At 63.0% G+C, this 57,671-nt stretch carries 50 protein-coding genes and 3 tRNA genes (2 of these 53 running past the window's edge); 12 read left to right on the top strand and 41 right to left on the bottom strand.

Going from position 1 to position 57,671, the window contains the following annotated elements; translation table 11 throughout:
• Positions 1-23, bottom strand: the start of a protein-coding gene (locus tag OXH56_10820; GenBank protein MCY3555803.1) for a calcineurin-like phosphoesterase family protein. 1,576 nt of this gene lie to the left of the window's left edge; 23 of the gene's 1,599 nt are visible here — the first part of the coding sequence; it begins with the start codon at positions 21-23; its stop codon lies beyond the left edge, outside the window.
• Positions 24-289: 266 nt separating this feature from the next.
• Here OXH56_10820 and OXH56_10825 point away from each other — a divergent pair, with 266 nt between their 5' ends.
• Positions 290-1,774, top strand: coding sequence for an Nramp family divalent metal transporter (locus OXH56_10825; GenBank protein ID MCY3555804.1), 1,485 nt, complete (start codon positions 290-292; stop codon positions 1,772-1,774).
• A gap of 31 nt (positions 1,775-1,805) precedes the next feature.
• Here the strand turns inward: OXH56_10825 and OXH56_10830 are convergent, their stop codons facing one another.
• Positions 1,806-2,024 carry a hypothetical protein gene (locus tag OXH56_10830; GenBank protein MCY3555805.1) on the bottom strand — a complete coding sequence of 73 codons (219 nt, stop codon included), beginning with the start codon at positions 2,022-2,024 and terminating at the stop codon, positions 1,806-1,808.
• A gap of 353 nt (positions 2,025-2,377) precedes the next feature.
• Between OXH56_10830 and OXH56_10835 the strand changes: the two genes are divergently transcribed.
• The 6 genes from OXH56_10835 (at position 2,378) to OXH56_10860 (ending at position 11,246) form a co-directional block, all read left to right on the top strand.
• Entirely contained in the window at positions 2,378-3,667 is a 1,290-nt protein-coding gene (locus tag OXH56_10835; GenBank protein ID MCY3555806.1) for a serine hydroxymethyltransferase, read from the top strand.
• 260 nt (positions 3,668-3,927) lie between these two features.
• Positions 3,928-4,341 carry a peptide-methionine (R)-S-oxide reductase MsrB gene (gene msrB / locus OXH56_10840; protein MCY3555807.1) on the top strand — a complete coding sequence of 138 codons (414 nt, stop codon included), beginning with the start codon at positions 3,928-3,930 and terminating at the stop codon, positions 4,339-4,341.
• A gap of 104 nt (positions 4,342-4,445) precedes the next feature.
• Entirely contained in the window at positions 4,446-5,579 is a 1,134-nt protein-coding gene (gene dgoD, locus OXH56_10845) for a galactonate dehydratase (GenBank protein MCY3555808.1), read from the top strand.
• A 248-nt stretch (positions 5,580-5,827) separates the two neighbouring features.
• Positions 5,828-7,138, top strand: a complete 1,311-nt coding sequence (locus tag OXH56_10850) for a peptidoglycan recognition family protein (protein MCY3555809.1) — start codon at positions 5,828-5,830, stop codon at positions 7,136-7,138.
• Between the two features lie 87 nt (positions 7,139-7,225).
• Positions 7,226-8,587, top strand: coding sequence for an alanine/glycine:cation symporter family protein (locus OXH56_10855; GenBank protein ID MCY3555810.1), 1,362 nt, complete (start codon positions 7,226-7,228; stop codon positions 8,585-8,587).
• 16 nt (positions 8,588-8,603) lie between these two features.
• Positions 8,604-11,246 carry a GH116 family glycosyl-hydrolase gene (locus OXH56_10860; GenBank protein MCY3555811.1) on the top strand — a complete coding sequence of 881 codons (2,643 nt, stop codon included), beginning with the start codon at positions 8,604-8,606 and terminating at the stop codon, positions 11,244-11,246.
• A gap of 79 nt (positions 11,247-11,325) precedes the next feature.
• Here the strand turns inward: OXH56_10860 and OXH56_10865 are convergent, their stop codons facing one another.
• Positions 11,326-13,707 carry a tetratricopeptide repeat protein gene (locus OXH56_10865; GenBank protein ID MCY3555812.1) on the bottom strand — a complete coding sequence of 794 codons (2,382 nt, stop codon included), beginning with the start codon at positions 13,705-13,707 and terminating at the stop codon, positions 11,326-11,328.
• A gap of 110 nt (positions 13,708-13,817) precedes the next feature.
• Positions 13,818-16,586 (bottom strand): hypothetical protein, encoded by a 2,769-nt coding sequence (locus OXH56_10870; protein MCY3555813.1) that lies wholly within the window; start codon positions 16,584-16,586, stop codon positions 13,818-13,820.
• Between the two features lie 172 nt (positions 16,587-16,758).
• Here OXH56_10870 and OXH56_10875 point away from each other — a divergent pair, with 172 nt between their 5' ends.
• Complete coding sequence (locus OXH56_10875) at positions 16,759-17,658, top strand: M14 family metallopeptidase (protein ID MCY3555814.1); 900 nt, start codon at positions 16,759-16,761, stop codon at positions 17,656-17,658.
• A gap of 27 nt (positions 17,659-17,685) precedes the next feature.
• Here OXH56_10875 and OXH56_10880 read toward each other — a convergent pair whose 3' ends face one another.
• The 3 genes from OXH56_10880 to OXH56_10890 form a co-directional block, all read right to left on the bottom strand.
• Entirely contained in the window at positions 17,686-17,922 is a 237-nt protein-coding gene (locus OXH56_10880) for a hypothetical protein (protein ID MCY3555815.1), read from the bottom strand.
• Between the two features lie 147 nt (positions 17,923-18,069).
• Complete coding sequence (locus OXH56_10885) at positions 18,070-18,357, bottom strand: HigA family addiction module antitoxin (GenBank protein ID MCY3555816.1); 288 nt, start codon at positions 18,355-18,357, stop codon at positions 18,070-18,072.
• A gap of 15 nt (positions 18,358-18,372) precedes the next feature.
• A complete protein-coding gene (locus tag OXH56_10890) occupies positions 18,373-18,651 on the bottom strand; it encodes a type II toxin-antitoxin system RelE/ParE family toxin (GenBank protein ID MCY3555817.1) in 279 nt (92 codons plus the stop codon).
• A gap of 220 nt (positions 18,652-18,871) precedes the next feature.
• Between OXH56_10890 and OXH56_10895 the strand changes: the two genes are divergently transcribed.
• Positions 18,872-20,224: an FAD-dependent oxidoreductase gene (locus OXH56_10895; GenBank protein MCY3555818.1), complete on the top strand. Its 1,353-nt coding sequence runs from the start codon at positions 18,872-18,874 to the stop codon at positions 20,222-20,224.
• Between the two features lie 81 nt (positions 20,225-20,305).
• Here the strand turns inward: OXH56_10895 and OXH56_10900 are convergent, their stop codons facing one another.
• The 13 genes from OXH56_10900 to OXH56_10960 all read right to left on the bottom strand — a co-directional run bounded on the left by OXH56_10900 (position 20,306) and on the right by OXH56_10960 (position 35,680).
• Positions 20,306-21,208: an amino acid ABC transporter permease gene (locus OXH56_10900; GenBank protein ID MCY3555819.1), complete on the bottom strand. Its 903-nt coding sequence runs from the start codon at positions 21,206-21,208 to the stop codon at positions 20,306-20,308.
• Positions 21,205-21,963 carry an amino acid ABC transporter permease gene (locus tag OXH56_10905; GenBank protein MCY3555820.1) on the bottom strand — a complete coding sequence of 253 codons (759 nt, stop codon included), beginning with the start codon at positions 21,961-21,963 and terminating at the stop codon, positions 21,205-21,207. Before OXH56_10905 ends, OXH56_10900 begins: the two co-directional genes overlap by 4 nt.
• A 35-nt stretch (positions 21,964-21,998) precedes the next feature.
• Entirely contained in the window at positions 21,999-22,739 is a 741-nt protein-coding gene (locus OXH56_10910) for an amino acid ABC transporter ATP-binding protein (GenBank protein MCY3555821.1), read from the bottom strand.
• A gap of 24 nt (positions 22,740-22,763) precedes the next feature.
• Entirely contained in the window at positions 22,764-23,513 is a 750-nt protein-coding gene (locus OXH56_10915) for a creatininase family protein (GenBank protein MCY3555822.1), read from the bottom strand.
• Positions 23,514-23,613: 100 nt separating this feature from the next.
• On the bottom strand, positions 23,614-23,937 hold the full coding sequence (locus tag OXH56_10920) for a cupin domain-containing protein (protein ID MCY3555823.1): 324 nt from the start codon (positions 23,935-23,937) through the stop codon (positions 23,614-23,616).
• Between the two features lie 74 nt (positions 23,938-24,011).
• Positions 24,012-25,208, bottom strand: coding sequence for an alanine--glyoxylate aminotransferase family protein (locus tag OXH56_10925; protein MCY3555824.1), 1,197 nt, complete (start codon positions 25,206-25,208; stop codon positions 24,012-24,014).
• Between the two features lie 84 nt (positions 25,209-25,292).
• Positions 25,293-25,820, bottom strand: a complete 528-nt coding sequence (locus OXH56_10930; GenBank protein MCY3555825.1) for an SPOR domain-containing protein — start codon at positions 25,818-25,820, stop codon at positions 25,293-25,295.
• Between the two features lie 150 nt (positions 25,821-25,970).
• Positions 25,971-27,170: a tetratricopeptide repeat protein gene (locus tag OXH56_10935; GenBank protein MCY3555826.1), complete on the bottom strand. Its 1,200-nt coding sequence runs from the start codon at positions 27,168-27,170 to the stop codon at positions 25,971-25,973.
• Between the two features lie 130 nt (positions 27,171-27,300).
• Positions 27,301-28,644 (bottom strand): dihydroorotase, encoded by a 1,344-nt coding sequence (locus OXH56_10940; protein MCY3555827.1) that lies wholly within the window; start codon positions 28,642-28,644, stop codon positions 27,301-27,303.
• Positions 28,634-29,590 (bottom strand): aspartate carbamoyltransferase catalytic subunit, encoded by a 957-nt coding sequence (locus tag OXH56_10945; GenBank protein MCY3555828.1) that lies wholly within the window; start codon positions 29,588-29,590, stop codon positions 28,634-28,636. Before OXH56_10945 ends, OXH56_10940 begins: the two co-directional genes overlap by 11 nt.
• Positions 29,590-30,123 carry a bifunctional pyr operon transcriptional regulator/uracil phosphoribosyltransferase PyrR gene (gene pyrR, locus OXH56_10950; GenBank protein MCY3555829.1) on the bottom strand — a complete coding sequence of 178 codons (534 nt, stop codon included), beginning with the start codon at positions 30,121-30,123 and terminating at the stop codon, positions 29,590-29,592. The genes OXH56_10945 and pyrR overlap by 1 nt, the downstream gene beginning before the upstream one ends.
• On the bottom strand, positions 30,120-31,055 hold the full coding sequence (locus OXH56_10955; GenBank protein ID MCY3555830.1) for a sugar phosphate isomerase/epimerase: 936 nt from the start codon (positions 31,053-31,055) through the stop codon (positions 30,120-30,122). The genes pyrR and OXH56_10955 overlap by 4 nt, the downstream gene beginning before the upstream one ends.
• Positions 31,052-35,680, bottom strand: coding sequence for a M28 family peptidase (locus OXH56_10960; GenBank protein MCY3555831.1), 4,629 nt, complete (start codon positions 35,678-35,680; stop codon positions 31,052-31,054). Before OXH56_10960 ends, OXH56_10955 begins: the two co-directional genes overlap by 4 nt.
• A 566-nt stretch (positions 35,681-36,246) precedes the next feature.
• Here OXH56_10960 and OXH56_10965 point away from each other — a divergent pair.
• Positions 36,247-38,232, top strand: a complete 1,986-nt coding sequence (locus tag OXH56_10965) for a hypothetical protein (GenBank protein MCY3555832.1) — start codon at positions 36,247-36,249, stop codon at positions 38,230-38,232.
• A 180-nt stretch (positions 38,233-38,412) separates the two neighbouring features.
• Here OXH56_10965 and OXH56_10970 read toward each other — a convergent pair whose 3' ends face one another.
• Positions 38,413-39,324 carry a dihydrodipicolinate synthase family protein gene (locus tag OXH56_10970; GenBank protein ID MCY3555833.1) on the bottom strand — a complete coding sequence of 304 codons (912 nt, stop codon included), beginning with the start codon at positions 39,322-39,324 and terminating at the stop codon, positions 38,413-38,415.
• A gap of 259 nt (positions 39,325-39,583) precedes the next feature.
• Here OXH56_10970 and aceE point away from each other — a divergent pair, with 259 nt between their 5' ends.
• Both aceE and OXH56_10980 read left to right on the top strand, forming a co-directional pair.
• Entirely contained in the window at positions 39,584-42,256 is a 2,673-nt protein-coding gene (gene aceE / locus OXH56_10975) for a pyruvate dehydrogenase (acetyl-transferring), homodimeric type (protein MCY3555834.1), read from the top strand.
• An 86-nt stretch (positions 42,257-42,342) separates the two neighbouring features.
• Positions 42,343-43,755 (top strand): 2-oxo acid dehydrogenase subunit E2, encoded by a 1,413-nt coding sequence (locus OXH56_10980; GenBank protein MCY3555835.1) that lies wholly within the window; start codon positions 42,343-42,345, stop codon positions 43,753-43,755.
• A 185-nt stretch (positions 43,756-43,940) separates the two neighbouring features.
• Here OXH56_10980 and OXH56_10985 read toward each other — a convergent pair whose 3' ends face one another.
• From OXH56_10985 to OXH56_11080, 20 genes are all read right to left on the bottom strand, one after another.
• The gene (locus OXH56_10985; protein MCY3555836.1) at positions 43,941-44,282 is read right to left on the bottom strand and encodes a hypothetical protein; all 342 of its coding nucleotides are present in this window, start codon (positions 44,280-44,282) and stop codon (positions 43,941-43,943) included.
• Between the two features lie 42 nt (positions 44,283-44,324).
• The gene (locus OXH56_10990) at positions 44,325-44,516 is read right to left on the bottom strand and encodes a hypothetical protein (protein ID MCY3555837.1); all 192 of its coding nucleotides are present in this window, start codon (positions 44,514-44,516) and stop codon (positions 44,325-44,327) included.
• A gap of 202 nt (positions 44,517-44,718) precedes the next feature.
• Positions 44,719-45,792 (bottom strand): redox-regulated ATPase YchF, encoded by a 1,074-nt coding sequence (gene ychF, locus OXH56_10995; GenBank protein MCY3555838.1) that lies wholly within the window; start codon positions 45,790-45,792, stop codon positions 44,719-44,721.
• Between the two features lie 15 nt (positions 45,793-45,807).
• Entirely contained in the window at positions 45,808-46,923 is a 1,116-nt protein-coding gene (locus OXH56_11000) for a M20 family metallopeptidase (GenBank protein ID MCY3555839.1), read from the bottom strand.
• 45 nt (positions 46,924-46,968) lie between these two features.
• A tRNA-Leu gene (locus tag OXH56_11005) sits at positions 46,969-47,052 on the bottom strand.
• A gap of 59 nt (positions 47,053-47,111) precedes the next feature.
• Positions 47,112-47,186, bottom strand: a tRNA-Asp gene (locus OXH56_11010).
• A gap of 11 nt (positions 47,187-47,197) precedes the next feature.
• Positions 47,198-47,272 (bottom strand) — tRNA-Val (locus OXH56_11015).
• A 15-nt stretch (positions 47,273-47,287) separates the two neighbouring features.
• A complete protein-coding gene (locus OXH56_11020; protein ID MCY3555840.1) occupies positions 47,288-47,578 on the bottom strand; it encodes a hypothetical protein in 291 nt (96 codons plus the stop codon).
• A gap of 78 nt (positions 47,579-47,656) precedes the next feature.
• Complete coding sequence (gene rplI, locus OXH56_11025) at positions 47,657-48,100, bottom strand: 50S ribosomal protein L9 (protein ID MCY3555841.1); 444 nt, start codon at positions 48,098-48,100, stop codon at positions 47,657-47,659.
• A 32-nt stretch (positions 48,101-48,132) separates the two neighbouring features.
• Positions 48,133-48,366, bottom strand: a complete 234-nt coding sequence (gene rpsR / locus OXH56_11030) for a 30S ribosomal protein S18 (protein MCY3555842.1) — start codon at positions 48,364-48,366, stop codon at positions 48,133-48,135.
• Positions 48,363-48,746 (bottom strand): 30S ribosomal protein S6, encoded by a 384-nt coding sequence (gene rpsF, locus OXH56_11035; GenBank protein MCY3555843.1) that lies wholly within the window; start codon positions 48,744-48,746, stop codon positions 48,363-48,365. The genes rpsR and rpsF overlap by 4 nt, the downstream gene beginning before the upstream one ends.
• A gap of 97 nt (positions 48,747-48,843) precedes the next feature.
• Positions 48,844-49,419, bottom strand: coding sequence for an aminoacyl-tRNA hydrolase (gene pth, locus OXH56_11040; GenBank protein MCY3555844.1), 576 nt, complete (start codon positions 49,417-49,419; stop codon positions 48,844-48,846).
• A 72-nt stretch (positions 49,420-49,491) separates the two neighbouring features.
• On the bottom strand, positions 49,492-50,163 hold the full coding sequence (locus OXH56_11045) for a 50S ribosomal protein L25 (GenBank protein ID MCY3555845.1): 672 nt from the start codon (positions 50,161-50,163) through the stop codon (positions 49,492-49,494).
• A gap of 14 nt (positions 50,164-50,177) precedes the next feature.
• Positions 50,178-51,131 (bottom strand): ribose-phosphate pyrophosphokinase, encoded by a 954-nt coding sequence (locus tag OXH56_11050; GenBank protein ID MCY3555846.1) that lies wholly within the window; start codon positions 51,129-51,131, stop codon positions 50,178-50,180.
• A gap of 25 nt (positions 51,132-51,156) precedes the next feature.
• Positions 51,157-52,032, bottom strand: coding sequence for a 4-(cytidine 5'-diphospho)-2-C-methyl-D-erythritol kinase (gene ispE, locus OXH56_11055; protein ID MCY3555847.1), 876 nt, complete (start codon positions 52,030-52,032; stop codon positions 51,157-51,159).
• Complete coding sequence (locus OXH56_11060) at positions 52,029-52,595, bottom strand: SIS domain-containing protein (GenBank protein ID MCY3555848.1); 567 nt, start codon at positions 52,593-52,595, stop codon at positions 52,029-52,031. The genes ispE and OXH56_11060 overlap by 4 nt, the downstream gene beginning before the upstream one ends.
• A gap of 34 nt (positions 52,596-52,629) precedes the next feature.
• The gene (locus OXH56_11065) at positions 52,630-53,616 is read right to left on the bottom strand and encodes a GHMP kinase (protein MCY3555849.1); all 987 of its coding nucleotides are present in this window, start codon (positions 53,614-53,616) and stop codon (positions 52,630-52,632) included.
• Positions 53,613-54,551, bottom strand: coding sequence for a dTDP-4-dehydrorhamnose reductase (gene rfbD / locus OXH56_11070; GenBank protein MCY3555850.1), 939 nt, complete (start codon positions 54,549-54,551; stop codon positions 53,613-53,615). The genes OXH56_11065 and rfbD overlap by 4 nt, the downstream gene beginning before the upstream one ends.
• 20 nt (positions 54,552-54,571) lie before the next feature.
• On the bottom strand, positions 54,572-57,232 hold the full coding sequence (gene alaS / locus OXH56_11075) for an alanine--tRNA ligase (GenBank protein MCY3555851.1): 2,661 nt from the start codon (positions 57,230-57,232) through the stop codon (positions 54,572-54,574).
• Positions 57,229-57,671, bottom strand: the 3' portion of a protein-coding gene (locus OXH56_11080) for a regulatory protein RecX (protein ID MCY3555852.1). Its footprint extends 208 nt past the window's final position; the window shows 443 of its 651 coding nt (coding positions 209-651); its start codon lies beyond the right edge, outside the window; its stop codon occupies positions 57,229-57,231. The genes alaS and OXH56_11080 overlap by 4 nt, the downstream gene beginning before the upstream one ends.

Raw genomic sequence — 57,671 nt, forward strand, 5'->3', positions numbered from 1 at the left:
TTCATCTTAAGGCTCGGGTCCATCGGATGGCTTCCTTTCTGGCCGCCGGATCAGGATCCGGATAAGATGCGAATGGCCGGTGGACCATCCACATCGAGACATGGGGAAGGTATGGGATAATTATACAAAGTCGACACCTGTTGAAACAGGTTTTTGTGAACGAAATACTATAGGTTACGCCGGCTCCACGCTCCGGTCTTCAATGCCGTTGCGCAAAACGGTCCGCCCATGGCTCATCCCGGCATTAATGCTTGATGTGACGGCTTCGTGATCATATCATTTCTTTTCCATGAACGAAGCCCCGAAAGGTCCCGATTCCTCCGAATTCCTGTCCATTCCCGAACCTGCCGGCGTCTACGCGGAACCGTGGTCCTGGAGGAAGTTCAGGCGCATGCTCGGGTTCTTCGGACCCGCCGCGCTGGTGGCGTCCATGGCCGTGGGCGCGGGAGAGACCATTCTGGTTACGGGCGTAGGCGCCTGGGCGGAATACGGCCTGCTCTGGCTCATCCTGCTGAGCGTGCTGGTCAAGGGCGTCGCCGTAACGTACCTGCTGGGCCGATTCACGGCGGTGAGCGGCCAGCCCTTTGGCCGGATGCTGGCGAAGCTGCCGGGTCCCCGCGGCTGGTTTATCCTGACGCTTTTAACCATTGAGCTGCTCGCCCTGAGCATCGCCCTGACGGCGGTCGCCAAACCCTGCGGCAATCTCGTCGTACACATTTTCTCGGATTCGCTGCCGGCCGGACCGACCGATACGTTCTGGGCGAACCTGGTCACGACCGGATTCCTGGGCCTGGCCATCGGGTTGAGCCTGCTGACGTCCTACGAGTTCCTGGAAAAACAGCAGATCATCATCTGCGGCGTCCTGGTCTCCGGCACCATCCTGGCCACCGTGATCGTCTGGCCGAGTCTGGGCGGCGTCCTCATCGGAACGCTGTCCATCGGAAACCTGCCCACCGCCCCGGACTGGGCGCCTTCCGCGGCAAGAAACGACTACTTCCTGAACCTGGTCACCGTCTTCGGCTATGTTGGGGGCACACTGAGCACCTACCTGGCCTATTCCGGGTGGGTGGCGCAGCGGGGCTGGGGCCTGACGAATCATGCCGGGATGGAGCGGCTCGGCAGCCGGATCGACCACACACTGAAAATCATCTATCTGAAGGATGATCCGTCGGAGGCGCGGCGCATGCGCGTACTGCTCTCGCCGCTCAAGTGGGACGTGTCCATGGGCGCGCTCGTGCTCTTCATCGTCACGGCCGCCTTCATGATCGCCGGTGCAGTCGTGCTCTACCCGCGGCAGACCGTCCTCCCCGGCAACGCGTGGGACCTGCTCACGAGACAGTCCTCCATCTGGGCCCAGATCCACGCCGCCCTCATCCCCGTGTACTACGTGGCCATCCTCGCGGCCCTCTGGGGAACCCTGGCCACCATCCCGGAGGCCCTGACCCGGTTCGCCCACGAGTTCCTGACGGCCGTCTGGCCGCGGTTCAAGTCCTATTCCTATCGCAGGTTGCAGACCTGGATCGTGATCTGGTTCTTCATCTCTTCCGCCGCGGCGATCTGGAGCGACATCACCTTCGACCTGATCACGCAGATCGTGGCGCTCCTGGCGACCAACCTGGGTGTGGGCATCGTCTGCTGCGCGGCCGTCTACCTGAATTTCAAACTGCCCCCCGCATACCGCACCCGCCCCGCCATGCTCGTTCTGGGCGTGCTCTCCACCGTGGTGCTCCTTTCGGCCTTCGTCGTCAGCGCCGCGGGCATGCTGCAGAAGTGACGGCCCGCAAGACGACCGGTCTTCCAGACCATCAGGGCTTGAGGTAGTTCAGCAGATTGATGATCAGTCCCGTCAGCACGACGATGGTCGTCAGTCCCGTACCGACCACCCACATTTTCGTTGCGACGTGTTTCTGGGCATCTTCGAGGGCGGACAGGCGATTGTCGATCTTGTTCAGGCGTTCGACAAGGAAATCCCAACGGGATGCCGGTACATCAAATTGATCGTCAAATTGATCTTCTCCTGACATTTCAGCTCCTTCGCGGCTGTCGACCGCGGTCGTCGAATGAATCCGAATCCATGCCCAGCGCGGCAACGCTCTGTGTATCGTATGGCTTCAGTCGCCTAACGTCCGCGGACTGCGTTTAGTGATCGCCGTAAGACATGATGTAAAGGTTATAGTGCGGAACTACCTGAGACTCCTCGCAAAAAACGTCTAAAAATCGACCGATATCCATGCCTCGACGTACCGCGGCATCGCCTCCCGACAGCCGTGCCGCACTGGGTTGGACGCATCCCTTTTCGCTTGCGACTCGCGGCCGGTTTGCTTAGTATGAACCCGTAAGTCTTGGGTTTTTTTCAGGTCAGGGACGGGGGGCGAACATGCAGGACTTTTCCGCCGTACGGCAACGAGACGAGGAGTTGTACGGCCTGCTGGTGGCCGAGCGTGAACGCCAGCGGGACGGGATCGAACTCATCCCTTCGGAGAACTACGTCTCGCCGGCCATCCTGGAAGCCATGGGGTCCGTGCTGACCAACAAGTACTCCGAAGGGTACCCGGGCAAGCGCTACTACGGCGGGCAGCAGTACATCGACAAGATCGAGAACCTGGCCCGCAGGCGGGCGAAGGAACTCTTCGGCGCCGAGCACGTCAACGCGCAGTGCTACTCGGGCAGCCCGGCCAATACCGCGGTCATGTTCGGCCTGCTGGACTACGGCGACACGATCATGGGCATGAAGCTCGACCAGGGCGGCCACCTGACCCACGGGCTGCACGTCAACTACTCCGGCAAGTCCTATAACGTGGTCTCCTACGGGGTGCAAAGGGAAACGGGCCGCATCGACATGGACGAGGTCCGCGACCTGGCCCTCGAGCACCGGCCGAAGCTGATTATCTCCGGGGCCACGGCCTACCCGCGGCAGTTCGACTTCCAGGCGTTCAAGGCCATCTCCGACGAGGTCGGGGCCGTACCCATGGCCGACATCTCCCATATCTCGGGTCTTATCGTGGGGGGCGTCCACCCGAGTCCGCTGCCCTTCACGGACGTCGTCACCACGACCACCCACAAGACGCTGCGGGGTCCGCGCAGCGCGATCATCATGTGTCACAAGAAATACGCGAAGGACATCGACCGGGCCGTGTTCCCCGGGCTGCAGGGCGGTCCCCACGATCATATCACGGCGGCCAAGGCGCTGACCTTCAAGGAGGCCATGAGGCCGGAGTTCAAGGATTATGCGCGTCAGATAGTGGACAACGCGAAGGCCCTGGCCGAAGCACTGCTCGGACACGGATTCGATCTCGTTTCCGGCGGGACCGACAACCACCTCGTATTGGTGGACCTGACCAACAAGGGCATCATCGGCAAAGACGCCGAAACCGCTCTCGACAAGGCCGGGCTGACCGTGAACAAGAACACGGTGCCCTTCGACACACGGTCACCCTTCAGCCCGAGCGGGATCCGCATCGGCACGCCCGCGGCCACGACGCGCGGGATGAAGGAACTCGAGATGAAGCAGATCGCCGGCTGGATCGACACGGCGATCGAGCACCACGGAGACGACGAAAGACTCTCGTCGATCCATGATGAGGTCAGGGAACTCTGTGCCGGTTTCCCCGTCCCCGGGATTTCCACCTCCGGGGCGGCGCTCATGCAGGAGATCGGCAAGGGCTAGCGCCCGGTTGGCATCGGTTAGCGCCTGGTTGGCACCGGTTAGAGCCCGGTTGGCCGAAGCCAACTGCAATCAATTCGTGACGGGGAGGTGGCGTCATGTACCGAATGATCGTAGCCGTAGCCGCTTTTGCCTTCATAGCCGCATGCGATTCGGGCATGTCGAGACAGGACGAGGCGGTGGCCCAGGACAAGTCCGGCGATGTTGAGAAGGTGACCATTGTCGAGGTCGCTTCCGACGGAACGACGAAAGGAGCCGTTACGGTGGATAAAGTGGTCAGGACCGAGGAAGAATGGAAAGAGCGACTCACCGACGAGCAGTACTACGTCACCCGGGAGAAGGGCACGGAACGGGCCTTTACGGGCAAATACAACAAGCACTATGAAGACGGTGTCTACACGTGCATCGGTTGCGGCACGCCGCTCTTCGCGTCCAGGACCAAGTACGAATCCGGCACGGGCTGGCCCAGTTTCTACGAGCCGGTCGCCGAAGAGAACATCGACGAGAAGATGGACCTCAGCTACGGCATGATCCGCACCGAGGTGTTGTGCAGGCGATGCGACGCTCACCTGGGCCACGTGTTTACCGACGGTCCGCAGCCAACAGGCCTGCGGTACTGCATGAACTCCGCTTCCCTGGACTTCGAGCCCGAGAAGAAGGCCCAGCCCGAGAAGTAGATCGCGGCCAAGAAACGAATAAGGATCCCGGCAAGGAACGAGCAGCAGGCTACCGGTCTCCCGGCCTCCGCTCTCACGGCAAGGAGCAGGAGCCTGCGTTACCCATGCGCATTTCCGACGTCAAAGTCTTCCCGGTCTGGTGTGGAAACCGGAACTATCTCTTCGTCAAGGTAGAGACGGACGAGGGTATCTACGGAATCGGCGAAAGCGGCCTGACCTGGTGCGAACAGGCCGTCAAGGAGATCGTCCACGCCCTCCGCGACCGGCTTGTCGGCCAGGACCCGGTGCGCAGGGAGCACCTCTGGCAGGTGATGTTCCGCGTCGGTTTCTTTCCCGGCGCCCACGCCCTTTCAGCCGCGGTCAGCGCCATCGACATCGCCCTCTGGGATATACACGGCAAAGCACTCGGCGTGCCCGTCTACGAGTTGCTCGGCGGCCTGTGCCGGGACAAGGCGGTTTGCTATTGCCATTGCGGCGGCGACGGTCCGTCCGGCGCGCTGGTCGACCAGGCGCGAAGCAGGATGGAAGAGGGCTGGAAGTTCATCCGATGGGGGTTGCCCCACGAAGGCAGCGTACTCGAGCCTACCCGGGCGGTACGGACGGGCATCGCGCAGTTCCAGGCGCTCAGGGAAGCCCTGGGAGACGACGTCGAACTGATCTGCGACGTGCATACCCGGCTCGATCCACCCGATGCGATCGCCTTCTGCCGCGCCGCCGAACCCTACCGTCCCTTTTTCATCGAAGATCCCCTGCGCTCCGAAAACAAGTCGTCCTACCGCATGCTCCGGCAGCACGTCGCCGTGCCCCTTGGCGTCGGCGAGCACTTCACGAGCAAATGGGAATTCCGGGAACTGATCGAAGAAGACCTGATCAACTACGCCCGCACAGACCTCTGCCTCGTGGGCGGGCTGACCGAGGCGCGCAAAGTCGCGGGCTGGTGCGAGACCCACTACATCGACCTTGCGCCGCACAATCCCCTCGGTCCCGTGTCCACGGCCGCCTGCCTGCACCTGAGCCTGGCGTCGTCGAACTTCGCCGTGCAGGAACTGCCCCGCCTGCCGGGCATGCTCCCGGAGGTCTTCCCCGTCCAGGTTGAATGGAAAGAGGGCTACCTGCTGCCGCCTGGCCGACCCGGCCTTGGGGTGGAATTCGACGAGGAAGCGGCCAAACGGTTTCCATACCAGCCGGCCCGGGGTCACATGCTGCAGCGCGAAGACGGCTCTTTCACGAACTGGTAACGGGTTTTCTGACCGGTTGGCAGGGCGCCCGCGAAATCGCGTGGCAAGACCACGCGCGGCCATGGCGTACCCGCGCGGCCATGGCGTAACCGCGCTCGGCCCATGACGTACCCGCGCTCGGCCCATGACGTACCCGCGCTCGGCCCGCGAATGGTTGATCGGTTTATGCGCAGTCCGTGAGCGGCAAGCAGGAAAACAATAAAAAAGCTGTACTAAACAAAACATATGTTTGTTATCTTGCTCTCACGATGGCCCTGATCCCAACGAAATACAGATCCCTCGTACAGGTCCGCGCGCCGGTCTGGCTCATCTGCCTGGCCCTGCTCTGGTCCGTTTCCCTCGAGCCGAAAGTCCTCGAGGCGGCCCCGACGTTTCCGGCAGCCCCGGCGGCGCTTGCGTCCCCGCCTGCCCCGGCGACCCCGAAAATCGTCGACATTCAAAATCGCCTGCCCCGGTCCTTCAAGAAACGCCTCCGCAAATCCAGTCGTTTCATTGTAATACACAGCACGGAATCGGGGTTGAGAAGTGCATTGAACACCGTTTCGCGCAGGGGGTACTCCAACTACCTCGTCGCCCGAAACGGGACCATTTATCGGATCCTGGACAAGAAGTACCTTTCTCACCACGCGGGTCTGAGCATGTGGAATGGCCTCACGAACATCAGCAACCATTCCGTCGGCATCGAACTGGTGGGATACCACAACGACCCCTTTAGCGCGTCCCAGTACGATGCCCTTAAATGGTTGATCGAAGTACTGCAGCGGGTGTACAAGATTCCCGATTACCACGTGCTGGAACACTACCGCGTCGCCTACGGCAGGCCGAACAGGTGGGTAAAACGGCTCCACCGCGGACGCAAGAAGGATCCCGGCGTGTTCAATTTCAGCCGGGCCCGGGCCGGCCTGACCTCGGAGGACCCGCGCAACAGCATACTTTACGATCCGGACGTCAAGGCGGGACGGCTCATACGGGATCCCGATATCGATATCGCCAGGGTCCGCCTCGTGGACCGAGGAAGATATGACGAGGAAGTCGCCCAGCTGTCTGAAAACGTCATTACCCGTCGTAACACGGCGTGGCGCATCGCCCGTGGGCACTATGACGAGGCCTCGACGGTGTACCACTTCCCCAACGGGACGGTCATGCGGGGGAATCAGATCAGGAACTGGGACCGGATCCCGGTCGGGACGAAGGTCTATCTCAACCGCAATCGCACCGAAGATGTCCAGGCGGTCACCGCCGCCGTACCCGTCATCATCCAGGGGACCACGGCCTTCGACATCGCTGGTACGGCCTACCGGCGCTCCGACACCTACTACATCTTTCCGATGGGCACGATAAAACACGGCAGGCAGGTCCGCCGATGGGACCGCATTCCGCCGGGGACGCGGGTGCTCGTCCGTTACAACGCGCCGGTCGCATTGGCCAGCGCCGGCCGCCAGGCCGTACGACGGAACGATACCGTGTTCCTGGTGCCCCAAAACGAAGTGGTAGTTGCCGCCAACGTGCCGGACACTTCACGGCTCGACAGCGGCACCCTGGTCTTCACCAGGAAATAGATTCGACAGACCGCCGCGATTCATCAGACCGCCGCGATTCGACAAATTGCTGCAGGCAATTGCGACGCGCCACACAGGAGGAGATTCATGGAAATGGTGGAACGTGGTATCGTCTTCTTCGCCGATACCGCCTGGTCGTACCTGCTGTACCTGCTGATCGGCGGCGGCCTGTTTCTTCTGCTGTATTCCCGTTTCCTGCCGCTCAGGCATTTCAGGCACTCCATTGAGATCATCCGCGGGAAATACGACGACCCGAACGAACCCGGTGACATCACGCATTTCCAGGCACTTGTCAGCGCCCTCGCGGCCACCATCGGCATGGGTAACATTTCCGGGGTGGCTGTCGCCATCGCGGTCGGCGGCCCGGGCGCCATGTTCTGGATGTGGGTCAGCGCCCTCGTGGGCATCGCGACCAAGTTTTTCACCTGTTCCCTGGCCATCATGTACCGGGGCGAGGACAGTGCCGGCAAGACGCAGGGCGGGCCCATGTACGTCGTCCGGGAAGGGCTCGGTCGCAAGTGGAAACCCCTGGCCATGTTCTTCGCCGTCGTCGCGGTGATCGGATGCCTGCCCCTGTTCCAGGTCAACCAGCTGGTGCAGATCATGCGTGACGTGATCTTCGCGCCCATGGGCGTGGTAGGAGAAGATCATTTCTGGTTCGACCTCACGGCCGGCGTCGTGCTGGTGCTGCTCGTCGGAACCGTCATATTCGGCGGCATCACCCGGATCGCCGACGTCGCCTCCCGCGTCGTCCCGGCCATGGTGATCCTGTACATGTTCTGCGCCCTGTGGATCATCGTGGCGAACTTCGCGGATGTTCCACGGTATCTCATGCTGATCGTCACCGACGCCTTCACGGGAGAAGCCGCGGCGGGCGGTGCCGTGGGCGCGGTTATCATGACCGGCGTGCGCCGCGCCGCCTTCTCGAACGAAGCGGGCATCGGCACTGAATCCCTCGTCCACGGCGCGACGAAGACCCGGGAACCGACGCGCGAGGGCCTGGTGGCCATGTTGGAGCCGGTCATCGACACCATGATCGTGTGTACCTGCACGGCGCTGGTGATCATGATGACCGGGGTATGGCAGACGACTTCCGACAACGGCGTGACGCTGACGGCCAACGCCTTCGAATCCGCCATGCCGGGTTTCGGTTCCTACATGTTGATCGTGTGCGTCCTCTTCTTCAGCACCAGCACGATATTCACCTATTCCTACTATGGAACGAAGTGCCTCGGTTTCCTGATCGGGGCCCGGTGGCAGTTTCTGTACAACTACTTCTACGTCGGCTGCATCATCGCCGCCTCGGTCGCATCACTGGATACCGCCATCAGCATGATCGACGGCACGTTCGCCCTGATGGCCATCCCCACCATGCTCTCGGCCCTGCTCCTGTCGCCCAAAGTGATGGCGGCGATGCGGGACTACCGGCGACGCTTTCAACCGGGATAAGAAGGGACGAACACCTATGACGTGGCCTGTGCTGCACCACTACGACCAGAATCATCTCGCGCGCATCGCCCTGCCCCTGGGCGGCATCGGCACCGGTACGGTTTCCCTGGGCGGGCGGGGCGACCTCCGGGACTGGGAACTGATGAATCGCCCGGCCAAGGGGTTCATTCCCGGACGGGACACCCGTTGTCCTCCTTCCTTCGTACTGTACGCGCGACCTGACGGCGGGGCCGAAGTGACCCGCCTGCTCGAAGGCCCCCTGGAATACTTCGAATACGAAGGCGCCAGCGGGAGTCCCACGGCCAATCACGGACTGCCCCGCTTCGCCCGGTGCACCTTCGACGCGGCCTACCCCTTCGCCCGGGTCCACCTGTCCGACGACGACGTGCCGGTCGAAGTGCGGCTGGAGGCATTCAATCCCCTCATCCCCTGCGACGCCGACCGCAGCGGCCTTCCCGTGGCGGTCCTCCGGTACGTGCTGGCCAACCGGACCGACGTGCCCGTTTCGGCGGCCGTCTGCGGCTCGATCCCCAATTTCATCGGCATGGACGGCACGGACGGGGCCTGCAGCGATAACCGGAACCGTTACCGCGCCGGCGACGGGTACCGCGGGTTGTTCATGGCCTCGAAGGGCGTGGACCGGGAGGCCGCGCAGTGGGGCACGATGGCGCTGGCCACCACGGCGGAGACGGTCAGCTACCGCACCGCCTGGCGGGAGGCCGGCTGGGGTACTCCGCTCCTCGACTTCTGGGACGAATTCAGCACCGGCGGCGTGCTTACGGACCGGGAAGCCGGCAACAACGACCGGCCCATGGCCTCCCTGTCGGCCCGCATCGACCTGGCGCCGGGCGAAACGTCCAGCGTGACCTTCGTGCTGGCCTGGCACTTTCCCAACCGCTATACCTGGACGCCCGCGACGAAGGAGGACCTGACAGTAGGCGGCGATACGGAGACCGACGAAGAAGTAGACGCCTGCTGCGAGGAAGGTGAGGGCTGCTGCGGGGATGGCGGCAACAGCAGTGGTGACAGCCGCGACAACGGCGACTGCTGCGATGACGGCGATGTCTGCTGCGACACGGGCGACCGGATCGGAAACTACTATACGACTCGGTTCGAGGATGCCTGGGACGTGGTGGAGCAGGTTGTACCCGATCTGCAGAACCTGGAAGCGGACACGCTCCGGTTCGTCGAGGCGTTCTGCGGCTCGGACCTGCCGGAGGTGGTCAAGGAAGCGGCCCTGTTCAACCTGAGCACGTTGCGCAGCCAGACCTGCTTCCGCACGCCCGATGGCCGTTTCTACGGTTGGGAGGGCTGCCACGACGCGGCGGGGTGCTGCCTGGGCTCCTGCACCCACGTCTGGAACTACGAGCAGTCCACGGCCTTTCTCTTCGGCGACCTGGCGCAGACCATGCGCGAAGTGGAATTCGCCCACGCCACCGACGAAAACGGGCTGATGAGCTTCCGCGTCTGGCTGCCCCTCGCGCGGGCCCGCCATTTCAATCGTGCGGCGGCGGACGGCCAGATGGGCTGCGTCATGAAGATGTACCGCGAGTGGCAGCTCTCGGGCGACGACGAGCGGCTCAGGGCGCTGTGGCCCGATGTGAAGAATTCGCTGGCCTTCTGCTGGATACCGGGCGGATGGGACGCCGACCGCGACGGCGTCATGGAAGGCTGCCAGCACAATACCATGGACGTGGAATACTTCGGACCCAATCCCCAGATGGAGTTCTGGTACCTAGGCGCGTTGCGCGCCGCGGATGAGATGGCCCGCTACCTGGGGGACGACGACTTCGCCGGTGAATGCCGGGACCTGTACGAGCGCGGCAGCAAGTGGACCGACGCGCATCTCTTCAACGGGGACTACTACGAACACGAGATCCGGACGCCGAGGAGCGCGGATGACGTTGCAGAAGGATTGACCGTCGGCATGGGGCCGAAGGACCTGTCGAACCCGGACTACCAGCTCGGTCCGGGCTGCCTGGTGGACCAGCTCGTCGGCCAGTACATGGCCCATGTCTGCGGCCTGGGATACCTGGCAGACGCCGGCAAGGTCCGCAGGTCGCACGAGAGTATCCTGGCGTACAACAGGCTGAAAGGTTTCCAGCGCCACACCAACGTCATGCGGTCCTACGTCCTCGGCGACGAGTCGGCGCTGCTCATGGCGTCCTACCCGAAGGACCGCCCCGACAATCCCTTCTCTTACTTCACCGAGGTCATGACCGGATTCGAGTACACCGCGGCCATCGGCATGATCTACGAGGGCATGGTCGATGAAGGCCTGGCCTGCATCCAGGATATCCGCAACCGTTACGACGGCCGGCGGCGCAATCCCTTCGACGAGGCCGAGTGCGGACATCACTACGCCCGGGCCATGGCCGCCTGGGCCGCCCACCTCGCCCTGACCGGCTTCCACTACTCGGCGGTCACGAAAACAATGGCCTTGACCGACCAGCCGGGCCGGTATTTCTGGTCGACCGGGTACGCGTGGGGGATGTGCGTGGTGTCGCGTAACGGTGAAGGACTAACGGCCGAACTGAGCGTCCTGCACGGAACACTCAAGCTGTCGCGGCTGCGACTGGGGGATTCGGGCGAGGCGGCACTTGATCCGATGCTTGAATTGGCGGCGGGGGAAGAGCAGACCGTCCAGGTCCTGGGTTAGCGGCCGGACCACCACGCTACCGAACTGGCGCCCGGGCAGCCAACCTTTTCGGGCGCCTCCCCTTCCGCGAAGCCGCCCGCTACGGCTCCACCACCATGAAATTGACGGATTTGGAGACGGCAGCATCTCCGTGGCGGTCCGTCAGCGTCACAGTGAGCACGTACTCCCCGGCTTCGAGGTCCGTGGTGTCCAGAGCCGTGAATTCCGCTTCCTCTTCCGCCTGCCCTGCTCCTTCGAAGAACGACATGACGGTCTGCATGTCTCCGGGACTTCTCGCCCTCCTGTTTCGTAGGGCGGGCATGCCCTTCGGCGTGATCTCGTATAGCGTCTCGTAGGAAGTCCGTCCGCCTTCGTCCATCTTCAGGTTGTACACCTCGTAGTACACGTACACAAGGTGTCCTCGCGGGTACAGCCGCCCCGGATTGGGCACGACGTCCAGTCCTCTGCGCACGAAGGGACCGGGATTCGCCGCGGGCGTGATGGCCGTTGAAAGCTTGAGATCGCTGATGAGCAGGCCGCCTCCGCTGTAGTCCGAGAAAGACACGGACTTCTTGTAAACCCCGATCCGCTTCGTGGCTTCGTCCCGCATTTCCACGGCGGCTGTGAACACGCCCGACGGCGTCGTCAGATCCGCGGCCAGCGTAAAGGCCGCTCCCTGAAGCTCCTGGTTACCCGCTTGCCGATCGGGCCGGTCTATAGGGCCGAACCGGTACGCACGGGATAGGGCTGGCGTCTGTAACGAATCGCGCAGGGTGACCAGGTTGTTCAGCCAGGTCCGGTCCCCTTTATCGTCGGTAAGGTCGCCGAACTGCCAGACCGGAATGCTGTAGGTGAGATCCACTTCGGTTGATCCGCCTTCGCCACGAAAGGACACCGCGTCGAAGGCAAACTCGAGGCGTTCACCACCGAAGTCATGAGTGTAGACCTCGGGACTGCGGGCGATCAGTTCGGTGGCGCGTTGACTGGGGTGGAACCGGTCCTGGCGGACCATATTCCGGGTGAAGTTGCTGACGGCCTTGAGCGGATAGTCGAATTTCCCATCCTTCAACGTGTCCACGAAGAACAGTTCCAGGTCGTGCAGGACATATACCCAGCTTTCCACCACGTATCCGGGCTGGGTCTCCATTTCCCTCCGCGCGTTGATCCAGGCGCCTTCCACAGCGGTTACCACCGGGGCGGCTTCCATCAAAGGGAATGGTGACTCGCTGTCATGAAGCTGCAGCCTGTAGCCGGTCAGGAGGTTCTTTTCGCGGATCGCGTCCACGGCCGGGTTTCCGGTAAGCATGTGGGGGATTTCCGGGTCTTCATAGTGGCGGAACACGAACCGCCGCCGGTCGTCCGGCGCGCCATAGCGGATATAGATTTCACCGCGGCGGTCATAGGGTTGCTGCCCCCCGGAGAAATGAACCCGAGCGTACATGACACGGCGGTAGTGCTCGACCAGGCGTTCGTTTGCTATCGTAGCCGGGTTCGAATCCCGCTCGTTCCAGAAGGCGCGCCACAGGGAATCGCGTTCCGGCCCGGTCGCTGCTTTCCAGGTATGCAGTTCCTCTCGCGGTGCGACATGGCGCAGATCCCGGTATACCGCCCGTTCATCGGCGTCCAGCAGGGCGACATAGTCTTCCAGGGCCTCGTGCAATTGCCCGAACTGTTCCTCTGAGCCAAGGGACAGCACTTCGAATTGCGCCAGCATGGTACGGACCCTGACCGGCACGTCCTCACCCAGTTGCCATACCAGTCCTCTGAGCTGTTTGACCCCAAGGTCGTAACGTTCGGAACGATGATTCACGTCGGCGAAACGCAGCAGCGATTCGTCGTGATCCGGATTGACGCGATATTGATACATAAACGCGGCGATCGCCTTTTCGTGTTCCGGCTCTGGCGGACTGTCGTAACAACGACCGAGCTGGAAGTAGGCGTCGGGGTGCGAGGGGTTCAGTTCGATAGTTTTCTGGAAATGCCTCCTCCCGTCCTTTTCGCTGCCGATCAACCTGCTCGTCCGGACCTGGTCCATGTAGGTCATGCCCAGGTAGTAGTGGATATCCGCGTCATCGGGATCCGCCTCGATGGCGTTCCGCAGTGCCTTTCGGGCGTCGAGTCGCCGGTTGGGGAAGCGCATGTACACCATGGCCATGCCGACATGGCCGGGCGCCCAGTGCTTGTCCAGCTGTGTGGTCCGTCTGAATGCCTTCAACGCTTCATCCTCGTTTCCGAGGGCCAACCAGGCCATACCGAGCCAGTAACGGGCCGGCGCCGATCTTCCTTCGTCGCGCACCGCCTGTTGGAGGAGTGGCAGGGCTTCGTCGAATCGACCCTGTTGGTAAAGGGATTTGCCGGCTTCGAGGGGGGTTTCCAGGGAGGAAGGACTTTCAACAGATTCCGGTTGGCCGGCAGCGGGCTGTGATGCCACTTCCAGCGTCATCGTGCACGCGGCAATCATCAGCAGGATACGAACGCACATGCCGGTACCGCCCTGAGTAGGAATGCTGTTCCGGGATGAAGGTGACGAACCAGTCTCCGGTGGCTGTATACTCAAATTAACCATATAGAACCGGCTCACCAAGCCATGTTTTACCGAACCTCGGCCTTTCGCCGAACCTCGGCCAGCAGGCCCGGCACCCCGAAGAACAGCAGGCTGAGGGTCGAGGGGTTCATGTCGATGGATCCGCGCTTGCGGGGATCTTTGCTCCAGTCCTGCGCGTCGATGAGCATTTCCAGGATCTTCAGTCCGGTCTCCAGGTAGCGGTGGTCGCCCGTCAAACGATGGGCGTAGCCCAGGTGCCGGCAGAGGATCCCGCCGTAATGCTCCTTGAGTGGCCGGTCGGACGCGAAAGTGTCCGGAAAGCCGCAGAACCAGTCCACACCCCGTCGGTAGGTCTCGGCCACGTCCTCCCTGCCGGTCATCCGGTGCATCAACTCCAGGCCGATCATCAGGTAATGGGTCTGGTAACCCTTCTGTTCCTTGTAGGGCAGGTCGCGGATCATGCGGGAGAACGGGCCGCCGAGGCCCCTGAACTCGTCATCGGTGAAGGGTGCGGTCGTACCCGTTTCAACGGCCAGCGTCGTGCCTTCCGTGGCCATGCCGTAGGGTAGTTGTTTCGGCAGTCTGTCCGGTGTCGAGACCTGGAAGCGCTTGTACCAGCTCCCGTCTTCATTCTGTCCCCGGGCGACTACGGTATATACTTCCTCGGCTCGGCGCAGGTAGCGGTCCTCGCTCGTGGCCTCGTATACGTGAAGCAGTCCGCGCAACACATTGGCCATGGACCGCAGGCTGAAGCTGTAGGCCGGGTCTTCGGTCCACCGGTAACGCAGGAAGAACGCGCCGGCTTCACGCAGGACTTCGAGGGTCCTGCCGTCGCCGGTCAGATAGTAATGGTCGATCCAGTTGTCGATGAAGGTGTGGGAGGCGCAGGGCTCGTCGCTGAAGTGATCGACGCCGTGGCGGTAGCAGCCGCCGACCATGTACGGCCGGAAGGGGTGCCAGTGGCACGTGTCCACGTCCATTGAATGGCGGGTCATGGCCTCGGCCAGCGCGAAGTAACGCGGATCAGCCGTGCGCTGGTACTGGATCCAGACCGCGTGGCGGGGGTCCCACTCGCTGTTGCACCAGCCCCAGCGGCCCTGGGACTTCCAGTCGTCCTCGGCCTCGTCCCACGTCGCCCGGACGTCGCCGTAGTCCAGGTAGCCGTACCAGCGTCCGAGCCGGATGTTGCGCGCCAGCCAGTCCGCGAAACCTGTCAGCATGCGCTCCGCGGCGGGGATCATCTCTGGCGAGATCATCGGCGTCACATCGGATTTCGGTCGACGCTTCCACTCCGGGCTTGAAACCGCTCGCCGCTCCTGCTCCGGACTCGACTCCGGTAGACCTTCTCGCTCCCGTTCCGACTCCGCCGGAATCCCCTGTTTATCGGCGTCAACCGAGGTGGAAACCGCAAAGCCTCCTGCGGCCCCGCATCGGTCCATCCACTCGGGCGAGACCGATACGTGAGGCTGCGACAGGGCGCATCGAAGCGTTTCGACCGCCTCTTCGCGGCGATCGGCCTCGAAGTACAGGACGTAGCACTCGGTTGTTTTCGCTATTCCGGTCCCGTCGGCATACACCCCCTCTCCCTCGTGCCAGGCGACCTCTTCGGCATACCGTGCCAGTGAGAGACGGCCACCGTCCGGGTCGTGGCGCGCGTACACAGTCATACGGCCGTCACCGGTCAATTCGACGGCTCGCGGGTATTCCTCGGCCATGTTCCGGCATGCGACGCCCACGCCGGACGTCCCGTCACTGAGGGTCGCCCAACCTTCGCACGCTTCATCTTCGTCGATGGTGCTTTCCGTCCCAGGCCGCCCGTGCATCACCTGCACCTGGTTATCCTTCTTCTGCGCGACGCGCAGCCGCTCGCCGTGATCGAGCGTGCCTGTTACGATGCCGTTCAGTCCGTAGGCGTAGTCCAGACCGGATCCGTTGAAGGGGGCGGGAACATCCAGGGCGAGGTCTTCTATTTCCACTTCCCGTGGATTGCAGGTGAAGACGTGGGTCTGAAGGATCCGCAGAAACGCCTGTCCGGCATAGGCGTGGATCCGGGTGATACACCGAACCGGCCGGTAGCCGCCGTAGTGATGCATGGGGAGGTCGGCCTCCAGCGCGCTCTCAAGGCGGATCACTGTGCGCAGCGGACCCCGTTCCTCGACGGCTACTGAATAGGAGTCACCGGCCAGCGATGCCCTGCACAGGCCGCCCGGACCGTACAACCGGCGTGCCAGCCGCCCGTCTGAAGCGCTTTCACTGATCCGGGCCCAGGCATCGCCGGCCTTGTCCCGGCCGCATTCCGCGTGGGCCGGATCGCCGTGAGCCGGCTCGCTGTGCCGCGCATCGCCATGCTGTGCATTGCCATGCCGCGCATCGTCATGCTGCACATCACCGAGCGAGACGAAATGGAAGAGGCGGTATCGATGGCGGTCGATACTGAATCGCAGGACGCCCGTGTCCACGTGGAGGTCGTTTTCGGTTTCTTCGACCCGTACGGAAGGGTTGGTGGTGGAATTGCAGGTGGTGGGCTGCCTGGGTGCCGGCGCTTCTTCGACCATCCCATCCGTTAGGTGGTAGGTCGTTCTCCCGGCTGAGCCGGTATTCGCCTGAAAATCAACGAGCACCCACTTCACCGATCCGTCCACCCAGCGGCCGAGTACCCGGAACTGGGCCGGGACGCGATCGCCATTGGGATCCAAGACGGCCAGACCTTCCGTTCCGCGCAGCATGCCCCCAGGCATGGGTATGCCTCGCGTAACCGGCCAGAGCGCCGGTTGCCGTTCCAGGTCATGGGAATACGTAAGGGGGATCGATATCATGCCGTTTGTGGGCATCGCTTGATCAGGACCTGCCTCGTCCCTATATTCTGGCGCACCGAGACGCACCGAGACGCACCGAGACGCACCGAGACGCACCGAGACGCACTGAATATGGGAAGCCGTCGCGGTCAGTAAACCGGGTTACACTCAAATATAATCCAAGGAGAACGCCATGTCAGGCCCCGTCAAGTTGAAGTCCGTTGCCATAACCGGGAAGGCGCCCGGCCCGAAACTGCTCATACTCGGGGGCATACACGGCGACGAGTTCGAATCCATGTGGGCCATACGGCGGCTGAAGGAGGCCCTGGATCCCGATGAACTCCGCGGCACGGTCACCCTGGTCCCCGTCGTCAACGAGGCGGCCTACTGGCGCGGCCAGCGTACCGCGGAGGACGGCCTTGACTTGGCCCGGACCTGTCCCGGACGGGCAGACGGCACCATCACCGAACGGATCGCACACGCGGTCAGCGCGATGATCCGCGAGGCCGACTACCTCATCGACCTGCACAGCGGCGGACTGATCTCGAGGTTTTACCCAACGGTGGGTTACATGCTGCACGCCGACGCCGACGTCCTGGTGCGGCAGCGGGAGATGGCCCGGGCTTTCAACATGCCGGTCGTCTGGGGCACCTACGCGGGACACGATGGCCGCACGCTCTCCATCGCCCGGGACGCCGGCATTCCCGCGATTTATTCGGAATGGATGGGTGCGGGCGACTGCGACCCCGAGGGCGTCGAAGGCTATTACGAAGGGTGCTTGAACGTCATGGGCGTGCTGGGCATGATCGAACGCGACCAGCCGCCGTCGAACATAAAGCACACGGTGGAGGACGACCGGGAAGGCGCGGGACACATCCAGCTGAACTATCCGGCGCCCTTTTCCGGCTTCTTCGAACCCTGGGTAGAACTGATGGACCGCGTCGAGCCCGGTGATGGATTCGGGGTGGTTACCGACCTGCTGGGTGACCGGAGGGAAGAGATCGTTTCCACCCAGTCCGGCCACGTGCTGGTGCTGCGAACCTTCAACCGCGTCCACGAGGGTGAGACGATCGCGGCGGTGCTGGAGGTCTGAGCGATTCAGATTAGAGGAGAGATTGAGTCATACAGCCATCAATAGCTCAGTAAGGTTACGCCCTATAGTCGGGGGAGGCAGTTCCTTGTTTTCTTGCTGTGCGATCTCAAGCCATTCGTCGACGATTTGGCAAAGTTGGCGGTAAACTTCGATTTCCTCGTCACCGTGGCAGCAGGGACCGATAATTCCAGGGCAATAGCCGATGTAACACTCATCCTCATTCGACCACTCGACGATTTTAATGTAGCGCGCGCTCTTTGTCATTTGAGCGACTCCCGGGTTGCGACAACTTCAAACCATCCCGAGCAATTGGAGGTCTTGTTTGATCTGAATAGCCAGAATGTCTCAGACTGCGGCAAAGAGTTCGTCCGCAAGAATCGGCCGTTTTTTACCAGGGATCTTGAGAAAATCCTACCGCGGCTTATAGCGTTCGACCCTGATCTGGTCTTCGTTCTTGCGTGCCTGCGCGAGGTTGAAGTTGGCCTGGCGACGAAGCCAGAATTCGGCATTCGACCATCCTGCCTTTTCCAGGCGAATGGCCATCTCGGCTGTTACAGCTGAATGGCCATTCAACAGCCGTGAAAGCGTGTGACGTGAGACATCGAGAATCCGTGCCGCTTCGGTGATGTTTAGGCCAAATGGGTCCAGGCAGTTCTGTCTGATGCTGTGACCGGGATGCGACGGGTTATTCATGGCCATATTGCCTGCCCCTTTCTAGTGGTAGTCGACCAGATCAACATCGTGGACGTTTTCCTTTTCAAATCGGAAAATGATTCTCCAGTTTGCAGAAACAGATACACTCCAAAACTCCTTCAAACTGCCCTTCAGTGGATGTAGTCGATACCCTGGTAGATCGAGATCGGATGGTTTGGTGGCAGCATCAAGGTCTGAAAGAATGTGTGTAATCTTTCTCACAAGGTCGGTTCGGATTCCTTTTGCAGAACCGTAATCATATAACCGTTTTAGACCACGATTTCGAAACGATATAATCACTGGAAACGTAGTGGAGTTAGATGTACTGTGTCAATGCCAATCCTATCAGAATGAATAGGCTATTCGATGTCCGAGTTACTTGACGCAGAAGTTTTCTACGCCTTATCCTGTAACGGTCGAAGTTCGCTCCTGAAACCTCGTCTAATTTCTGGTGGAGTTTCCTCGCGGCTATCTTTAGTTATCTTTCCCTGAAGCGGTTGTCGTGACACAGAAACCTCCCATGATCCGTGACTCCTACTGGCTGGACATGCCCTACACGCCCTCCAATCCCCTGTCCGGGGACCTGGACGTGGACGTCGTCGTGATCGGCGGTGGCGTGACGGGAGTGACCGGCGCCCTGTTCCTGGCCGAGGGCGGCGCGCGCGTGGCGGTACTCGAGCGGCGGGAGATCGCCTCGGGCGCGACGGGCCGCAACGGGGGGTTCATGCTGGCCGGGACTCACGAGTACTACGCCGAGGCCGTGGAGGAACTGACGGACCTGTACGGCCCGGACGGCAGGAGGCTGGCGCGGGAGGCGTGGACGATCGCCCTCGAGAACCACGATCTCATGGCCGGTCTCATGAAAAAGTACGACATACAATGCGACTACTACCGGCACGGCAGCTACGTAATCGCGATGAAACGGCCGGACCGCGGTTCTCACCAGAATCCGCTGGAACGCATTGTTCAATCGTACAACCTACTCCAGGAGGATGGATTCGAGGTGGCCTACCTGGACGAGGAGGAACTCTACGAGATCAAGCGAAGTCCGCTCCTGGCGGGTGCCCTGCGGAACAAGTTCGACGGCGAACTCCACCCGGTCAAATACGTGCGTGGTCTCGCGGCCGCCGCGCGGGGGCTGGGCGTCCTGTGCTTCGAAAATACGCCGGTCACCGGGGTCGAACGGAAAGACCGCAGACTGCACGTGCATACGCCGGGTGGAAGGATCCGGACGCAACACGTGCTCCTCGGAATGAACGCCTACACCCCGCAACTCGATGCGCGGTACGAGCGGCGCATCATCCCCCACCGGGGGCAGGTCTTCACGACGGAACCAGTGTCCGAGCGGCTGTTCAACGGCGTCTTCTATGCCAACGATGGCTGGGAATTCTGGCGGCAGCTGCACGACGGGCCATGGGAGGGCGGCCGGCTGCTATTCGGCGGGGGCAGGAATCACCACATCCGCGCCGAGCGGGGATTCCACTTCCTGCGGCGCCGAAGCCGGCCGGGCCAGCCGGTCCGGACGTACCGGGGGTACAAGGAGCGCCCCACGCGGGCGGTGCAGCGGACGAACGACCGGGCGTTCAACGGCGCCTTCCCCCACCTGGCCGCCCTCGGCCGCTCCCACCGCTGGGGCGGCGTCATGGGCTTTTCCTACGACAGCAGCCCCTTCGTCGGCGAGACGGAAACGCCGGGCGTCCACATCGTCGCCGGATTCACGGGCCGGGGCAATGCCTACGCCACGGTGGCGGCGCGCATGCTCAGCGACCGGCTGCTGGGCAAGCCCGCAACCCTGGAGCGCCAGTTCGATACGGTGAAGCGGGTTTTCGATCCATTGCGCGGCGGGATCGACGCGGAAAACCGGCGCCGGTAAACCCGCGGCCACCCATCGCCTCCTTCTAATCACTCGCAGTGGAAGTCGGCATTCATCGGCCGGGCACCGGCGTGTCCAGTGCTACGCGAACTGGTGAAAGTGCCGGGTCATGCGCCGTTCCACCTGCCTAAGCAGGATGGAAAGGGACAGGCAGAGCAGGAAGTACACGAAGGCCACCAGCAGCCACACCTCGAAGAGCAGCCCGCTCGAATTGGCGATTTCCGAGCCGACGAAGGTCAGTTCCTGGACGGAGATGAGGGAGACGATGGACGAATCCTTCACCAGGGAGATGTACTGGCCCGTCAGCGGCGGTGCGATGCGGGCCAGCGCCTGGGGAAAGATGACGAACCGGTAGCGGTCCAGGACCGGTATGCCCAGGCTTTCCCCGGCCTCCCACTGGCCGCGGGGTATGGCGGCCAGGCCAGCCCGGACGACTTCGGCGATGTACGCGGCGCTGATGAAGGATATGCACAGCACGCCGGAGACCAGGTTCTCCCAGAGCGCCGGGGGGCCGAAGAGGAAGCGCTGCCATCCCGTAGCTTCCTCCGCGGGCCGGCTGAACAGGGCGTCCAGGCCCAGCAGGGGCATCAACTGGCTGCTGATGAAGAAGTAGAAGATGAAGATGAACACCAGGGGCGGGATGTTGCGCAGGATCTGGATGTAGGTCCCGCAGAACATGCACAGCGTGCGCCCCCCGGCGTACCTGCCCACACCGATCAGCACGCCCAGTATGCTGGCCAATACCGCCCCCCAGAGACTGAGCCGCAGGGTCGCGTAGATCCCCGTCAGGAAAAAGGGCGTCTCGCCGGCGTCGCCGGTGGCAAAGACGGTCGAAAGCGCCTGGGGCCAGTCCCAGCGGTACGCCACGCCGATGGCCGAACGGTACCACATCCAGCCGGCCGCCGCGATCAATCCCACCAGCAGGATCCCGTCCAGCCGATTGAGCCGGAACCGGCTTTTCCTTTGACCGATCGTCGACGTCATGCGCCCGCCCTTCGCCGTTCGGCCATGGCCGCCGCGGTGGAAAGGGCCAGGGTCACGGCCAGGTAGATCGCGGCCACGGTCAGCCAGATCTCGAAGGTCAGGAAGGTGTCCGCGATGAGGTTCCGGCCCTGCGTGGTGAGATCGAAGATGGCGATGACGCTGACGATCGAGGAGTTCTTCACGAGCGATACCGCCTCGTTGGTGAGCGGCGGCAGCATGTTCCGGAGCACCTGTGGCAGGATGACATACCGGTAATTGTCGAGGCGCGTCAGTCCCAGGCTATCCCCCGCCTCGACCTGCCCCCGGGGGATGGCCCGCAGGCCGGCCCGGAAGATCTCGGACGTATAGGCGCCCTGGAACGCGGCGAGGCACGCGATCGCCGTCGTGGTCTGTCCCCATCCGAGGATCGGGCCGAGTACGAAGTACATTACGTAGAGCTGGATCAACAGGGGGGTATTGCGGATCAGTTCCAGGTACCCGCGGGCGAGTCCGCGCCCGACCACGGAGGAAGACAGCCGCAGGAGCGCGGTCGCGAGCCCGATGACGAGGGTCAGGATGAGGCTGAGGACGGATATTTCGAGGGTGACGAACAGGCCCTGGACCAGCGGACCGGCGGCCCAGGCGCCGTTTTCAGACGTGAACAGGAAGTCGTCGACCCGGTACCACTGCCAACGGTAGTTGATGTTCTCGGCGCCGCGCATGACCGCGAAGACGAGGATGCCGGCGATGGCTGCCGGCTGGATCCAGTTCGACAACGCATGCCTGACCCACGGCCTGCGGAATAGCCCGATCACGCCGAAGCCTCGTAGTGGAGGATCTGGTTGAGGAAGGCCCGGGTCCGTTCTTCCCTGGGCGCGTCGAAGAAGGCGTCCGGCGCGGCGCTTTCGACGATCTCGCCGTGGTCCATGAAGACGACCCGGTCGGAGACCTTGCGGGCGAAACCCATTTCGTGGGTCACGCAGACCATGGTGATGCCGCTGTCCGTAAGCTCGAAGATCACGTCGAGGACCTCCCGGATCATCTCCGGGTCGAGGGACGACGTGGGTTCGTCGAAAAGCAGGATATCGGGCTGCATGCACAGCGCCCGGGCGATCGCCACGCGTTGCTGCTGCCCCCCGGAAAGCTGGTCGGGGTACTTTTCGGCCTGGTCCCCGATGTGCACGCGCTCGAGGTAGGACAGGGCGGTTTCTTCCGCCTTCTCCTTATCCATCCCGAGATTGCGCATGGGGGCGAGGGCCAGGTTCCGCAGGACGGTCATGTGGGGGAACAGGTTGAAGCTCTGGAACACCATGCCGATCTTCCCGCGCAGTTCGCGGGGAAGCCGCTCGCCCGGTCCCAGCGGGACGCCGTGGACCCGGACCGTGCCCCGGTCGTGGGTTTCCAGCCGGTTGATGCAGCGGATCAGCGTGGACTTGCCCGATCCGGATGGTCCGCAGATGACGACGCACTCGCCTTCGCCGATGCTCAGATCCACGTCCCGGAGCACTTGGAAAGTCCCGAACCACTTGCTTACGTCTTCAAACGCGATAATGGATGGGGTATCGCCAGACACGGATCAGGTGCCCTCGATCATCGCTTTCATCCTGGCCGCGACCCAGTCTACCGCCACGTCGATCATGCCCTGTCCCTTCACGGCGTCGGCGAGCTTGGCCTCGTGGTGGAATTCCCGGTCCTGGGTCGCCCGGTCGGCCTGGGAAATGGTCAGCCTGGCCGAGTCGTAGTCGACGCCTTCCCAGTGGACGTGCCTGGGGAAGGCCGCGTAGGCGAAGGAGGTCTCGAACTCGCTGGCGTGGCCGGGACAGTTGTTCGACTCCATGTACTTTTGGACAATTTCCGGGGTATAGGCTTCCCAGTAGCTGCAGAAGGCGAAATCGACCCCCAGGCGGGACTTGATGTCCTCCAGCGCGGCGTTGACGGGACCGGCGTTCCCGGCGTGGCCGTTGACGGCCAGGATATGGCTGATCCCGCCCCGTTTCATGCTGTCGGCCACGTCGTAGAGGAGTTCCGTGAAGATCTCGGGCCGGGTCGTCAGCGTTCCCTTGTGGTCCATCCAGTGCTCCGACACGCCGATGGCCAGCGGCGTGGTGACCACGACCTCGGGATAGAGCGCCTGCGCGGCGCGTTCGGACACGTGGACGGCGCTGGCGGTGTCGTGGGACATCTCCAGGTGCTCGTTGTGCTGTTCCGTACTGCCCGTGGGGATGAACGCTCCCTTGAGGTTGCCGTCGTAGATCCCCTCGCGGAACTGCCTGCGGGTCATTTTCCAGAGTTGTACGGGCCGGTCTTGGGGTAGGGCGTCGGACATGGAAGTCTCCTGACTGGTTGGGTACTGACCGTGGCGGGTCTTGCTGTGAAAGCCGCGGCGGGCCTCGCCGGTTGATCGGCGCGGACACGGTTTTTCTCGGTTAAGCGTAATCCTCCCGGGGCGGGCTGAAGATGTCGAGGGCGACGGACTTGACCATGACTTCGGTCACGCCGTGTCGCACCCCGCCGGGTATCACGTACTTGTCGCCCGTTTTAATGGTCCGGCTTTCCTCCCCGATGACCATGACGAACTCACCTTCCAGCACCACGCCCAGCTGTTCGTGGGGATGGTCGTGCATGGGCACCTGCGATCCCGGTGTGAGCGTCACGAAGGACATCTGGGCCCGGTCGCCTCCGGCCACGGCGATGCTGACGCCCGGGGCGATGGACTTATTGGACATGTTTTCTTCTTCGACGAAATACATATGCTCCTCCGTCTATGGGCAGGATGCCCGGTTAAAACGATCGTGCGCAATCCGGTCGGACCAGGTCGTTCCGGCTAGCCCGTCCCGGCGTCGGCGTATACGGCACTCGCCGCCGCCACGCCGCTCCCGGCGACTTCGTGACCTTCCGCGCGCAGGGCCTGTTCGAGGGCGCCCAGGCAAAGGATGACGTGATCGCGCTGCGAGGACTGGCCCATGAGCCCCACGCGCCAGGCCTTGCCCTTCAACGGGCCGAGGCCGCCGCCGAGTTCGAGGCCGTAATCCTTCAGCAGGCGGCTCCGCACACCGTCCTCGTCGATCCCTTCCGGGGCCAGGACGGGGTTGATGGTCGGGGCGCGGTGCGGCGGGTCGACGAAGAACGCGAGCCCCATGGCGTCGATCCCCGCCCTGAACGCTTCGTAGTTCGCGGCATGTCGCCGATGGCCGTTCTCCAGCCCTTCCTCGTGGATGAGCACGAGGGCTTCCCGCAAGGCGTAGAACAGGCTCACCGGGGCTGTATGGTGATAGGTCCGGTCGCCGTCCCAGTACGCGTTGATCAGGGAGAGGTCCATGTACCAGTTGTCGACCGGCGTCTTGCGGGCGGCAATGGCCTCGAGCGCGCGGTCGTTGAGCGTAAGAGGCGCCAGGCCCGGCGGCGCGCTCAGGCATTTCTGGCTGCCGGTATAGCAGACGTCGATGCCCCATGCGTCGACCTTGACCGGCGTACCGCCCAGGGAGGCCACGGTGTCGACCAGGACGAGGGCGCCGTGCTCGTGGATGACGGGGATGATCTCTTCGAGGGGCTGCAGCACGCCCGTGGACGTCTCCGCGTGTACGAGGCCCACGACCCTGGGACGGCATCCCTCCAGCGCCTGCCGGACCTGTTCCGGCGTGAACGGCCGCCCCGGTTCGCCTTCGAGACGAATCAACCTGCCGCCGTGGCGCTCGGTCATCTGGGCCATGCGGTCTCCGAAGACGCCGCCCACGCAGATGAGTACCTCGTCACCTGGCTCCACGAGATTGCAGATGCAGGTCTCCATGCCGGCGGATCCCGTGGCGGAGATGGCCAGCGTCATGGCGTTCTCGGTCTGGAACACGTACCGCAGCAGCGCCTTGGTATCGTCCATGACCCCGATGAAATAAGGGTCCAGGTGACCGGTCAGCGGAGCTCCCATGGCCTGGTAGACCCTGGGATGCATGTCGCTCGGCCCGGGCCCCATGAGGACGCGCCGGCCGGGGTCCAGGGGTGCGAATGTATCATGATTCGAGGGCATGCGGTGGTGTTCCCTTCGGTATTGAGGTGCGCCCTTCGGTATTGAGGTGCGCCATTCGGAGCGCAGGTTGACCGGGTTTGTGTGTCAGCGCGTCTTAATCAGGGTCCTGGCCGTCCAGGCATCGACAAACCCCCTGGTTCTCAGCCAGTCACGCAGGATGTCGGCATCGGCCTTTTCCTTGAAGTCGCCCACGCGCACCTTGAAGCTGTTGGATTTCTCATCCACGTAGACGCCATACGACCATTCCGACAACGTTTGCTCCACCTGCTGTAGTGCGGCTTCGGCCGATTCGCGGCTCGTAAACGAATAAAGCTGGACTCTGTATCCCAGGATGGGTTCTGCTACCGTGGCGTTGACGGAGGTTTCGGAAGCCGCTTTGGCCTGATTACCCATCAACGCCCCATCAGGTCGTGACGCGTCGTCATCGGGCGCCTGCGCTTCGGGTTCCTGCGATTCGGGCTCCTGCGCTTCGGGTTGAGGCGCCGGAGGCGAAGTGGCGGGTGCCCGCTGCCCGAGCAGCCACGCGCAGCCCGCCAGATTCATGCCGAACAGAAGACACAATGCCAACAAAGCAACCTGGACTGGCGTTTTCAACGGAAAGTCATACCGCATGATCAGCTCCCATGTTGGCGACGGCGCCTGGTGGGAAGGCGTGGATCAGGGCAACGGTAGCAAAAGAGGATTCCGGAGATCCCCGGAATCCTCTTGAAAACCAGTTAATTTTACCTCAGACCGACCACCATCTGGAAACATCCCCGGAACCTACATGCCTTCTCCCGAGGTGATCAGATCCATCTTCGTCTTCTGGTGTTCTTCGCCCTTGGTAAACAGCTCCATCTTCCTGGCCTCGTCCGTTTCAATACTGGCCAGTCCGGCGTAGGAATCGCCGAGAATATCGTGTGCTTCGATACTCTTCGGCTCCAACACCAGCAGCTTGTTCATGCTCTCGATAGCGCCATTGAACGCCGCCGAGGACGCTTCCACGTTTCCGCCATCCCGGTCGGACAATCCCTTGTTGTAGTAGTTGGTCCCCAGGTACCGCAGCAGATCCTGATCCTCGGGAATAGCGGCGGTTCCCTTCTCCAAAACTTCGATCGCCTTTTCCAGGTTATTCTTGGAGGAATGGATAGAACCGAGTTCCCGATACAGAGACTTTTCTTCCGGAAACGCTTCCATCGCCTGCTCATACGTGGTGATCACGTTGGCCGTGTCGGCGACATTGAAATAGGCGTCGCGCTTGATTAGGTAGGTGTTGAGATCGACCGCTTCCGACAGTTCGATGATCCTGTCGCAGGCAATGACCACCTTGTCCCAGACCTGGGTGTTGTAGTACACGTTGATCAGGCCGTCCCAGGCTTCGAATTTGTTCGGATCCGCTTCGGTAAGCTTCTCGAGGGCCATCCTGGAACCTTCATAATCTTTCGAGTTCAAGGCGGCGTAGCCCCAGTAAAGGTACCTCTGCTGTTTGGCGGGTTCCAATCCGTCCGCCTCCTCGGCCTCTTTCTTCTTGCCAATGGAGCGCAGTATATCCTGGAGCATCGAGGTCGCATTGACGGAGCGGCCATAGAATTGGGCGGCGTCCGCGTACTCCTCTTTCTCAAAGCTTTGCTGGCCGGTCTGATAGTTCGTGCGGATCATGGAGCCCAGCGTGTTTCTGAACTGTTCCTTGTCCTTCTTGTCCAGATCATCGAAGGTAACCGTTTCCCAGTTCTGGAACATCGTATCGAAATTCCCGCGGTAGTAATGTATGAGGCCGAGGAGGTAGTGGGCGTCGTTGTTGCCCGGGTCCTTCTCCAGGGCGGTCTCGAGCAGTGCCATGGCCTTGTCCCACTGAGGGGGCGTTTCGCGGATGTAGATCTTCGCGGAACGAAGCTCGATTTTCTGCGCGTCGGCGGCGACCGGTATCAACAGGGCGAAGCCGAGGGCAAACAATACGCAGATGGAAACCTTTCTTAAAAACATTACAGACTCCTTTCGACAGGTACGTCGATGACACCTATTCGCGGCCTGCCATGGGTTTGCATCTTCAAGATCATGTCCGATGGATCCGATGTAGACAGTCATCTAAAATAAAGTGATTTGTACCTGTCCGTCAAGGTGATTCAGGCGCGTCGCGCCGGTAACTTACCCGGTCGCCGACGATGGTCATGGTTATGCACCCTTCCAGCGTGCGGCCGGTGAAAGGCGAGTTTGAGGATCTTGATCTGAAGGACGCGGGATCCACGGTCCAGGTTCCATCCGGATCGAAGAGCAGGAGGTCGGCGGGACCGCCGGACGCCAGGCTGCCTCCTTCGACGCCGAGTATCCCCGCGGGGGATGCGGACAGGGCCTTTACCGCTTCGCCCAGGGTCAGCAGGCCCGGTCTGACCAGCTCCGTAAACACGACGGCCAGCATGGTTTCGAGACCCGTGGCGCCGGGCAGCGCTTCCTGAAACTCCGTGTACTTCTCGTCCACGGACCGCGGCGTGTGGCCCGAAGCGACGGCGTCGATCGTTCCGTCCGCCAGCCCATAGCGAAGTGCCTCCACGTCCGCTTTGCTCCGCAGAGGCGGATTCACTTTAAGATGGGTATCGTAGGCGTAGGTTGAAAGGGAGTCGTCGGTCAACACCAGGTGATGGGGACTGGCATCGGCGGTCACCCGTACGCCCCGCTGCTTCGCCGAACGAATGAGATCCACCGTCACGGCCGTACTGGCGTGGGTGACGTGGATCCGCCCGCCCGTCCATTCGGCCAGCATGAGGTCCCGGGCGACGACGGTTTCCTCCGCGATGGAGGGTATGCCCTTAAGGCCCAGCCGGGTGGCGTGGCTTCCCTCGTGCATGTGCCCGCCGGCAGAGAGCGACGGGTCTTCGCAGTGCACGAGGATGGGCAGGTCGAACATCCGGCTGTATTCGAGAGCCCGGCGCAGGATGGCCGGATTCCGGATGGACCGGCCGGCATCGGACAGCGCCACGGCGCCGGCCTCGGCCAGTTCGCCGGCTTCGGTCAGGCGTTCTCCCGCCCGTCCCGCGGTGACCGCGGCGATGGGATGGATCTTCGCCGCTGCGCCGGCCGCCCTTTCCCGCACAAATTCCACCATGGGTGCGTCGTCGATGACCGGGTCGGTGTCCGGCATGCACGCCACGGCGGTGACACCGCCTGCTGCTGCGGCGAGCGCGCCGCTTTCCAGGGTCTCCCGGTACTCGAATCCGGGTTCGCAGAGATGGGCGTGTAGATCGACCAGGCCCGGAAGGACGAACAGGCCGTCCGCATCGATGACCGCGGCGCCTTTCGCCTCGTCGTCCGCCGGCCGGTCGACGATCCTGCCGTCGCGCATCCAGAGGTCAGCCTGCTCGTCGCAGCCGGAAGCGGGGTCGACGATGCGTCCGTTGCGGACCACCGCAAGCCCGGCGACTCCGGCTGCGCCGCCGATGGTATCCGTTCGGTCAGGCCGCATCGCGCTCACCTCCGCCGTTGAGGAGATAGAGGACCGCCATGCGCACCGCGACGCCGTTGGTCACCTGGTCCAGGATGACCGATCTCCCACTGTCCGCCACGCGGCTGTCGAGTTCCACGCCGCGGTTGATGGGGCCGGGATGCATGACGATGGCTTCGGGCTTGGCGAGATCCAGCCGTTCGGGATCGATGCCGAAGAGCCGCGTGTACTCGCGCTGGGACGGGAAGAAGGCTTCCTGTTGCCGTTCAAGCTGTATCCGCAGGGCGTAGACTACGTCGGCGCCGCGAAGGGCGTCCTCCAGGTGGTAGCATACCTCCACGCCCATCTCCTCGATGTCGACGGGAATCAGCGTGGGCGGCCCGCATACGACCACGTCGGCGCCCATTTTCCGGAGTCCCCAGATATTGGAGCGCGCCACCCGGCTGTGGGCGATGTCTCCGATGAGCGCCACCTTCAGTCCTTCCAGCCGGCCCAGTGCGTCCCGCATGGTCAGGAGGTCCAGCAGGCCCTGCGTGGGATGTTCGTGTGCGCCGTCGCCCGCGTTGATGACGACCGCGCTCGACAGGCACTGCGACAGGAAGAGGGGCGCGCCGGCGCCGCCATGGCGGACCACCACGCAGTCCACCTGCATGGCTTCGATGTTCCGCGCCGTGTCGCTCAGGGATTCTCCCTTGGACACGCTGCTCCCGGTGGACGCGAAGTTAAGCGTATCTGCGGAAAGCTGCTTCTCTGCGAGTTCGAAGGACAGCCGCGTGCGGGTGCTCGATTCGAAGAAGAGGTTTACGACGTTCTTCCCACGGAGGGCAGGGACCTTGCGGATGGGCCGCCGGATCACTTCCTTGAAGGAATCCGCCGTATCCAGGATCAGTCCGATCTCCTCGCGGGAGTAGTCCTCGAGGCCGATCAGGTGTCGGTGACGCAGCGCGCGGAGCCGGTTCTTCGCCATCAGGCCACCTCCTCCACCGCGACGTTGTCGTCCCGATCCAGCTCATGGACGTGGACTACGACGGTCCGGCCGGGGCCCACTTCGATGGTCTCCCCGATGTAATCCGCCTGGATGGGCAGTTCCCGTCCTTCCCGGTCGATCAGGACGGCGAGCTCGATCCGCCTCGCCCGGCCGAAATCCTTAAGCTCGTCCAGCGCCGCGCGGATCGTGCGTCCCGTGTACAGGACGTCGTCTACCAGGATGACGGTGCGCCCCTCGATATCGAAGGGGATGTCGGTCGTGCGGACGACGGGGTAGTCCGCGCGGACCTGGAGGTCGTCGCGGTACAGGTTGATGTCCAGCACGCCCACGGGAACGGCCGTGTCTTCCGCTTCCCGTATGGCTTCGGCCAGCCGCCGCGCCAGCCAGTCGCCCCGCCGCTGGATACCCACGATGGCGATACCGGAAGCGTCCTGGTTGCGTTCCAGGATCTGGCGGGCGATGCGGGACAGCGCCCGGGCGATGCCTTCCCTGTCGAGGATCTGCTCGCTCATCCGGCCGCCCCCTCGCGCGGGCCTCTTGCCACGTCCTGTGCCGTTCCGGCCGCCCCCTCGCGCGGGGCGTCCGCCGCGTCCTGTGCCGTTCCGGCCGCCCCCTCGCGCGGCGTGCTCGACGCCGACCAGGCCGCCTTCAGCGTCTCCAGGCTCTTCCGGGCGATGTGCTCCGCGCCGAACGAATAGTCGAACACTTCCACCGAACCGTATCCGTCGTAGCCGGTTTCCCGGAGCGCCTGCAGGATTGGGACGAAATCGGTATCTCCGAACCCCGGTCCGTTGCCGGTGGCGTCGTTGAAGTGGATGTAGGCCGTGATGTCGCGATGCTGGTGAATGGCCGCCGCCACGTCCAGCCCCTGGCACAGGGTCGCCCGGACGTCGATGATCAGGCGGAATTGTGGATGGTCGATCTCGCGGACCATCCGCGCGGCTTCGTCCGGGGTGTTGATGAAATTGGTCTGGGCGCTGTCCAGCGGCTCGAGGCAGAGGGTGACCCCACACTCTTCCGCCGTGGGCAGGCATTCCAGGTACGCCTGGCGGGTCCGGTCCCAGGTCGCCTCGTAGGTCTGGTCCGGCAAGACATTGCGTTGCTTCGGCGAACCGGCCACCATGAACCGGCCGCCGATGTCTCCGCAGAACCGTATCAGGTCGCAGAGGTACAGACGGGTGCAGTACCGGATGCCGTCGTCGGGGTGGTTTAGGTAGAGGCCTTCCGGGCTGAGCAGGAGCCAGTGCAGCCCGGTGATTTCGATGCCGGATTCCGCCGCGTCGTCGCGAATCGCCTTCCGGGCGTCGGGACCGACCTCGTTCACCGACCGCGCCACCGTGAAAGGCGCGATCTCCACGCCGTCATATCCGATTTCCGCGGCGGTCTGGAAGATCCGCCGGAGGGGGACGTCCTGGAACATCTCGTTGCAGAAGGCGAACTTCATACGGGTTGTCCCGCCTCTTCCATCCTTTCCGTCATTTCCCGGCCGGTCGCGGCGTATTCGTTCTTGAGATCCTGCGGGAGGGTGCGCCAGACCAGGAAGCGCTTGCGCAGCACGCTCAGGAAGCGCCGGTTGATGCGCTGCCAGGACGCCACGTCGCCGCTCTCGCGGTGGATGTCCACCCATACGGCGTAGAGATCTCTTTCATTCTCCGCCGGCGCGGCGCTGAGCGAGACCTTCTGGCTGATGCCCAGGTCGTAGGGGGCGAGCCAGGTCATCATCGAGATATGGTACATGGGCTGGTCCGTTGCGCCTTCCACGGCCGTCAGCTGGACGTTCTCCGTAACGAAGGCGCCCAGGGAACCCTCCTCGTAGGATTCGAAGACCCGCGTGAGATAGGCGTACATGCCCAGCACCTCGACGCTGCCGATGGTGAAGGGGAAGTCGAAGCTCCAGTCGTCCCCGTCGGGCTCGGGGAACTTCCACTCCCGGCCCACGTCGGGCACGGCCATGTCCGCCGCCTTCTTGGCCGGATAGGCTGTGGACAGGAACACCGTGGCCATGACCACGACCACCGACCAGACGGCCGACAGTGAGGAATAGTTCAGCGACAGGCCGGCGAGGATGTCGTAGTTCGCCAGCACAAGGGTGATGGTCTGTCCCCCCAGGTAGCCCAGCACGGCGCCCACCGTGGCGAAGACCGAGGACTCGGCCAGGAACAGCGCCGCGATGTGACTCGGCGCCAGGCCTACCGAACTGTAGACGCCGATTTCACGGAAGCGCTCGTGGACCGCGCCCATCATGGTGTTCAGGACGATCATGGCGGCGACGAGGATGGGGATGAGGAAGTTTCCGAGGCCCCCGATGGAGGTGGAACCGATGGAACTGTAGACGTTGACGGTGCCGTCCTTCCCCACGAACATGGTCATGGCGACCCGGGACAGGAAGTCCTCGATATCGCGGTCGAAATCGGGGTTCAGCTGTCCGCTCTCGTCCAGGAAGTCCGTGATGGCGACCGAATACATCTTGCCGTCGAGATCCATGACGGTCTCGAACGGCAGGATCATGACGTTGTTGGATTCGAGATGGATGAAGGCCTCCGGCGGCGACTCGGCCTGCAGCCGGGGGTCCTCGCCGATACGCTGCGCGATCTTGCCCTTTTCCTGGACCAGGTCGACCGGCGTGAGCTTCTCGTCGTCCAGGTCCTTGAGCTGGTTGAACCGCCGGGAATCGATCACGCCGACGACCTGCAGCTTCATGCCGAACATGTCGATGTAGGCGGAACCGGCGTCCTCCGGTCTGATGCCCACCACCGCGGCCACGTCGTCGGGCAGGATGGCCGCGTCCCGTTCCCCGGGCTCGAACCACCTGCCGCCGAGGAGGTATTCGTCGAGGCGGGTCGCCCTCGGCTCGTCCGGGGTCAGGCCCAGTATGCTGTTCACGTAACTTTCATGGGACGACTGGGGCGACGAGAAGGAGAAGAACCCCTTTTCGCCCTTGACCTGGGACATGTACCAGGCCCGCGGGATCAGCGTGGCCTTGTCTTCGAACGTGCTCTTGAGATAGTCGTAGACGGAGGGCTGCAGTCCCTTCCAGTTGCGGTCCCGGACCAGCGTCCCCTCGTAGGTCGGTTCGTTGTACCGCTCCAGCTTGTAGTACCTTAAGGACGTGGTGATGGACGTGAAGGACAGCACGGTGAAGGTCAAAAGCGTAATGGTCGCCGCCGTTAAGGCCGTGCGGATCTTCCGCTTGCGCAGGTTGGATACCCCCAGCGACAGGGCGACGGCCGTTGCGCTCAACCGGCCGATGTCGGCCTCGTGCATGCCGGTCTGCGCCCGCTTGATCTTCTGGACTTCCTGGTTGAACTTGGACAGGACGATGATCAGCACGGTCGTCCCCAGCGCGAAGATGACGAAGGCCAGGAAGATCACGTAGGGCGACGTGCTGAGCTTGAAGGCGGGATGCACCTGCTGCAGCACGAGGAAGACCGCGATGAAAAAGGCGGCGAACCCGAAGATCCGCTTGTTGATCGTCGGAAAACCGAAGACCAGGCGCTCCATGAAGAAGGAAAAGGGGATGAGCAGGATGAAATAGAAGATCACGCCTTTGACCGTGTCGTCCGCCGTGGACTTGACTTCCGGGTAGCCACGCGCTTCGAGCCCCCACGCTTCCCGCGATTTCGAGATGAAGGCGTCGTATTCCCGGTTCGCCAGGTGCTCCTCCGCCTCCAGGAGGGTGACGCGCGCCTGTTCGTGCAGCTGCTCGATGCGCTGGTTCTCCACGCCGAAGCGCGCGAGTTGCTTTAGCCTTACGTCATCCACGACCCACATGTCCCGCGTGCCCTGGTAGGACGGGTTCACGATAAGGCCCATATCGACCGGGTAACCCTGGCCCTGGGCCTCTTCCAGCATTTCCAGGGTCACTTCCTGAGGTTCGACGGGGTCCTTCAGGAAGGTATCGGGCGCGTTGGTCAGCAGGTACTTGACGCCGAAGAGGCTGGTGCTCATGAGCAGCTTGACGTGCTGACCCGGCTTGGCGAAGACGACGGCCGCGGGCACAGTGCGACCCTCCGTGCCGCTTTGCTTTTCAATGTAGCTGTGGCCGTACCACTGAGGTTCGGCATCGTTCTGCGCCAGGACGGTCAACTGGTCCAGCGCCGTGAGGTAACGGGAGTCGATGATCTCGTACACGTCCAGGGCCTGGGCACGGAACACGATCTGCAGGGTGGTGTTTTCATTCGCGCCGCTGGCCGCGTCCAGGGGGAAGGTCTTGTCGCCTTCCTGGCCCAGGTCGGGCGCGTAGACGATCTCGCCGTCCTCGTCCAGTGCGTACGTCCGCAGCTTGATCGGACCCTTCTGCTGCTTCAGCGGACGGAATTCGAAGCGTCCCAGGGAATCGGCCTTGGTGATGAGGATACCGCGCACGCCCGTATTGGTCAGTCCCTTGTAATAGGTGACCAGCGCGCCGGGGATGGGCTTCTTGGGCACGAAGAAGTTGACGTCCCGGTCGAACTCGTAGACCGTGCCCGCCATGTCGTGGGCCGTATCCTGGATCTTGAGCTTGGTCTCTTCGAAGAGTTCGCCGTCGGTGGTTGCCCGGGCGAGCATGACCGCGAGCGACCGTGCCTGCTCGGTGATATTGGCGATATTGACCGATTCGAAGCGGTCGTGGGGCGTATCCACCAGGCCCCGCGTCCCGTTCGGCGTGACGAAGGACATGCCCTTCTTGCCCATGTAGGTGACGGCTTCGCTGTCCAGGCCGAGCTTGACGGGCATGAAGTCCTTCCAGGTCCGCTGCGGCGGCACGATGGCGTTGACGTACCGGGCCGAATCGGCGCCGGCGCCGAAGGCTTCCTGGATATAGCTCGCGAATTTCCGCGAATAGGGGGCGAAGATGTTCTTTATGTAGTGATTGGTCGCCCAGGCGCCGTTGTCGAAGGTGCCGAAGGCAAACGCTCCGACGCGGGAGTCGTGGCTGGAAAGATCGATGCCGAAGAACATGTCGAAATCGATCTGGTCCGCCTCGGGGATCCTCGACATGAAGTAACCGCTCGCCCGGCCGTGCCGGTACAGCCAGTTGTGCGCGCCTTCCAGGCCTATGAAGTGGGCGGAAGTGGCCAGGATGACCACGGAGTACTTCGGGTTGTAGCTTTTGACCGCCCGGGCGACCTCGAGCAGCGCGGCGACACCCGTGGCGCTTTCGGCACCGGGCGCGACGCCCGGGACCACCGACATGGCGTCGTAGAAGGACGAGATGACGATCGTGTAGTCTTTCCATTTCGTTCGGGTCTCGTCCCTGGCGTTCGGCATTTCCTCGTCGAGACCGGGAATCCACCCGAAGATGTTCTTCCCTTCCACTACCTCCCAGTCCATGCGAGCCTGGACGTTCACCTGGTTGGTACCCGATTCGGCCAGGGCCAGCAGGCCGGGCACGTGCGCCTCATCGACCCAGTAACGGGGCACGTTGAGCGGAAGCCCCATGAACTTGAGCTCCGCCTCGCTCCGGGTCACCCGCCCGTTGTCGAAGAAGATGATAGCGCTGGCGCCGAGCATCCGGGCATTGATGAAGCGGTCCTGTGAATCGAAGTCCATGAGCACGACGCTGCCCTGCATCTCATACCCGTTGAAGTCGCCGAATTCCCCCTTGCCGCCATAGACGATCGGACCGGAAAGGCCCTCGCCGGGTGTGGTGGGCGTCCGCACGTGATTGGGCCAGAGGGCATGGAGAGGGATCTCCTCACCCGTCTCCAGCACCGTCAGCTTCGAACCCTTGTCGATGGGCACCGTGACCGGGAACGTCTCGGTCCGGATGTTTTCCAGTCCGATTTCTTCGAACTGGGTCCTGACGTACTGGTAGGCCGAATCGGCGCCGGCGTAACCCACCACCCGGGAGAGATAGGAGGAAAGGGTACGCACCGTGTTTTCGACCGATTCCGTGCTGACCGACTCCAGGGCCTCCTCGAGGTCGCGGTCGTGGCCCAGGAAAGGCTGAACTTCCTGAGGTTCCGGCAGGGAGATCAGCTTCATCAGGATGTTTTCGGTGATATCCTCGGGATGGAAGATGGTGACCGAGGACAGCATCAGCACCGCGATGGTGATGCCTATGCCCGTTTTTACCTTCGACCACATGTGCGTTTATCCCTGATTAGCGGCCGCGCGTGCCTGCCACCGCGTTGGCCGGTCATCGCATGGGCCAGCCGCGCCACAGTCCTGGTGCCGCTGCCGCTGTCCGAATGCGGAACTGGTGGTTTCGTACGCTGGAAGCCGCGCTGAACCGCCGCCTCGGCGTCAATTGTTGCCGGGGAACTTGGGAGTGCCCGGAACTGCCGCGAGGCCCATCCTGTCGCATTTATTCCGAGCGTAGTGAGTTGCAGCATACTTGAACATAGCAATATAAAAAAGATGAAAGGCCGGTTCAAGCAAAAACCTGACGGCCCCCGGGGCCGCGCGCAACGTACGCATCACGGTACGGATCACGCGCGCACGTGTGACGCGCGCACGAACCGGCCACAAGGTTACTCAATGGTACGCGATGGTTACACGCTCATGGTTACACGCTCATGGTTACACGATGGTTATGCGCCGGATAAAACTAGGGTTGTGCCGTCTGACGGAGACCGGGTATATTGATTTGCGTACATATCCGGATCCTATTCCCCCTTCAAAACCTGTATCCTGTTTCGGCGCACCGAATCATGACATCCATTACGCGAATCGGTATACCGCGGTCCGGCATACTGCGATCGGCCGGCATATCCCGCCGCGCCGTCGTCCTGGGCCTGGCACTCGCCGTCCTGATCAACATCTGGGTGCCCTTCGGCTCCTTCATCCTGCAGTCCTCCCGCATGACGGTAGGGCACCTGCCGATCTCGGTCCTCATACCTTTCTTCTTCCTGCTCTTCATCGTCAACCCCGCCCTGCGTACGTGGCGGCCGACCTGGGTGCTGACCGGAAACGAACTGGCCCTGGTCTTCGTGATGATGTTCGTTTCCTCCCTCGTGCCGGGCAAGGTACTGGTCGCCTATCTGATGGGGGTCATCGCGACGCCGTACTATTTCGCGCGGCCCGAGAACCAGTGGGCGGTCACCTTTTTCGAGTACCTGCCCGACTGGCTGCTGGTGAGCGGCCAGGGCAATACGCTGGTGTGGTTCTACGAAGGGATCCCGGAGGGGGCAGGCGACGTCATCTGGGGACCCTGGTTACCGCCCCTCTTCTGGTGGCTGACCTTCTTCGTGATGCTCTTCTTCATGGGCGCCTGCATGTCCACCATCATGCGAAGGACGTGGGTAGCCCACGAGCGGCTGTCCTTTCCACTCGTCCGCATGGCCATCGACCTGATCCGCCACGACGACCGGACGGAACGGACTTTTCCGGGTTTCGCCTACGACCGCCTGTTCCAGGTGGGCTTCGGACTCACGCTGGCCCTGATGATCTGGAACATCGCCGCGTTCTGGGGGGCCATCTCGCCCATTCCCATCGGGGCGCTTTACCGAACCACGATGATACTGGTGGAAGGCACCGATGCCATCCGGGTCAGCGTCAACATATATGCCCTGTGCTTCGCCTTCCTGGCGCCGCTCGAGATTACCTTCAGCCTGTGGTTCTTCGCCCTGTGCGGCGTGCTGGAAGGCGGCCTGCTCGACCGCGTCGGACTCCAGTTTTCCGACAGCCCGGTAGGGGTGAACGCCGTGGTGAAGGCCCAGTTCTTCGGCGGGTTCATCGTCTTCGTATGCTGGCACCTGTGGACGGCCCGCGCGCAGATCGCCGACGTCTTTCGGCGGGCCCTGCGTGGCGGCGGGCAACCGCCCACGGAGTTGATGTCCTATCGCGTCGCCGTGCTCGGCCTGGCGGGCAGCGTAGTGTACCTGGTGGCCTGGCTGGTGGGTTCGGGGCTGTCCTGGCAGGTGGTGCCCGTGTTCCTGTTTTTCCTCTTCGTGCTGTACCTGGGCACGGCGCGGATCATCGCCCAGACGGGCCTGGCCTTCCTGGATCTTCCGGTCAACGCCCACCATTTCACCATCCTGACCATGGGATCGGGGAACATCGACCACCAGAGTCTCACCACCCTCGGCCTGGGATCCGCCTATGCCCGAAACTGGCGGGGCATGGGCATCGGTACCATCGCCCAGTCGGACAAGGTGATGTCCGACCTGCGGCAGGACAAGCGGGGGGTCCTCGCCCTCATGATCGCCACCTTCGTGATCAGCCTGCTTACCTCCGTGCTGTACACGGTCTACATCGGGAATACGACCGTAGGCGCGTACAACTTCGGTGAGCGCGACGCTTTCGGAGGCATCAACGAGTCTTACTACGACGACATCGTGCGCTGGATCCGGAACGCCAACCAGCTGCAGCCGCCCGAGTTCCTGTTCATGGCCCTCGGCGGCGTCATCATGCTCGTTATGACGGCCCTGACCTACCGGTTTCCCGGCTGGCCCCTGGCGCCGGTGGGTTTCACCGTGGCCTTTGCCGACGTGACCCGGCTCCTCATGTTCTCGCTGTTCCTGGCCTGGCTGATCAAGATGCTGCTGCTGCGGATCGGCGGGGTGACGTTCTACCGCCGGGCCCAGCCCTTTGCCTGGGGCGTGCTCGTGGGGTACACTACGGGGGTTTTTCTCGGGTTTATCGTGGACTGGATCTGGTTCCCGGGTCAGGGTCACGCCCTGCACGAATGGACGTAGTCCGGCGGGATCGTCACGGGGAAAGTCTCTGGGCGCGTGGCCCATGGGCGCGTGGCACCATGGGCGCGTAGCCGAACCGCGCAGGGCGAGTCGCGTAGGGCGAGTCGCGAGCGACGACGCGACCGCGACTACCATCTGCGTATACATTCAGCGTATTTACAATGGATCTACCGGCGTATATTACCGGTGTATAAACAATGGCTCTATGTCCCGCAAGAGCCGGTCGATTTCGGCGAGGTCGTGCCGGTCCAGCCTGCCCGGCGCCCGCGTGTAGGTCGACGCGATCAGGCCCCGGCGTTTCAGGATCTCCTTGCAGAAGATCACGCCTTGCAGGCTTTCGATGTTGATGAGCGGTAATAGCCGGGTGTGGATCTCACGCGCGCCTTCCACGTCGCCGGCCCGGTAGCGCTCGTAGAGGCGGACCAGCACATCGGTGAATTCGCAGGCCGGCATGGTCCCGCTCGCGCCGCGGTTCAGCTCGTCGATGAACCAGCGTCCGCCGAACCCGGTGAAGACGCCGTGCAGCTCATCCCCGCAGGTCTCCAGCAGCGCCGTTACCGAATGGCCCGGAGGCATCATCTCTTCCTTGATGTACTTCACGTGCGGAATGTCCAGCAGCAACTCACGGATGACGGTCGGTGGGAGGCTGGAACCCAGCGGCGGATCGAAGTTCTGGATGAAAACGGGTCTCCCCATGGCTTCCGCGACCCGGCGGTAGTAGTCGACCAGACCGTCCAGCCCGGGCTTGAGCACGTAGGGCGGCAGGGCGATGGCGCCGTCGGCGCCGGCCTCGCGCGCGTGGCGGCTGAACATCACGGCGACCTCGGTACTCACCCCGGCCACGCCCGCGATCATGGGGATGCGCCCGTCCACCTGTTCCACGGCCACGTCCACGACCCGTTTTCGCTCGTCGTCCGAAAGCAGCCAGAACTCGCTCACCATGACGGGATAGACAATGCCGTGGGTACCCGTATCCACGCAGAAATCGATCTGCCTCCGCAGTCCCTCCTCGTCCAGCGCGCCGTCGTCGGTAAAGGGCGTCTGCGGTATGGTGAATATGCCGTGCCAGTCCTGCCGGCCGTCGCTTGTCATGCCAACCTCCCTTGATCGGAACTAAGGTTTCATCCGTGATTGTGTGACGCTTCCAGGGGCATCCCGGACGCCTTTGCGGCAGGGGTCCGGGACGCGCCTGCAAAATCAGACCGAGACGCGCTCCCCGATGGGGTCCGGGACGCGCCCGTAAACCAATATAATGATTGACAGAAGGGGTGCCACGCCCCTATTTTGTGACGTTGTTTTTGAATGGATAAAGGGCTTGCAGCCGACGCGCGGAATACCCCGGGGAAGCTTGATGACGACGGACGTGGAACCCGATGTAGCATCGCTGGAACTTCACGAATGGCTCGAATCGATTGAGTACGTCATATCGCAGGGCGACCAGGAGCGGACCCGCCGCATCCTCGCGGCGCTGGAGTCCCGGGCCGCCGAGTCCGGCGTACGCCTGCCCTTCTCCGCCAACACGCCCTACGTCAACACCTTTCCCGTCGAACTGCAGGAACCCTATCCCGGCGACCGCGACCTGGAACGGCGCATCAAGAACATCGTGCGCTGGAACGCGCTCGCCATGGTGGTTCGGGCCAACCGGGCCGACGCCTCCATAGGCGGGCACATCTCCACCTACGCGTCGTCCGCGACGCTCTACGAGGTGGGGTTCAACCACTTCTTCCGCAACCGGAACGGAAGCCACGAGGGCGACCTCCTCTTCGTCCAGGGCCACGCCGCGCCCGGTATCTACGCGCGGGCCTATCTCGAAGGCCGTATCTCCGAAGAGCAGCTCAAGCACTTCCGCCACGAGGTGAATACGCCCGGCCTGTCGTCCTATCCCCATCCCTGGCTGATGCCGGACTTCTGGGAATTCCCCACGGTGTCCATGGGTCTCGGCGCCATCACCGGTATCTACCAGGCCCGTTTCATGAAATACCTGGAGAACCGGGGGATCAAGAAGCCGAGCGATTCCAAGGTGTGGGTCATGATGGGCGACGGGGAGATGGACGAGCCCGAGTCCCTCGGCGCCATCACCGTGCCGGTCGTCGAAAACCTCGACAACCTCATCTTCGTAATCAACTGCAACCTGCAGCGACTCGACGGCCCCGTCCGGGGCAACCACAAGATCATACAGGAGCTCGAGGCCATCTTCCGGGGCGCGGGATGGAACGTGATCAAGTGCATCTGGGGTAGCGACTGGGACCCCCTCCTGGAAAAGGACGGCGACGGTCTCCTCGTAAACCGCATGCACGAGACGGTGGACGGCCAGTACCAGAAGTACAGCATGGCGTCCGGCGAATACATCCGGAACAAGTTCTTCGGCGTCCATCCGGATTTGAAGAAGATGGTGGAACACCTGTCCGATGCACAGCTGCAGCACCTGCGGCGGGGCGGCCACGATCCGCTCAAGGTCTACCACGCCTACAAGGCCGCCGTGGAGAACGAGGGTTCGCCGACGGTCATCCTGATGAAGACGATCAAGGGATACGGCCTGGGCGACAGCGGGCAGGGCGCCAACAGCACCCACCAGATCAAGAAGATGGAGGACAGCGACCTGCTGGCCTTCCGGGACCGGTTCCGGATCCCTATTTCCGATGAAGACGTGGCCGAAGTGCCCTTCTACAAGCCGCCCGAGGACAGCGAGGAAATCCAGTATCTGCACGAGCGGCGCAGGGCCCTCGGCGGCTACGTGCCCTCCAGGCGAACGACCTTCACGCCGCTCCACGCGCCGGAGCAGGACAAGTACCACAAGTACTACGAGGGGACGGACCGGCAGGTGTCGACGACCATGGCCTTCGTCAACATCCTGTCGGACCTGATGCGCGACAAGGAAATCGGCAACCTGATCGTGCCCATCGTACCCGACGAGGCCCGGACCTTCGGCATGGAGGCCCTGTTCCGACAGTCCGGCATCTACTCCCCGGTGGGGCAGCTCTACGACCCGGTGGACAGCGAAACGCTCCTCTATTACCGCGAATCGAAAGACGGCCAGCTGCTGGAAGAGGGCATTTCGGAAGCGGGCGCCATGTCGTCCTTCATCGCCGCCGGTACGGCCTACGCCACCTACGACATCAATACCATCCCTTTCTTCATCTACTATTCCATGTTCGGCCTGCAGCGCGTCGGCGACCTGGTCTGGTCCGCGGGCGACATGAAATGCAAGGGCTTCCTGGTCGGCGCCACGTCGGGGCGGACCACGCTGGCGGGCGAAGGACTCCAGCACCAGGACGGTAACAGCCACCTGCTGGCCTACCCCGTGCCGAACCTGCTGGCCTACGACCCGGCCTACGGCTACGAACTGGCGGTGATCATCGAAGAAGGCATCCGGCGCATGTACGAGGAGCAGGAGGACGTGTTCTACTACCTGACCGTGCACAACGAGAACTACGCCATGCCGCCCATGCCCGGCGACCCCGAGGCGACCCGGGAGGGCATCCTCAAGGGGATGTACCTGTTCCGCAAGTCGGAGAAAAAAGACGGCGACCTGCGCGTCCAGCTCTTCGGAAGCGGCGCCATCCTGAACGAGGTGCTCAAGGCGGGACGGATCCTGGAGGAACAGTACGGCGTGGCCGCGGACGTCTGGAGCATCACCAGCTACAAGGCGCTGCACAACGAAGCGGTGGACGTGGAGCGGTGGAACATCATGCATCCCGAGGAAACGCCGCGCGTACCCTACGTGACTTCCTGTGTGGCCGACGTCCCGGGGCCCTACGTGGCGGCCTGCGACTACGTGAAAGCGCTGCCGGACACGGTATCCGCCTGGTTCCCGGGCCACCTGATCACGCTCGGGGCCGATGGATTCGGACGCAGCGACAGCCGCGCCGCCCTGCGGGATTTTTTCGAAGTGGACGCCCGCTATATCGCGCTGTCCGCGCTCTACGGCCTGATGCGCGACGGCAAACTGCCGGCTTCCACGCTGAAGCAGGCGATGGCCGACCTGGAGATCGACGCCGACAAGCCGAATCCGCTCATGCTGTGACGGGCCGAAGCAGGCGATGGCCGTTCCGGAGATCGACGCCGACAAGCCGACTCCACACAAACTAATGGCAGAGGGACGCAAGACCTATGGCAACGCCATTCAATCTTCCGGCGCTGGGTGAGAACGTCGACGCGGGCACCGTGGTAGGTATCCTGGTGGCCGTCGGGGATCAAGTCGAAGAAAACCAGCCCGTCCTGGAGATCGAGACCGACAAGGCCAACCTCGAGGTGCCGTCGGGATTCAGCGGAGTGGTGACTGAAATCCTCGTGGAGAACGGCGCGGCGGCCGAGGTAGGCGCGCCCGTGCTCATGTATGAAGAAGGGGCGGGAGAGGGTGCGACTGGCGGCGAGGCCGCCAGCGAGGCCCCCGCAGCGGAAGCGGACGGAAAGGCGGAGGCTGAAGCGCCTGGTGCCGACGGGCCTGCCGATGATGGTTCGGCGTCCACTATCGAAGTGCCTGCCGAGGAAACCACGGTTGCCGATGCTCCGGAGTCCGGTGTCAGCGAGCCACCCGCCGTGGAAACTGGGTCCTCAGAGAATACCACACCGCCTACACCGCCGGCCCCGGTCGTTCCTGCAGCCGCTTCCACTTCAGGCGCGCCGGTACCGGCGGCACCTTCCGTACGACGCTTCGCCCGGGAGATCGGGCTCGACATCGGCCAGGTACCGGGAACCGGTCCCGACGGCCGCATATCCGTCGAGGACGTCAAGTCTCATTCCAGGCAGTTGAGCGCCGGCCAAGGGGCTGCCGGTCCCTGGCCATCCGCTCCGGCTTCGCTGCCGGACTTCGCGAAATGGGGTCCGGTGGAGACTGAGCCCATGAGCAACCTGCGCCGCGCCGCCGCGGAACACCTGTCCGCAGCGTGGTCGAACATCCCCCACGTCACCTATGCCGACAAGGCCGACGTCACCGACATGGAAGCCCTGCGCAAGCAGTTCGGCCCAGCGGCCGAAGCCGCCGGCGGCAAGCTGACCATGACGGCCATCGCACTGAAGATCGTGGCCGCGGCGCTCAAGCGATTTCCTCTCTTCAACGCCAGCGTCGACATGGCCGGGCAGGAGATCATCCACAAGAAGTACTACCACGTGGGCGTGGCGGTCGACACGGACCGGGGCCTGGTCGTGCCGGTCATCCGGGACGTGGACCGGAAGAACATGGTCGAGTTGTCTGTCGAACTATCCGAGGTCGCCGCCCGGGCGCGGGACAGGAAGCTCTCGCCGGACGATATGCAGGGGAACACCTTCACGATCTCAAATCTGGGCGGGTTCGGCGGGACCTTCTTCGCGCCGATCATCAATGCGCCCGACGTGGCCATCCTGGGGCTGGCGCGAAGCCGCATGGAACAGATATACGTGGATGGCGCGTTCCAGCCGCGTCTCATGCTGCCGCTGATGATCTCCTACGACCACCGGCTCATCGACGGCGCGGACGGCGCCCGCTTCATGCAGTGGCTGGTCCAGGCCTTCGAGGAACCCTTCCTGCTCAGCCTGGAGGGTTGACCGGCCGGACCAGACTTGCCGGATCGTACCTGCCGAATCCCCCAGTCCGGACTGAACCCTGACGTGCCAGCCAGACCACATCCCAATAAAAAAACGAGGCGGTCCTTGTCGAACCGCCCCGTCCAATTGATCTTCGTCGTACTGTAGTTGAACCCTGAATTCCAGGGTGCCCCGCTACCGGGAGATCAGTCCACGGTCTCCATCGTCGTTGCCACCGATTTCAAGAGCCTGTCTTTCATATTCCACACCGTGTAACCGGTGTCGATCAGCCCGGTAGGCGCGTCCTTCCACTCGGCATCCTTGCCGTAGAGGAAATAGGCGTCCCAGACCATGGGGTCCTTGTGTTCCAGTTCCCCCGACTTCTTGTACCAGAATCCCAGTGCGTTCGCGGGGTCCCACATCTGGCTGACCCGTTTGTCGCTGAACACCTGCTCCGCCGCGATCTTGGCCGTATTGACCGCGTCGTTTCGGAGTATACGCTGCCAGACCACGTAGACCCGGAGGTCATCGGAGGGAAACTTATTCAATATCTCTTGCTGCACCGCCCCGGCGCCGCTTATGCAGTGGCCTCAGGTAGGCGAGAACATCACGACGAGGCGGACTTTTCCGGTATCGCCGTTGAACGCCTTCTTGAAATCCACGAGGCTGAGCGGTTCCGGGTTAAAGCTGGTGTTGGTGTTGAGTTGAGCGCCGGCCTGCGAAGCCCACGACAGGGCTCCGGCCAGGATCAGCGCGGTGACCAAGCGAATTCGGTTTGTCATTTGCATCGATCCATTTTCAGGTGGTGGACTAAAACCCCGGTCGTCCCGGGCCGGTCGGGTTAACTATGATATCGACTATGCGTATAGATTGACAAGTGAAATCTTAAGCCTTTTGGACGGCGCAACTAGACCGGGACGATGCGACTAGACCGGGACGGCGTGGTCAGATCAGGTCCGCGCTGTCAGACGTTGAAGCGTGCTTTCAGACGCTGAACCGCACGTTGATCACGTCCCCGTCCGCGACGACGTACTGCTTGCCTTCCACGCGCAGCGTGCCTTTCTCCTTCGCGGCCTGCCATCCACCGAGATCGAGCATCGCCTGCCAGTCCAGCGTTTCCGCCCGGATGAATCCCCGTTCCATGTCCGAGTGCACCGTCCCGGCCGCTTCGGGCGCCGTAACGCCCCTTGTGACGGTCCAGGCCCTGACTTCGTTTTCGCCCACGGTGAAGAACGAGATCAGGTTAAGGAGCCGGTACGATGCGGTGATCATGCGGTTCAGGGCCGATTCCTCGATGCCCAGATCGTCCAAGAAAGCGCCAGCGTCGTCCTCGTCGAGCTGGGCGATCTCCATTTCGACCTTCGCACAGAACGCCAGCGAATCCAGCCCTTCGGTAATTTCATCCAACTCTTCCAGTTTGCTCGCTTCCTTGCCCAGATCTTCTTCGGGGATATTCAGCGCAAGTAGCACCGGCTTCTGCGAGAGGAACCGGTAGCCTCGAAGTCTCTTCTCGTCCTCCGGCGAAAACTGGAGATTCCGGATCAACCCACCGACCTCGATCTCCTGCTTGCACTGTTCGAGCAACTCCCATTCCCGCACCAGGTCGGGCTGTTTCGTGGACCGGGCCTCTTTGGAGAGGCGGGTCAGCCGGCGCTCGATGATCTCGAGGTCGGCGATGGCGAGTTCCAACTCCACCGTCTCGAAATCCGCGCCCGGTGTAACGGACGTACCGGCCAGATCCGGGAAGCCACGGAGGACGTGCACGAGTACGTCCATAGTGCGCAGGTCGGCGAGTCCACCGGCACCCTGCTGTTCCTCCTGCCTTCCCGAACCGGACGTGATGCCGCCTATATCGAGGTATTCAACGGTGGCGAAAGTGGTCTTGCGTGGATTGAACAGACTGGAAAGGCGTTCCAAACGCGGGTCGGGGACCCGGATCGTCCCCCGGTTGGCCGTGTTCTGCCCCGCGTAACCGCCGGTATCCGCGTTGGCCCTGACCAGCGCGTTGAACAACGTGGTCTTCCCGGAACCGGGCAGCCCGACTAGGCCGATCTGCAATTCGGTGTCCTCCCATCAAACACAAAACGTGCGGATCATCGCCTTGTACGCGTCGATCGCCAGGTCGAACTGGTCCAGGTCCATCCATTCGTCCACCGTGTGGGCCTGGCGGATGTCCCCGGGACCGAGCAGGATCAGCTCCATCGTCCTGCCGAAGACCAGGCCGTCGGTGCCGTAGGGAACCGTGTGGGCCTTCTCCGTGCCGGTGATCCCCAGGGCCGTCCGGACAAGCTCCGAGTCCGCGGGCGTACTGAAGGGGTCCCCGATCTTCTGGATCGTCAGTTCAACGCCGTTCCGTTCGGCCGCCTGCCGGGTGCGGTCCAGGAGGGCTTCCTGGTCCTGCCCGGGCATCGGCCGGTAGTAGACCGTGCATGTGCTTTTGGGCGCCGTCATGTTGAGGGCGACGCCGCCGTCGTTGACCCCGATGTTCCAGTCGGAAAAGGGCGGATCGAACTCGTCATTCAGATGTCGGGGTTCCGACCTGAGCTCGTCGTGGATGGCCTTCATCTCCACGAGAAAGGGGATCATGGCGTGATGGGCGTTGACGCCTCTGCCGGTGCTGCTGTGGGCCGCCCGACCCTCCGTCTCGCCCCGCATGAAAACCGCGCCCTTGTGCGCTCGTACGACCTCCATGCGCGTCGGCTCGCAGATGATCCCGTAGCGCAGCCCGCTGCCGTTCAGGAGTTCGGACCGCTCGCTGACTTCGGCCGCGCCCCAGCACCCGACTTCCTCGTCGGCGGTGAACACGAGATAGATCGGCGCGGAGAGTTCCGACGCCTCGAAGGCCGCCCCCGCCGCCAGCATGGTGGACAGGGCGCCTTTCATGTCGCAGCTCCCGCGGCCATAAATCCGGTTGTCCCGGATCTCCGCCGTAAACGGGTCCGTTTCCCATCCGTCTACCGGGACGGTGTCCGAATGGCCCAGCAGCGCGAGGCCGCCCTGCCCCTCGCCCTTGCGGCCGACGAGGTTGACCTTTTCCACGCCGTTGTCGTCCTGATAGGTGATGCGTTCGACCTCGAATCCGACGCGGCCGAGCTGGTCCTGGAGGTAATCGGATACGGCGGCGTTGCTGTTGGCGCTGATCGAATTGAACGCGATCAACTCCCTGGTGACCTGGAGGGGATCGAACATCGCTTAAAGCCTGCTTTCTTTGGTTGGAGGATGCCAATGGGAGGATGCCGGAGGTCGGACTCGAACCGACACGACCTTGCGGTCAAGGGATTTTGAGTCCCTCGCGTCTACCAATTCCACCACTCCGGCACAATCAAGATAGCCCGCCGGAGACATGCTCGTTCGGCGGGCTATCGGTCAATATAAAACGGGGACGACGGGACTCGAACCCGCAACTTCTGCCGTGACAGGGCAGTGCTCTAACCAGATTGAACTACGCCCCCGATTTGATGCATGGGCGATACTGGATTCGAACCAGTGACCTCATGCTTGTAAGGCATGCGCTCTGAACCAACTGAGCTAATCGCCCGCAGGTGTATCCACGCTACGGTCGACGCGATTCCCGGTCGCTGGCCGAACCGGTCCGCGGGAACTTCCCTCTCCAGATCAGGATCACGGGAATGCCCACGCAGTAACCGGATACCATCAACAGCGGCGCCAGGGTAATCGATTCGTAAGCCAGCGCGATGAAACCCGCCAGTATGACGCCGAGTACGATGGCGAGGAGACGAAGGTGACTTCCACGGAACGGCAGGCCATAGGCCTGGGCCGTCGTGGCGCGCCGCCGTCCGGAAGACCGGTTTGAACCGGACGCTGACTGCGATCTTCTCGCCATTTCTCATCCACCTCCACGACCGGCCAATATAGGTAAAATGGCGCTTCGCGTCAAGTCCAAATCAAGGCGGGAAGGCCGTTATTCCTTGACCACCCAGAGCTTCACGCCGGCCTCTACCTGGGCGTGCAGCGCGATGGGAATCGTGTATATGCCCAGCGCCTTGATGGGCTCGTCGAGATGGATCTTGCGCCGGTCGATATCGTAGCCCTTCTCCTTCAGCAGATCGGCGACGTGCTGATGGGTGACGGAACCGAACATGCGGTCTTCTTCGCCGACCTGGACGACGGCGGTGAGGGAGACCTCTTCCAGGACGCCTGCGAGTTCTTCGGCCTGTTCCCGCGTCCTGGCTTCCAGGGCCAGTTGCCGTTTCAATTTGCCCTGGAGCATCTTCAGGTTTCCGGGCGTTGCCGGAATGGCCTTCTTCGTCAGCATCAGGTAGTTCCTGCCGAACCCGTTGGAAACGTCCACGATTTCACCGACGCTTCCCACGTTCCGCACCGACTCGGTCAAAATGAGCTTCACGTCCGACTCCTCGGCTACTTGTAGGTTTCTGGCTACTTGTAGGTTTCTTCGATAAAGGGGAGCAGGCCGATGGCCCGGGCCCGCTTGATGGCCTTTGCCAGGCGCCGCTGGCAAAGCGCGCTCGCGCCGGAAATCCGGCTCGGAACGATTTTGCCCCGTTCGGTGACGAAGCGCCGGAGTGCCTTCGGGTCCTTGTAATCGATGTTCTTGATGCGGCCCGGTATGCGCTTCTGCTTTCTCCCCCTGGTCAACCTTGATTGGTTCATGCTTCCGCTCCCGTTTTCTTGTCGGCCTGTTCCGCCTTCTCGGCCTGCTCGATTTTTTCGGCCTGTTCCGCCTTCTCGTACACATGGGCCGGATGCCTCCTGACCCGCTTCGTCAAGTGCCTGAGCACGCGATCATTCAATTTGAACGACCGGTCCAGCACGTCCACCAGGGCCGGCTCTCCATCGAAACGGATCAGCGTGAAATTGCCCTGGTGGGCGTCGTTGATCTCGTAGCTGAGCTTCCGGCTTCCCCAGCGTTCCGTGTCGATGACTTCTCCCTGGTTCGACGCGATGAGCCCCTCGATGGCGGAGATTTCTTCCTCGAGCGGCTCTTCTTCAAGCTTGGAATCGATAATCACCACTGTTTCATAGGACCGCACGTGCATGCTCCTTAAGTTGTTTGCGGGTTCGCTCCGGCCCGGTCGGCCTTCAGTCCGGTCGGCCTTCAGTCCGGTCGGCCTTCAGTCCGGTCGGCCTTCAGTCCGTGAACGACGGGCCGTTATACCTGTTCGCCGCCTCGCCGCAACCTTCGCTTACGAACACCTCCAGCTGGTCACAGGCCCGGTCGAGGACGATGGGCAGATCCGTTGCTTCCTTTTTGGTAAACTCCTCCAGCACGTAATCGACCAGCGTATCGGCATCCCGGGGTTGATCTACGCCAATGCGCTGGCGGGCGAATGCTTCCGTGCCCAGCGTATCGATAATGGATTCCAGGCCCCGGTGGCCGCCATGACTGCCCTTCGACCTGAGACGCAACGTACCGAAGGGTAAATTGACGTCGTCGCAGACGACCACGATGCGATCGACGTCGAGTTCGTAATGTCCCACCGCCTCCCGGACCGCGTAACCGCTGCGGTTCATGAAGGTCACCGGCTTGACCAGCGCCACGGGCAGTCCGCCGATCTTCGCGATGGTACCGTGAAACCGCTCGCTGATCGGGGCGAGCTCAAGACCGAGGCGCCGAAGCCAAGTGTCGATCACGTCGAAACCGGCGTTGTGGCGCGTGTCCGCATACCGGACACCGGGATTGCCAAGGCCGATGAAGGCATGCATGGACGGATCGTCAGGCCGCTCTGCGGGCCGCAAGGAACCGGAATCGGCATGCTGACACATATCCGGACTGCCTTAGTCTTCTTGCTCGTCCTCGGTCCCGTCTTCTTCCTCGCCGTCTTCCCGGGCCTGGCCGATGATCTCCGGCTCTTCCTGCTCCAGGTCGACTTCCTCTTCCTCCGGCTCCTCCGCCATTGGCGTCAGTACGGATACCACGGCGACCTCTCCGTCGGTTACGATCTCGACGTTCTCGAAGGTAAGATCGCTGATGTGGATCGTATCGCCCATGCTCAATTCGCTGATATCCACTTCCAGGTGCTCGGGAATCTCGGAAGCCACGCAACTGATTTCGACCACCCGCAGGGACTGGTCGAGCACGCCGCCGTCTCTTGTCACGCCGATGGGCTCACCGATCATCACGAGCGAAACCTCCGTGGTGATCCGGTCGCTCATCCTGATCTGCTGGAAGTCGGCGTGGAGCAACTGGTTTCTCAGGTAGTCACGCTGGATATCCCGCAACAGGGCTTTCTTGTCCTCCATGCCCTCGATTTCCAGGTTGATGACAACGCTTTCGCCCCGGGTCTTTCTGAGGAAGCCCTCGAACTCGCGATAGTCGAGGGTCAGCGGCGTGGAGGATTCCCCGCTGCCGTAGACCACGGCGGGCAGCGCGCCGTCCCGCCGAAGCGCCTTGGCGACCTGCTTGCCGGTGTCCGTCCGCTGACGGGCCTTTAACGATACCTGGTTCATCTACTTCTCCTGTTTCAAGTCTGATCCGACGATTCGAAGAGCGAGCTGACGGATTTTTCTTCGTGTATGCGCTTGATCGCCTCGCCGAACAGGGACGCCACGGACAACTGTTCCAGCTTGCCCCGACACATGTCCTCGTTCAGGCGTATCGAGTCCGAGACGATCAGGCAGTCCAGTACGGAATCCTCCACCTTCTGCATGGCGTTTCCGGAGAGCAGGGCGTGGGTACACGCCGCGTAGATCGTCTCCGCGCCGTTCTTCTTCAGGGCCTCGGCCGCGCCGGTCAGGCTCCCCCCGGTGTCGATCATGTCGTCTCGGATGATCACGTTCTTGCCTTCCACTTCGCCGATCACGTTGACGACCTCGGACACGTTGGGTCTCGGCCGACGCTTGTCCACCAGGGCCAGCGGGCAGTTCAGCCGCCTGCCGTAGGACCGGGCCATGGCCATGCCCCCGGCGTCCGGGGACGCGATCACCAGGTCATCCGAAGTCCCCAGCTCCCTGAGCCGGCGGGTAAATACCGGCGCCGAATACAGGTGGTCCAGGGGGATGTCGAAGAACCCCTGGATCTGGGGCGCGTGCAGGTCCATGGTGAGCACGCGGTCCGCTCCGGCCGCGGCGATCAGGTTCGCCATGACCTTGGCCGAAATGGGTACCCGGGGCCCCGCCTTGCGGTCCTGGCGGGCGTAGCCGTAGTAGGGGATCACCGCGGTGGCCCTTCGCGCCGATGCCCGTTTGGCCGCGTCCAGCAAAAGCAGCAGTTCGACGAGGTTCTCCGCCGGCGAGTTGGTCGACTGGACCACGAACACGTCGGTGCCGCGGATGTCCTCGTTGATGTGGATCCGGATCTCGTCGTCGCTGAAACGGGAAACGGCGGCGTTGCCCAGGGGTACGCCGAGATATTCGCAAATGTCTTTCGCAAGCGGTGCGTTTGAATTTCCACTCAGAATCTTCAAACCGACCGCCACGTGCCGCCCTCCTCCGGTACCTCGATTAAACCGCGGCGTCCCGCCGGGATGACGAGGAGACCGCGAAGACCCGCCAGGACGGTTCGAACCGTCCCCGCAAGTCCTGTGCTATCCGTTCCGCCTCCGCCCGCCCGGGCGCCAGTCCGAAGACCGACGGGCCGCTGCCGGACATCAGCATACCCTTCAGTCCGGCGTCCGCAAGCAGGTCTCTCGCCCCGTCGATTTCGGGGTGGGCTGCCCGGACCGCCGGTTCCAGATCGTTATGCAGACAGGAGGCCAGTCTATCGGCATCCCCGTCCTGCATGACAGAAGAGATTAAGTTAATACAGGACGCGTCCTTTGTCAATTCCATTTTCCATTGGCTGTAGGCCCATCCGCTCGCGACTTCGAGGGGTGGGCAGACCAGGACGTAGTGGCGCGGTCCGGGCGCATCCAGCCAGGCGACCTTTTCCCCCCGTCCGGAAGCTACGGCCACACCGCCATGGAGACAGAAGGGCACGTCGGATCCGAGCTCCGCGGCTAAGTCCGCCAGGTCTGCTTCTCCCAACCCCAGCGACCAGAGCGCATTGAGTCCGTGCAGCGTCATGGCCGCGTTGCCGCTCCCGCCGGCGAGTCCCGCGGCCACGGGGATGCGCTTCTCGATGTGGATCCGCGCGCCCCGGTCCCCGATTCCGCAGCGTGCCCGTACGAGTCCGGCCGCCCTGTGGACCAGGTTGCGCCCGTCCGTCGGCACGGCCGGGTCGGAGCAGGTGACGGTCGTTCCCTGCTCCTGTGCGGACACTTCCAGTTCATCGGCCAGGTCCACGGTCTCCATCAGCGTGACGATCTCGTGGTAGCCGTCGGCCCGCTTGCCGAGCAGGTGAATGGCGAGATTGATCTTGGCAAAGGAACGAAGGGTCATTCGCCGTCCGCAACGCGGGATGTGGTCTGCGTGATGATGATGTGGACGATGATCATGTGCATGTTTTCCGCCATGCCGTAGTCGTCCACGGGGACGTGGACCGAGTGCTTCGCCGATGCCTTCAGGGCGCCGCCGGAGAACCCCGTCACCGCGACCGTCACCATCCCGGCGGAACGGGCGAACTCCATGGCGCGGATCACGTTGGGGCTGTTCCCCGAAGCGCTGATGCCGATGACCACGTCGCCCGGCGCACCGAGATTGCGCAGCTGCTGCTCGAAGACCAGGTCGTAGTCGAAGTCGTTGGCCCAGGCCGTGACGTAGGGCAGGTTGTCTGTGAGGCTGTTGACCCGGAAGCGGGGCGCGTCCTCCGTGCCGCGGAGCGTGCCCTTGCCCAGGTCCACGGCGAAGTGGGAAGCCGTGGCCGCGCTGCCGCCGTTGCCGATGACGAAGATCCCCCGCCCGTTCTTCCGCGCGTCCATCAGGAGGTCGATGAGCGCCTGCACTTCGCCGGGTTCGATCCGGCCGAGGACCTCCTTCGTCCATTCGAGGTATTCGCGGATCATCGGACCACCCCCGTCCAGTCGAGGTATTCGCGGATCATTTCGATACCTGCCTTCGCATGTTGAAGATCACCTTGGTGCCGTCGCGTTCCAGGTTGAAGGGCAGTTCCCGGTAGTCGGACAGCGCGTCGCGCACCCGGGGCCGGGAGGACTCCGGGCAGCACAGGAGCAGGAAGCCGCCGCCGCCCGCGCCGCACACCTTGCCGCCCGTGGCGCCGGCGTCCCTGGCCTTCCGGTACATGGCGTCGATCTCGTCGTTGCTCACGAGTCCGGACATCTTGTACTTCCAGGTCCAGCCCCGGTCCAGCAGCTCGCCCATGCGGTCGATCTCTCCCGCCGCGAGGGCTGACCGCGCGCTTTGCGCCACGGACTTGATCTCTTTCACCAGGGCGAACTTGCCGGTCATGTTCGCTTTCTGCTCGCGCAGGATGGTCTCTGCCTTGCGGGTCTTGTTGGTGTAGAACAGCATCAGGCTTTCGCCCAGCCGTTCCGCGTGACCGTCGGCGAGACCGAGGCGTTCCACCTCCACGCCGCCGGGCCGGAACGTGAACCCGCACAGTCCGCCGTAGGCCGCGATGTACTGGTCCTGCTTCCCGATGGGCTGGCCGCACCGTTCGATCTCGATCTCGCATGCGTCCCGAGCCAGTTTCTCGGTAGGCTGCGGGTTGCCGCAATAGGTATACAGGGCATTCAGCAGGCCGACCGTGATGCTGCTCGAGGACCCCAGGCCCGATCCCTCGGAAGGGATGTCCGTCAGCGTCGTGATCTCCACGCCCCGGGTCACGCCGGTGAGCCGCAGCGCCTCCCGGATCAGGTCGTGCTCGATCTCATCGGGATGATCGACGGCCTCCCGCTTCGAGTAGTTGACGTAGATACGGTCGTCGAACCGTTCGTTGATGATGACGAAGATGTACTTGTCGATGGCCGCGCTGACGACCAGGCCGTCCTCCCGTTCGTAGAAATCGGCGAAATCCGTGAGGCCGCCGGCGAAGCTGATGCGCAGGGGCGTCTGAGTGATGATCATGGATTCCCGCCGTTTGTTTCGTTGGTGGGGCCAGCCTTCGGCGGGTCGATGGCGTCCGGGTGCGCCCCCCGCGCGTCGCCGCGGTTTGCCCGCCGCGCCAGGTAACCGTCCAGGGCGTCCTCCCAGGAGGGCATTTCCGCGATGCCCAGGGACCGGATCCGGCCGTTGTCCAGTACCGTGTACAGGGGCCGGGCGGCGGGCGCGCCGTACGCTTCGGTGGTCGTGGGCTTCACGGCCGCTTCGATGCCTGTCTTTCGAAATATAGTCCGTGCAAAGTCATAGTAGGAACACGCGCCTGCGCTGGTCACATGGTACGTGCCGAAGGCGTCGGTGGTCACCAGTTCCGCAAGGGCGCTGGCCAGGTCGTCCGTCCCCGTGGGCGACATCACCTGGTCGCTGACCACGACCACTTCCCGTCTTTCCGTGCCGGCACGAATCATGGCCTCGACGAAATTGTATCCTTTCCCGCCCCCGCCGGAGTGGCCGAACAGGCCGGTGGTGCGGATGATGAAATGACGGTCCCAGGTCGAACGCACCAGGTGTTCGCCGGAGAGCTTGGCCGTGCCGTAGACGTTCAGGGGAAGGGGCAGGTCATCCTCCCGGTAAGGCCGGTCCGCCGTGCCGTCGAAGACGAAATTCGTGCTGACGTGCACCAGTTTCGCCCCGTACATGCGGCAGGCCATGGCCAGGTGCCAGGGGCCGAAGGCATTGACGGCGAAGGTCTTGTCGGGATGGGACTCGCACTCGTCGACCCGGTGGTACGCCGCGGTATTGATCACCGCATCGGGCCGGTGGTCCTTCATCAGAGCGTAAACGCGATGTTTCTCGGTGACATCGAGTTCACCGTGCGTGCACGGAATCAGTTCGTGATCCGCCAGCGAACGCTGCAGGTCCGTACCCAGTTGTCCCCGGGCCCCGGTTATGAGGATGCGCATTTGCTCCTGTCACCCGCCGGTCAGGCGTCCCGCAGGTGTTTTTCGACGACACCCGGCGCCTGGTCCACGGCTTCGTCGATCCGGGACGCGTCCTTCCCCCCGGCCTGTGCCATATGCGCCTTGCCCCCGCCGCCTCCGCCGATGAAGGCGGCCACATCCCGCGCCAGTTTGCCCGCGTGGAGCCCGCGCCCGGAAATCGCGCCATCGGTCGCCACGACGATACAGACGGGGCGTTCCTCGAAGCTGGCGAACAGCACGCCGACCGCTGCGCCGGAAAGTCGCTCGCGCAGCGAGTCTCCCATGGCGCGGAGGGTGTCCATGTCCGGGCAATCCACCCGGCCCGCGGCGACGGCGACGCCGTCCGCGTCCACGGCGCCGTCTGCGAGTTCATCGACCCAGTTCTGCGACGAGGACCGGCCCATTTCCCGGATGTGCCGTTCCAGCTCGCGGACCCGTGCAGTCAGGTCCCCGGCCCTTTTCGCCAGGTCCTCCGGCTCGCTCTTGAGGGCCTCCGCGGCCCCCGCGACGAGTCCTTCGTCCCGTTTGACGGATTCGTACGCGCCGGCGCCGGTCAGGGCCTCCACCCGCCGCACGCCGGCGGCGATGCCCGATTCCCGGACCAGCCGGAACAACCCGATCTCGCCCGTGGCGCCGAGGTGGGTGCCGCCGCACAGCTCCAGGCTCACCTCGCCGATGCGCACCACGCGCACCCGGTCCTCGTACTTTTCGGTGAAAAGCGCCATGGCGCCCTGATGCTTCGCTTCTTCAAGGTCGGTTTCGAACGGCTCGACGCGGATGTTCTCCCATACGAGCTCGTTGACCCGGCGTTCGATCGCGTTCTGTTCTTCGGGCGTGACGGCGCTGAAATGCGCGAAATCGAAACGCAGGCGGTCGGGCGCGACTACGGAGCCCCGCTGTTCCACGTGGGCGCCCAGGGTCTCCCGAAGCACGGCGTGCAGGAGATGAGTCGCCGTATGGTTCCGCATGATGGACTGCCTGCGGTCCGAGTCGACCCGCGCGGTGACGGTCATGCCGGGTTTGAGATCAGCGGCGCTGCCCGGGTCGCATTGGTGGATGATCGTGTCGCCGTCCCGCGTGGTGTCCAGCACGGCGATCCGCCCGCCCGATTCCGTCTCAAGCCAGCCGGTGTCGCCCACCTGTCCGCCCGATTCGGCGTAGAAGGGGGTTTCGGTGAGGAGGACGGAGCCGTTTTCACGGGCGGCGATGGTCGTCCTTTCCACTAAATGGGTGTCGTAACCGACGAACTTGGTATTAGTGACGACTTTGACTTCTGCAGAACCAGTCACATTGGGTAAGGTACCCTGTGCCGATACGTACACCGTTTTACCGCCGGACCTCGACCTCTCCCGCTGCTGTCCCATCTCCGCCTCGAAGCCGGCCATATCCACCGTCATGTCCTTCTCATCGGCCATCAGTTGCGTCAAATCCACAGGGAAACCGTAGGTATCGTAAAGTTTGAAGGCCTCTACGCCCCGGATTTCATTTCGTCCCTCGGCGCCCGCCCGTTCGACGATATCCTCGAAGAGTTCGATGCCGTGATCGAGCGTGCGCCCGAAGCTCTCCTCTTCGGACCGGATCACCTGCTCCACCTTTTCCTGCGCGGCGGAGAGTTCCGGGTAGGCCGCGCCCATCTCTTCGGTGAGCGTCGGCACGAGCCGGTAGAGGAACGGATCGGCCAGGCCGAGATTGCGGCCATACCGCGCCGCGCGGCGGAGGATGCGCCTGAGGACATAGCCCCGTCCTTCGTTGGAAGGCAGGGCGCCGTCGGCTATGGCGAAGGCCAGGGCCCGGATGTGGTCGGCGACCACGCGGTAGGCCACATCCGTATCCCCTTTCGCGTAGGGATGTTGCGACAGTTCGCCGATGTGGTCCATCAGCGGGCGGAACACGTCGGTATCGTAGTTCGAATCCACGCCCTGCAGGATGCTGAGCATCCGTTCGAACCCCATGCCCGTGTCGACGTGGCGGGACGGCAGGGGTGTCAACGCGCCATCGGCGCCCCGGTCGTACTGGATGAAGACCAGGTTCCAGATCTCCACCAGGCGTGTAGGGTCTTCAAGTGCCTGGTCTCCGTTGGCCCCGCCGACATGGCCGGGATCTTCATTTCGACCTGTCCGCTCCGGCCCCAGGTCGTAGTGGATTTCCGAGTTGGGACCGCAGGGCCCGGTCTCGCCCATTTCCCAGAAATTGTCCTTCTCGTCGAATCGGAGTATGCGGTCGGCGGGCACGCCGGTGTGGCGCTGCCAGAGCAGCTCGGCCTCGTCATCCTCGCGGAACACGGAAACCCACAAACGTTCAGCGGGGAGATCCAACCTCTCTGTGAGCAGTTCCCAGGCCCAGGTTATGGCTTCTTCCTTGTAGTAGTCGCCGAAGGACCAGTTCCCCAGCATTTCGAAGAAGGTCTGGTGAATGGGCGATCGGCCCACGTCTTCGAGGTCGTTGTGTTTTCCACCGGCCCGAATGCATTTCTGGAAATCCACGGCGCGCACGTATTCGCGTGTGCTCTTCCCAAGAAAAACGTCCTTGAACTGGTTCATCCCCGCGTTGGTGAAGAGCAACGTGGGATCGTCCCAGGGCACCACGCTGGCGCTCGGCACGATCGTGTGGCCGCGGTCGGCGAAAAACTCGGTAAAGGACTTGCGCAGTTCGGCTCCGGTCAATTTCGGGACTCCTCTATCTCGTCCAGCACGCGATGGACGACCTGGTAGATGACGGCCTGCCCGAACCCGCGCCTGCCCAGGAAGGCGACCATGCGGCGGTGTGCCGCGTCGCGGTCGAGCCGTGCATATCGATAAGACTGGCGGTGCAGCGCTTCGTAGGCCCGTTCGGTTTCCCCTTCGCGGGATGCACTATCCTCGAGGGCGGTATCGACGATTTCGGCATCAATCCCCTTCTGGCGCAACTCGCGGCGCAACAGGGACAGGCCGGCCGGCCTTCTCCGTAGCCGTTCGTCGATCCACAGCCGGGCGAAGCGCCCGTCGTCGATCAGTCCCGCGTGCTCAAGCCGGTCAAGCACCTGGTCGATCACCTCGTCCGGCCGCCCCCTGGACTTGAGTCTCACCTCCAGCTCGCGTCGCGTACGCATGCGGTGGTCGATGA

The sequence above is a fragment of the Gemmatimonadota bacterium genome (genome assembly GCA_026702745.1).
In the GTDB taxonomy this organism is placed as follows: Bacteria; JAAXHH01; JAAXHH01; order JAAXHH01; family JAAXHH01; genus JAAXHH01.

What these genes read in the sequence shown, in the direction of transcription:
- OXH56_10945 (MCY3555828.1), bottom strand. Translation starts at nt 29,590, where the DNA reads ATGGCGAAGAACCGGCTCCGCGCGCTGCGTCACCGACACCTGATCGGC.
- OXH56_10970 (MCY3555833.1), bottom strand. Translation starts at nt 39,324, where the DNA reads ATGACAAGCGACGGCCGGCAGGACTGGCACGGCATATTCACCATACCG.
- OXH56_11045 (MCY3555845.1), bottom strand. Translation starts at nt 50,163, where the DNA reads ATGAACCAGGTATCGTTAAAGGCCCGTCAGCGGACGGACACCGGCAAG.
- OXH56_10830 (MCY3555805.1), bottom strand. Translation starts at nt 2,024, where the DNA reads ATGTCAGGAGAAGATCAATTTGACGATCAATTTGATGTACCGGCATCC.
- aceE (MCY3555834.1), top strand. Translation starts at nt 39,584, where the DNA reads ATGACGACGGACGTGGAACCCGATGTAGCATCGCTGGAACTTCACGAA.
- OXH56_10925 (MCY3555824.1), bottom strand. Translation starts at nt 25,208, where the DNA reads ATGCCCTCGAATCATGATACATTCGCACCCCTGGACCCCGGCCGGCGC.
- OXH56_10955 (MCY3555830.1), bottom strand. Translation starts at nt 31,055, where the DNA reads ATGAAGTTCGCCTTCTGCAACGAGATGTTCCAGGACGTCCCCCTCCGG.
- pth (MCY3555844.1), bottom strand. Translation starts at nt 49,419, where the DNA reads ATGCATGCCTTCATCGGCCTTGGCAATCCCGGTGTCCGGTATGCGGAC.
- OXH56_10935 (MCY3555826.1), bottom strand. Translation starts at nt 27,170, where the DNA reads ATGTTTTTAAGAAAGGTTTCCATCTGCGTATTGTTTGCCCTCGGCTTC.
- OXH56_10960 (MCY3555831.1), bottom strand. Translation starts at nt 35,680, where the DNA reads ATGTGGTCGAAGGTAAAAACGGGCATAGGCATCACCATCGCGGTGCTG.
- OXH56_10885 (MCY3555816.1), bottom strand. Translation starts at nt 18,357, where the DNA reads ATGGCCATGAATAACCCGTCGCATCCCGGTCACAGCATCAGACAGAAC.
- OXH56_10865 (MCY3555812.1), bottom strand. Translation starts at nt 13,707, where the DNA reads ATGTGCGTTCGTATCCTGCTGATGATTGCCGCGTGCACGATGACGCTG.
- OXH56_10915 (MCY3555822.1), bottom strand. Translation starts at nt 23,513, where the DNA reads ATGTCCGACGCCCTACCCCAAGACCGGCCCGTACAACTCTGGAAAATG.
- OXH56_10895 (MCY3555818.1), top strand. Translation starts at nt 18,872, where the DNA reads ATGATCCGTGACTCCTACTGGCTGGACATGCCCTACACGCCCTCCAAT.
- rfbD (MCY3555850.1), bottom strand. Translation starts at nt 54,551, where the DNA reads ATGCGCATCCTCATAACCGGGGCCCGGGGACAACTGGGTACGGACCTG.
- OXH56_10980 (MCY3555835.1), top strand. Translation starts at nt 42,343, where the DNA reads ATGGCAACGCCATTCAATCTTCCGGCGCTGGGTGAGAACGTCGACGCG.
- OXH56_10875 (MCY3555814.1), top strand. Translation starts at nt 16,759, where the DNA reads ATGTCAGGCCCCGTCAAGTTGAAGTCCGTTGCCATAACCGGGAAGGCG.
- OXH56_10940 (MCY3555827.1), bottom strand. Translation starts at nt 28,644, where the DNA reads ATGCGGCCTGACCGAACGGATACCATCGGCGGCGCAGCCGGAGTCGCC.
- OXH56_10880 (MCY3555815.1), bottom strand. Translation starts at nt 17,922, where the DNA reads ATGACAAAGAGCGCGCGCTACATTAAAATCGTCGAGTGGTCGAATGAG.
- OXH56_10900 (MCY3555819.1), bottom strand. Translation starts at nt 21,208, where the DNA reads ATGACGTCGACGATCGGTCAAAGGAAAAGCCGGTTCCGGCTCAATCGG.
- dgoD (MCY3555808.1), top strand. Translation starts at nt 4,446, where the DNA reads ATGCGCATTTCCGACGTCAAAGTCTTCCCGGTCTGGTGTGGAAACCGG.
- OXH56_10920 (MCY3555823.1), bottom strand. Translation starts at nt 23,937, where the DNA reads ATGTATTTCGTCGAAGAAGAAAACATGTCCAATAAGTCCATCGCCCCG.
- OXH56_11060 (MCY3555848.1), bottom strand. Translation starts at nt 52,595, where the DNA reads ATGATCCGCGAATACCTCGAATGGACGAAGGAGGTCCTCGGCCGGATC.
- rpsR (MCY3555842.1), bottom strand. Translation starts at nt 48,366, where the DNA reads ATGAACCAATCAAGGTTGACCAGGGGGAGAAAGCAGAAGCGCATACCG.
- OXH56_10855 (MCY3555810.1), top strand. Translation starts at nt 7,226, where the DNA reads ATGGAAATGGTGGAACGTGGTATCGTCTTCTTCGCCGATACCGCCTGG.
- OXH56_10825 (MCY3555804.1), top strand. Translation starts at nt 290, where the DNA reads ATGAACGAAGCCCCGAAAGGTCCCGATTCCTCCGAATTCCTGTCCATT.
- OXH56_10835 (MCY3555806.1), top strand. Translation starts at nt 2,378, where the DNA reads ATGCAGGACTTTTCCGCCGTACGGCAACGAGACGAGGAGTTGTACGGC.
- OXH56_11020 (MCY3555840.1), bottom strand. Translation starts at nt 47,578, where the DNA reads ATGGCGAGAAGATCGCAGTCAGCGTCCGGTTCAAACCGGTCTTCCGGA.
- OXH56_11000 (MCY3555839.1), bottom strand. Translation starts at nt 46,923, where the DNA reads ATGTTCGATCCCCTCCAGGTCACCAGGGAGTTGATCGCGTTCAATTCG.
- OXH56_10965 (MCY3555832.1), top strand. Translation starts at nt 36,247, where the DNA reads ATGACATCCATTACGCGAATCGGTATACCGCGGTCCGGCATACTGCGA.
- OXH56_11065 (MCY3555849.1), bottom strand. Translation starts at nt 53,616, where the DNA reads ATGATCATCACTCAGACGCCCCTGCGCATCAGCTTCGCCGGCGGCCTC.
- OXH56_10850 (MCY3555809.1), top strand. Translation starts at nt 5,828, where the DNA reads ATGGCCCTGATCCCAACGAAATACAGATCCCTCGTACAGGTCCGCGCG.
- ispE (MCY3555847.1), bottom strand. Translation starts at nt 52,032, where the DNA reads ATGACCCTTCGTTCCTTTGCCAAGATCAATCTCGCCATTCACCTGCTC.
- pyrR (MCY3555829.1), bottom strand. Translation starts at nt 30,123, where the DNA reads ATGAGCGAGCAGATCCTCGACAGGGAAGGCATCGCCCGGGCGCTGTCC.
- OXH56_10870 (MCY3555813.1), bottom strand. Translation starts at nt 16,586, where the DNA reads ATGATATCGATCCCCCTTACGTATTCCCATGACCTGGAACGGCAACCG.
- OXH56_10990 (MCY3555837.1), bottom strand. Translation starts at nt 44,516, where the DNA reads ATGACAAACCGAATTCGCTTGGTCACCGCGCTGATCCTGGCCGGAGCC.
- OXH56_10860 (MCY3555811.1), top strand. Translation starts at nt 8,604, where the DNA reads ATGACGTGGCCTGTGCTGCACCACTACGACCAGAATCATCTCGCGCGC.
- OXH56_10930 (MCY3555825.1), bottom strand. Translation starts at nt 25,820, where the DNA reads ATGCGGTATGACTTTCCGTTGAAAACGCCAGTCCAGGTTGCTTTGTTG.